Annotated in this window: 53 protein-coding genes and 1 pseudogene; 37 read left to right on the top strand and 17 right to left on the bottom strand. The window is 42.4% G+C overall.

The window, feature by feature from the left end:
- The first annotated feature begins 109 nt into the window (after positions 1-109).
- The 3 genes from L4D12_RS17315 to L4D12_RS17305 are packed head-to-tail and all read left to right on the top strand — an operon-like array spanning position 110 to position 6,739.
- Positions 110-3,313: an ATP-binding protein gene (locus L4D12_RS17315; RefSeq protein WP_428449084.1), complete on the top strand. Its 3,204-nt coding sequence runs from the start codon at positions 110-112 to the stop codon at positions 3,311-3,313.
- Positions 3,314-3,316: 3 nt separating this feature from the next.
- Positions 3,317-5,086 (top strand): EAL domain-containing protein, encoded by a 1,770-nt coding sequence (locus tag L4D12_RS17310; RefSeq protein ID WP_428449083.1) that lies wholly within the window; start codon positions 3,317-3,319, stop codon positions 5,084-5,086.
- A gap of 3 nt (positions 5,087-5,089) precedes the next feature.
- A complete protein-coding gene (locus tag L4D12_RS17305; protein ID WP_428449082.1) occupies positions 5,090-6,739 on the top strand; it encodes a response regulator in 1,650 nt (549 codons plus the stop codon).
- A 71-nt stretch (positions 6,740-6,810) separates the two neighbouring features.
- Here L4D12_RS17305 and cspE (L4D12_RS17300) read toward each other — a convergent pair whose 3' ends face one another.
- Together cspE (L4D12_RS17300) and cspE (L4D12_RS17295) are read right to left on the bottom strand one after the other, a co-directional pair.
- The gene (cspE, locus tag L4D12_RS17300) at positions 6,811-7,020 is read right to left on the bottom strand and encodes a transcription antiterminator/RNA stability regulator CspE (RefSeq protein ID WP_428449081.1); all 210 of its coding nucleotides are present in this window, start codon (positions 7,018-7,020) and stop codon (positions 6,811-6,813) included.
- A 411-nt stretch (positions 7,021-7,431) separates the two neighbouring features.
- A complete protein-coding gene (cspE, locus tag L4D12_RS17295) occupies positions 7,432-7,641 on the bottom strand; it encodes a transcription antiterminator/RNA stability regulator CspE (RefSeq protein ID WP_428449080.1) in 210 nt (69 codons plus the stop codon).
- A 586-nt stretch (positions 7,642-8,227) separates the two neighbouring features.
- Here cspE (L4D12_RS17295) and L4D12_RS17290 point away from each other — a divergent pair.
- Positions 8,228-8,536 carry a DUF496 family protein gene (locus tag L4D12_RS17290; RefSeq protein ID WP_428449079.1) on the top strand — a complete coding sequence of 103 codons (309 nt, stop codon included), beginning with the start codon at positions 8,228-8,230 and terminating at the stop codon, positions 8,534-8,536.
- Positions 8,537-8,696: 160 nt separating this feature from the next.
- Positions 8,697-10,052 carry a MipA/OmpV family protein gene (locus L4D12_RS17285; RefSeq protein WP_428449078.1) on the top strand — a complete coding sequence of 452 codons (1,356 nt, stop codon included), beginning with the start codon at positions 8,697-8,699 and terminating at the stop codon, positions 10,050-10,052.
- Between the two features lie 104 nt (positions 10,053-10,156).
- Here the strand turns inward: L4D12_RS17285 and L4D12_RS17280 are convergent, their stop codons facing one another.
- The 5 genes from L4D12_RS17280 to L4D12_RS17260 form a co-directional block, all read right to left on the bottom strand.
- Complete coding sequence (locus L4D12_RS17280; RefSeq protein ID WP_428449077.1) at positions 10,157-10,744, bottom strand: FMN-dependent NADH-azoreductase; 588 nt, start codon at positions 10,742-10,744, stop codon at positions 10,157-10,159.
- Between the two features lie 480 nt (positions 10,745-11,224).
- A complete protein-coding gene (gene rsmF, locus L4D12_RS17275; protein WP_428449076.1) occupies positions 11,225-12,655 on the bottom strand; it encodes a 16S rRNA (cytosine(1407)-C(5))-methyltransferase RsmF in 1,431 nt (476 codons plus the stop codon).
- A gap of 157 nt (positions 12,656-12,812) precedes the next feature.
- On the bottom strand, positions 12,813-15,440 hold the full coding sequence (locus L4D12_RS17270; protein WP_428449075.1) for an MlaD family protein: 2,628 nt from the start codon (positions 15,438-15,440) through the stop codon (positions 12,813-12,815).
- Positions 15,388-16,617 carry a PqiA/YebS family transporter subunit gene (locus tag L4D12_RS17265; RefSeq protein WP_428449074.1) on the bottom strand — a complete coding sequence of 410 codons (1,230 nt, stop codon included), beginning with the start codon at positions 16,615-16,617 and terminating at the stop codon, positions 15,388-15,390. Before L4D12_RS17265 ends, L4D12_RS17270 begins: the two co-directional genes overlap by 53 nt.
- 139 nt (positions 16,618-16,756) lie before the next feature.
- Positions 16,757-18,589 carry an ABC transporter ATP-binding protein gene (locus L4D12_RS17260; RefSeq protein WP_428449073.1) on the bottom strand — a complete coding sequence of 611 codons (1,833 nt, stop codon included), beginning with the start codon at positions 18,587-18,589 and terminating at the stop codon, positions 16,757-16,759.
- A gap of 84 nt (positions 18,590-18,673) precedes the next feature.
- On the opposite strand from L4D12_RS17260, the gene L4D12_RS17255 reads away from it, so the two are divergent.
- From L4D12_RS17255 to L4D12_RS17240, 4 genes are all read left to right on the top strand, one after another.
- Positions 18,674-19,132, top strand: coding sequence for a GAF domain-containing protein (locus tag L4D12_RS17255; RefSeq protein WP_428449072.1), 459 nt, complete (start codon positions 18,674-18,676; stop codon positions 19,130-19,132).
- Positions 19,133-19,240: 108 nt separating this feature from the next.
- Positions 19,241-19,885, top strand: coding sequence for an RNA chaperone ProQ (gene proQ / locus L4D12_RS17250; RefSeq protein WP_428449071.1), 645 nt, complete (start codon positions 19,241-19,243; stop codon positions 19,883-19,885).
- A 17-nt stretch (positions 19,886-19,902) separates the two neighbouring features.
- Positions 19,903-21,903: a carboxy terminal-processing peptidase gene (gene prc / locus L4D12_RS17245; protein WP_428449070.1), complete on the top strand. Its 2,001-nt coding sequence runs from the start codon at positions 19,903-19,905 to the stop codon at positions 21,901-21,903.
- Between the two features lie 250 nt (positions 21,904-22,153).
- A complete protein-coding gene (locus L4D12_RS17240) occupies positions 22,154-22,816 on the top strand; it encodes a lipocalin family protein (RefSeq protein WP_428449069.1) in 663 nt (220 codons plus the stop codon).
- Between the two features lie 129 nt (positions 22,817-22,945).
- On the opposite strand, the gene pncB is transcribed toward L4D12_RS17240, so the two are convergent.
- Positions 22,946-24,145 (bottom strand): nicotinate phosphoribosyltransferase, encoded by a 1,200-nt coding sequence (gene pncB, locus L4D12_RS17235; protein WP_428449068.1) that lies wholly within the window; start codon positions 24,143-24,145, stop codon positions 22,946-22,948.
- Positions 24,146-24,603: 458 nt separating this feature from the next.
- Between pncB and pepN the strand changes: the two genes are divergently transcribed.
- The 10 genes from pepN to rmf all read left to right on the top strand — a co-directional run bounded on the left by pepN (position 24,604) and on the right by rmf (position 42,472).
- Entirely contained in the window at positions 24,604-27,228 is a 2,625-nt protein-coding gene (gene pepN / locus L4D12_RS17230) for an aminopeptidase N (protein ID WP_428449067.1), read from the top strand.
- Positions 27,229-27,302: 74 nt separating this feature from the next.
- A complete protein-coding gene (locus tag L4D12_RS17225) occupies positions 27,303-27,524 on the top strand; it encodes a DUF2835 domain-containing protein (protein WP_428449066.1) in 222 nt (73 codons plus the stop codon).
- Between the two features lie 232 nt (positions 27,525-27,756).
- Positions 27,757-32,583, top strand: a complete 4,827-nt coding sequence (locus L4D12_RS17220) for an NAD-glutamate dehydrogenase (protein WP_428449065.1) — start codon at positions 27,757-27,759, stop codon at positions 32,581-32,583.
- Between the two features lie 264 nt (positions 32,584-32,847).
- A complete protein-coding gene (pyrD, locus tag L4D12_RS17215; RefSeq protein WP_428449064.1) occupies positions 32,848-33,858 on the top strand; it encodes a quinone-dependent dihydroorotate dehydrogenase in 1,011 nt (336 codons plus the stop codon).
- A gap of 305 nt (positions 33,859-34,163) precedes the next feature.
- The gene (locus tag L4D12_RS17210) at positions 34,164-34,709 is read left to right on the top strand and encodes a cell division protein ZapC (RefSeq protein WP_428449063.1); all 546 of its coding nucleotides are present in this window, start codon (positions 34,164-34,166) and stop codon (positions 34,707-34,709) included.
- Positions 34,710-35,659: 950 nt separating this feature from the next.
- Positions 35,660-37,795, top strand: coding sequence for a bifunctional 23S rRNA (guanine(2069)-N(7))-methyltransferase RlmK/23S rRNA (guanine(2445)-N(2))-methyltransferase RlmL (rlmKL, locus tag L4D12_RS17205; protein ID WP_428449062.1), 2,136 nt, complete (start codon positions 35,660-35,662; stop codon positions 37,793-37,795).
- 3 nt (positions 37,796-37,798) lie between these two features.
- Positions 37,799-38,107, top strand: a complete 309-nt coding sequence (locus tag L4D12_RS17200; protein WP_428449061.1) for a glutaredoxin family protein — start codon at positions 37,799-37,801, stop codon at positions 38,105-38,107.
- The gene (locus L4D12_RS17195) at positions 38,094-40,022 is read left to right on the top strand and encodes an ABC transporter ATP-binding protein (protein ID WP_428449060.1); all 1,929 of its coding nucleotides are present in this window, start codon (positions 38,094-38,096) and stop codon (positions 40,020-40,022) included. Before L4D12_RS17200 ends, L4D12_RS17195 begins: the two co-directional genes overlap by 14 nt.
- Positions 40,022-42,118, top strand: a complete 2,097-nt coding sequence (locus tag L4D12_RS17190) for a DUF3466 family protein (protein WP_428449059.1) — start codon at positions 40,022-40,024, stop codon at positions 42,116-42,118. The genes L4D12_RS17195 and L4D12_RS17190 overlap by 1 nt, the downstream gene beginning before the upstream one ends.
- 180 nt (positions 42,119-42,298) lie before the next feature.
- Positions 42,299-42,472, top strand: a complete 174-nt coding sequence (gene rmf, locus L4D12_RS17185) for a ribosome modulation factor (RefSeq protein WP_428449058.1) — start codon at positions 42,299-42,301, stop codon at positions 42,470-42,472.
- Positions 42,473-42,651: 179 nt separating this feature from the next.
- Here rmf and fabA read toward each other — a convergent pair whose 3' ends face one another.
- Positions 42,652-43,167, bottom strand: coding sequence for a bifunctional 3-hydroxydecanoyl-ACP dehydratase/trans-2-decenoyl-ACP isomerase (gene fabA, locus L4D12_RS17180; protein WP_428449057.1), 516 nt, complete (start codon positions 43,165-43,167; stop codon positions 42,652-42,654).
- A 68-nt stretch (positions 43,168-43,235) separates the two neighbouring features.
- Entirely contained in the window at positions 43,236-44,918 is a 1,683-nt protein-coding gene (locus L4D12_RS17175) for an AAA family ATPase (RefSeq protein WP_428449056.1), read from the bottom strand.
- A 220-nt stretch (positions 44,919-45,138) separates the two neighbouring features.
- Between L4D12_RS17175 and matP the strand changes: the two genes are divergently transcribed.
- From matP to L4D12_RS17160, 3 genes are all read left to right on the top strand, one after another.
- The gene (matP, locus tag L4D12_RS17170; protein WP_428449055.1) at positions 45,139-45,591 is read left to right on the top strand and encodes a macrodomain Ter protein MatP; all 453 of its coding nucleotides are present in this window, start codon (positions 45,139-45,141) and stop codon (positions 45,589-45,591) included.
- A gap of 97 nt (positions 45,592-45,688) precedes the next feature.
- Positions 45,689-45,994: a DUF3634 family protein gene (locus L4D12_RS17165; protein WP_428449054.1), complete on the top strand. Its 306-nt coding sequence runs from the start codon at positions 45,689-45,691 to the stop codon at positions 45,992-45,994.
- A 119-nt stretch (positions 45,995-46,113) separates the two neighbouring features.
- Positions 46,114-46,512 carry a PPC domain-containing DNA-binding protein gene (locus tag L4D12_RS17160; RefSeq protein ID WP_428449100.1) on the top strand — a complete coding sequence of 133 codons (399 nt, stop codon included), beginning with the start codon at positions 46,114-46,116 and terminating at the stop codon, positions 46,510-46,512.
- 40 nt (positions 46,513-46,552) lie between these two features.
- Here the strand turns inward: L4D12_RS17160 and L4D12_RS17155 are convergent, their stop codons facing one another.
- Both L4D12_RS17155 and L4D12_RS17150 read right to left on the bottom strand, forming a co-directional pair.
- The gene (locus L4D12_RS17155) at positions 46,553-46,783 is read right to left on the bottom strand and encodes a hypothetical protein (RefSeq protein WP_428449053.1); all 231 of its coding nucleotides are present in this window, start codon (positions 46,781-46,783) and stop codon (positions 46,553-46,555) included.
- 178 nt (positions 46,784-46,961) lie between these two features.
- Positions 46,962-47,354, bottom strand: a complete 393-nt coding sequence (locus L4D12_RS17150) for a response regulator (protein WP_428449052.1) — start codon at positions 47,352-47,354, stop codon at positions 46,962-46,964.
- Between the two features lie 382 nt (positions 47,355-47,736).
- Here L4D12_RS17150 and L4D12_RS17145 point away from each other — a divergent pair, with 382 nt between their 5' ends.
- Positions 47,737-48,087 (top strand): DMT family protein, encoded by a 351-nt coding sequence (locus tag L4D12_RS17145; protein ID WP_428449051.1) that lies wholly within the window; start codon positions 47,737-47,739, stop codon positions 48,085-48,087.
- A gap of 117 nt (positions 48,088-48,204) precedes the next feature.
- Here the strand turns inward: L4D12_RS17145 and L4D12_RS17140 are convergent, their stop codons facing one another.
- The 3 genes from L4D12_RS17140 to L4D12_RS17130 all read right to left on the bottom strand — a co-directional run bounded on the left by L4D12_RS17140 (position 48,205) and on the right by L4D12_RS17130 (position 50,749).
- Positions 48,205-48,789, bottom strand: coding sequence for a YbhB/YbcL family Raf kinase inhibitor-like protein (locus L4D12_RS17140; RefSeq protein WP_428449050.1), 585 nt, complete (start codon positions 48,787-48,789; stop codon positions 48,205-48,207).
- A 112-nt stretch (positions 48,790-48,901) separates the two neighbouring features.
- Complete coding sequence (locus L4D12_RS17135; protein ID WP_428449049.1) at positions 48,902-49,972, bottom strand: RelA/SpoT domain-containing protein; 1,071 nt, start codon at positions 49,970-49,972, stop codon at positions 48,902-48,904.
- 270 nt (positions 49,973-50,242) lie between these two features.
- A complete protein-coding gene (locus tag L4D12_RS17130; RefSeq protein WP_428449048.1) occupies positions 50,243-50,749 on the bottom strand; it encodes a hypothetical protein in 507 nt (168 codons plus the stop codon).
- A 553-nt stretch (positions 50,750-51,302) separates the two neighbouring features.
- Between L4D12_RS17130 and L4D12_RS17125 the strand changes: the two genes are divergently transcribed.
- The 5 genes from L4D12_RS17125 to L4D12_RS17105 all read left to right on the top strand — a co-directional run bounded on the left by L4D12_RS17125 (position 51,303) and on the right by L4D12_RS17105 (position 54,627).
- A complete protein-coding gene (locus L4D12_RS17125) occupies positions 51,303-51,626 on the top strand; it encodes a hypothetical protein (protein WP_428449047.1) in 324 nt (107 codons plus the stop codon).
- Between the two features lie 312 nt (positions 51,627-51,938).
- Positions 51,939-52,340, top strand: a complete 402-nt coding sequence (locus tag L4D12_RS17120; RefSeq protein WP_428449046.1) for a DUF6232 family protein — start codon at positions 51,939-51,941, stop codon at positions 52,338-52,340.
- Positions 52,341-52,396: 56 nt separating this feature from the next.
- Complete coding sequence (locus tag L4D12_RS17115; protein WP_428449045.1) at positions 52,397-52,867, top strand: ASCH domain-containing protein; 471 nt, start codon at positions 52,397-52,399, stop codon at positions 52,865-52,867.
- Positions 52,868-53,811: 944 nt separating this feature from the next.
- Positions 53,812-54,003, top strand: coding sequence for a hypothetical protein (locus tag L4D12_RS17110; protein WP_428449044.1), 192 nt, complete (start codon positions 53,812-53,814; stop codon positions 54,001-54,003).
- 393 nt (positions 54,004-54,396) lie between these two features.
- A complete protein-coding gene (locus tag L4D12_RS17105) occupies positions 54,397-54,627 on the top strand; it encodes a hypothetical protein (protein ID WP_428449043.1) in 231 nt (76 codons plus the stop codon).
- Positions 54,628-54,936: 309 nt separating this feature from the next.
- On the opposite strand, the gene L4D12_RS17100 is transcribed toward L4D12_RS17105, so the two are convergent.
- Both L4D12_RS17100 and L4D12_RS17095 read right to left on the bottom strand, forming a co-directional pair.
- Complete coding sequence (locus L4D12_RS17100) at positions 54,937-55,134, bottom strand: hypothetical protein (RefSeq protein WP_428449042.1); 198 nt, start codon at positions 55,132-55,134, stop codon at positions 54,937-54,939.
- Positions 55,135-55,281: 147 nt separating this feature from the next.
- The gene (locus tag L4D12_RS17095) at positions 55,282-55,545 is read right to left on the bottom strand and encodes a helix-turn-helix domain-containing protein (RefSeq protein ID WP_428449099.1); all 264 of its coding nucleotides are present in this window, start codon (positions 55,543-55,545) and stop codon (positions 55,282-55,284) included.
- Positions 55,546-55,690: 145 nt separating this feature from the next.
- Between L4D12_RS17095 and L4D12_RS17090 the strand changes: the two genes are divergently transcribed.
- The 9 genes and pseudogenes from L4D12_RS17090 to L4D12_RS17050 form a co-directional block, all read left to right on the top strand.
- Positions 55,691-55,930, top strand: coding sequence for a hypothetical protein (locus L4D12_RS17090; RefSeq protein WP_428446275.1), 240 nt, complete (start codon positions 55,691-55,693; stop codon positions 55,928-55,930).
- A 113-nt stretch (positions 55,931-56,043) separates the two neighbouring features.
- Complete coding sequence (locus L4D12_RS17085) at positions 56,044-56,205, top strand: hypothetical protein (RefSeq protein WP_428449041.1); 162 nt, start codon at positions 56,044-56,046, stop codon at positions 56,203-56,205.
- Complete coding sequence (locus tag L4D12_RS17080) at positions 56,202-56,432, top strand: DUF3850 domain-containing protein (protein ID WP_428449040.1); 231 nt, start codon at positions 56,202-56,204, stop codon at positions 56,430-56,432. Before L4D12_RS17085 ends, L4D12_RS17080 begins: the two co-directional genes overlap by 4 nt.
- Entirely contained in the window at positions 56,429-56,632 is a 204-nt protein-coding gene (locus L4D12_RS17075; RefSeq protein WP_428449039.1) for a hypothetical protein, read from the top strand. The genes L4D12_RS17080 and L4D12_RS17075 overlap by 4 nt, the downstream gene beginning before the upstream one ends.
- A complete protein-coding gene (locus L4D12_RS17070; protein ID WP_428449038.1) occupies positions 56,629-56,823 on the top strand; it encodes a hypothetical protein in 195 nt (64 codons plus the stop codon). Before L4D12_RS17075 ends, L4D12_RS17070 begins: the two co-directional genes overlap by 4 nt.
- Positions 56,820-57,107: a hypothetical protein gene (locus L4D12_RS17065; RefSeq protein WP_428449037.1), complete on the top strand. Its 288-nt coding sequence runs from the start codon at positions 56,820-56,822 to the stop codon at positions 57,105-57,107. The genes L4D12_RS17070 and L4D12_RS17065 overlap by 4 nt, the downstream gene beginning before the upstream one ends.
- A complete protein-coding gene (locus tag L4D12_RS17060; protein WP_428446281.1) occupies positions 57,104-57,262 on the top strand; it encodes a hypothetical protein in 159 nt (52 codons plus the stop codon). The genes L4D12_RS17065 and L4D12_RS17060 overlap by 4 nt, the downstream gene beginning before the upstream one ends.
- A complete protein-coding gene (locus L4D12_RS17055; protein ID WP_428449036.1) occupies positions 57,262-57,495 on the top strand; it encodes a hypothetical protein in 234 nt (77 codons plus the stop codon). Before L4D12_RS17060 ends, L4D12_RS17055 begins: the two co-directional genes overlap by 1 nt.
- Positions 57,476-57,671, top strand: a pseudogene (locus L4D12_RS17050) (rolling circle replication-associated protein); the annotation flags it as partial. The gene L4D12_RS17055 and the pseudogene L4D12_RS17050, both read left to right, overlap by 20 nt.

Genomic DNA, 57,671 nt, shown 5'->3' with positions numbered 1-57,671 from the left:
AAATATAAGTATTTTATTTGATATTTGGCTGTTTATGCGTTCTTGGAATTATGTCCAATTAGTTATACACTAATCGATAATTTTTGCGAGCGATATCACGGAAGTTTGTGTGCTGAAACGAATTCTTAGTTTAGTCTTTAGTGTCATGGTTTATCCCGCGTTATCTGCTGATTATTTGACAGATGATGAGCGCTTGTATCTTAAAAAAAATCCAATGTTAACGGTGGGTGCGTTAAAGGAAGCATGGTTACCATATTGGGGAGGAGAAGGGGCACCCTATTCAGGGATCAGCCATGACTACGCATTAGGGTTAAGTCGTGAACTTGGTACAGAGTTAAAGTATAAGTTTTATTCAACGCTTAATGAGCTTCACGGAGGTGTGCGTAAAGGTGATGTTGACGCGATCATTGGGCTTGGTGAGTCTACCGAACGTAAGCAGAGCTTTTTACTTACGGATACCATTTATGAAAGTAAGCGCGTTATTTGGCTAAGTGATAAATCATTAGCAGATAAACCTCATGATAATTTACGCTGGGTCTGTGTAAAGGGTTCATCCTATTGTGATCTGGTTGAAAATAAAGGCTATAAGTCGTTATCTATTGTGAACACGCCTGAGGCTGCACAGGAAATGGTAATGCAAGGATTAGCCGATGCGACAGTACTTAATTACACTACATTGCTAATGTCTTTAGGAAAAGAACATTTATTTAATGGAAAAATAGTGTTTGATAAAAGTATCGAGAATCAAGACTATCGTATTTTAATGCCTAAAAATAAAGTTGTTTTATGGGATATATTTAACAAGGTGATTGCTGCTGAAAAAATAGGTCTAACGGAACACCCAATAAACTCACACAATGTGTATTCATTAGTTGAAGCGGCAAATTATAATTTTCCAACAAGAGATAAAGAACAAAATCTTGTTCGCTATACCATAGAGGATGATTTATTTCCTTTATCTTATTACGATATGGTAGATGGCGAATTGAAAGGCTTTGTTCATGATTTGATGGAAATGATAGACTCAAGAACAGTCCTTGATATTAAGTATGTTCCTACAAATGGACGGGATCCACGGCAAATGCTTAAAGATGGTGCTGTTGATATTTTGCCGTTTCAGAATGTGTTAGATGTGGATGAGCGTGATTTCTTGATTACTGATAAATATTCAGAAATAGAATTCATGCATTTGAAAACAAAAAAAGAAATGAATAAACGGCAGCTTGGCATTCTCGATCGCATGGGTAATTTATATCGTTTTATTCAGCTTGGTGTGACTTTCGACTCCGTTAAGATATATAGTCATTTCGATGATTTGCTCGCAGATCTGGAGGCGGGAAAGATATCAGAGATGGTCATTAATAAAGATCTGATTGATCAGACGTTATTTATTCATTTTACAGATAATTATGAAGTTATCAAGCCTAATACTTCTGCAATACTTAAACTTGATATTGGCATGAGAGTGCTGAGTGAAAATATTATTCTTCACGATTTAATTAATAAAGTGTTAGATACCATTGGGTCTCATGAAATTGATCGACTTAAGTCTATGCACAACCGGATTACAGTCAATTACGGCATTGATAAAAGTGAGGTGCTTTCAATCAGTATTGTTGTGTTGATTGGATTTTCTCTCATATTACTGCCACTGATTATTTCTTACCGAAAAGTGAAAAAGGCCCAGCAAGAAGCCTTAAGTGCAATGGCATTAAGAAATCATTTTCTGGCCGTCGTGAGTCATGAATTACGCAATCCATTGGCTGCGATGTTGGGACTGATGGAGATTTTATCTAAGAAAATAACAAATGAAGACAGTCAGTTATTACTAAAAAGTGCAATAAACTCAGCAGATAGCCTTAAGCACCATGTGAATAATATTCTCGATTTTTCAAAAATTGAGGCGGAGCAGCTACACCTTGATGTACGTCGGTATAGCTTGATTGACGAACTCTCTCCATTACTGCGTAACTTTGAGGCAAACGCAACCTTAAAGGGACTTGACTTTGTTCTTGATTGGGAACCAACCCCCATTGTTTATGCACATATTGATGCAATGAGATTGAATCAAATCGTGACAAACTTATTGTCAAATGCCGTGAAGTTTACCGATAAAGGTAAAGTATCGGTAAATGTGTTTGTTACTGAGAATCAATTGCTGATTGAAGTCATGGATACAGGCTGCGGTATGACTCCAGAGCAGAAGGAAAGTATCTATTCGCCATTTATACAAGCGGATGCCAGCATAGCAAGACGGTATGGGGGGACAGGGCTAGGCATGTCGATAGTCCAGAGCTTGATCCATTTGATGGGTGGTGAAATTTATGTCGACAGTGAATTGAATAAAGGAACATGTGTGACGGTTTCTTTGCCTGTCAAAGGTGAAGCCTTGGTGTTGGAACCAGGAAAAAATTTTTTGTATAGCAATGATGAGCGCGCAGAATCGTGGTTAAGCTGCTGGGGGATAATGTGTGGAACTCAGTCACAGGGTGAACAATGTATTCGGTATGATGAGCAAACCATCAACTTTTATCCTGATCTCTTGTTTGGAAAATGGCAGATGCTTGATGAGGCTGCCGAAGATACAGAGCACAAGAGTCGCCATCGGCGCTTAGTTGGGCATGTGCTGGTGGCTGATGACGATCCCATTAACCGTTTGCTGATTAAACGGCAATTAAGTGAAATAGGTGTGACATCAACGTTAGTGGCTGATGGTCAGGAAGCATTGAAAGAGCTTGAACGTGATGGTGATAAATATGCCTTACTGATCACCGATTGCCATATGCCTAATATGGATGGGTATGCGTTAACAGGCCAGTTAAAACGTCATTTTTGGCAAAATAAGCCAGTGATTGGTTGTACAGCAGAAGATTCTCGCATAGCCTTTTCTAAAGCTGAAATGGCAGGTATGGATACGATTATTTTTAAACCATACAACTTAGATATGCTGTATCAGGTACTCAGTCAGTATTTAGTTAATCATTGCGAGTTCTCTCCTCTGTTGAATTCGTCAACCTGGCTTGAGCAGTACATGTCGGATGAAAAAGAAGAGGTTGCCACGGTGGTAGCATCTGCACTGGCGTCTGATATTAACTGTTTGATAAGTATGCCCTCAGACCATAAGTCTATAGCTCATCGCGTAAAAGGGTCTGCAGGTGTTTTGGGTTTGACGCATCTTATTTCATTAGCGGTCGCATTAGAGAAAGCAGATAGTGATGCAGATGTTGCTAAGCATAAGCAACAATTGATCAACGAGATGAATATAGTGGTTGCTCAAGCTAACAGCTGGCTGCAATTAAATAGTTTGGACTAATTAATGAAAATTCTACTGATTGAAGATGACTCTATTCAGATGGTCAGTCTTAAAATCAAGATCAAACGCTTAGGTTTTGAGGATATTCTTGTTGCCAGTAACGGTATTGAGGCGTTAGAGCTTATCAAGAAAAACAATGTTGATTTGGTTTTTTGTGATCTTCAGCTTCCTCAAATGGACGGAGTGAGCTTTCTTGCTCAGGTGGCTGAATATAACTGTGATTTAAGTATCGTTATTCTGAGTGGTGCGGATGAGGCGGTATTGACGTTGATCTATAACATGTGCAGCCTTGCTAATTTTAGATTTGTTGATGTGATCAAAAAGCCTTATCAGCAGGAAGACCTTGAGCAGGTATTCGAAAAGCTGACGTTAGCCACTGAACCCAAAGAGAGTCAGCTAGATACGCTTGAATTAACCGTGGATGAATTGAAAGCAGGCTTTGAATACGGCCTATTTACCAATCACTATCAGCCACAATTCCATTTTGAATCGGGAGAAATGGTAGGGGTTGAGGCATTGGTTCGTTTTGAGCATCCACTATACGGTATTATCGGGCCGCTTCATTTTTTAGATACTATTGAGTATTTAGGGATGAGCAAGCAACTTTTTGATACTGTACTTGAAAATGCCATTTCAGCTATATCTAAGTTGCAGATTGAGTTGCAGCTTTCGGTTAATATATCGAAAAGTAATCTTGAATTTGCTATCTGTGATACTGTGATCGAGGTATGTGAAAAGTATCAATTTCCTATCCACAAGTTGACATTAGAATTGACAGAACATGATGTCTATAATGGCACTATCCATTCATTGGCTAATCTCGCGCGGTTAAGGATGCATGGTGTTGGCTTATCGATTGATGATTTTGGGACAGGTTACTCATCATTGGCTCAATTGGTTCAGCTACCTTATACCGAATTAAAGATTGATAAGTCGTTTATTCATGATCTAGCTACGAACTATCGACATCAACAGGTAACTAAATCAAGCTTAATATTGGCACATTCATTAGGTCTTAATTGTGTGGTCGAAGGGGTAGAAGATAAGGCAACCTGGGAGTACATTCGTCACCTTGGTGGCGATATTTGTCAGGGGTACTTTACCGGTAAACCAATGACAGCAGAGGCATTGTCTGAACAATATTACCAAAATTGTCATTCTAAAATTAAAGATAGCCACTTATTTCATGGCCTACATTGTTTAATTCTGGATAATGAAACCTTAAGTAGTAAGGCACTAAAAAAGCAGCTACTTAAAAACTATAATGTATTTAGTGTGAAGTCTAAGAAAATCACTGGATTGAGTGTAGATGTGATTAACGATTATCAGATAAATACAATAATCATTAATCAGGATTTCCTTACACAGGGAACCATTGATTTATGTTTAAAAGCTATTGAGCTGGGTTTCTGTGGCAAGTTTATATTTCTGTCTGAGTTCATAACGCGATGCCCAGATATAGTCGTTAGTCAGTTAACAAACTATAAGTGGGTTGTCAAAACAAAAACGCTGCACGATACCGTCAATAAAGTAGTGAATGCCGCTATTGAAAATGAAAATAAATATGAGATCGATAGTAAAGTGCAAGAATGCCTATCTGAGAGAGAATTATTTGTTGCAGGCTGCCTAATTAAAGGCCTGTCGAATAAACAGATTGCAAATGAACTTGATATCAGTCAGAAAACAGTGAGTACTTATAAAACACGTGTTTTAAAAAAATGTGGCGTGAAATCGATTATAGAGCTGCTTCAATTTAACAGAGTAGATTCATAGAAAATGAACAAAAATAACTTGATGGAACTTAAGGTCCTGATTGCTGATGATGCCCCAATCATCTTGTCTAGCCTTCGAGGTATGCTGATTAAGTTAGGCTTTTTGGATCACAATATCTTTCATACAAAAAGTGCTAGAGCCTGCTTGTTTATGGCCTCTCGTGAGAAGTTTGATGTGATCATTTGTGACTATAATTTCGGAAAAGGTCTTAACGGAAAGCAAGTTTTTGAAGAATTTAAGCACTATAATTTGTTGAAAGATGATGCAGTCTTTATTGTGATCACGGCAGAAAGTTCATCATTGATCGTCCGCTCTATTCTAGAACTAATGCCGGATGAATACATATTAAAGCCAATAAATATTATCCAGTTGCAGCAGAGGCTTGCACTCTCTCTTCATCGAAAGAAGGTTCTGCTCTCACTGTATGTTGCCGAAAAGTCACAAGAGTATAAACAGGGCGTTGTGGCGTGTGATGAGCTAGCCCCTTTTTTCCCTGAATACTATCTCACCATTCAGAAGTTCAAAGGCACTTTTTTAAGACGTTTAAAGCTATATAATGAAGCTAAGGACGTGTATGAGAAAACACTTGAAACGAAGTCAGTTGATTGGGCCAAAATTGGTTTAGCAAACGTATTTATGCATACTGGCAATAAGGTCGAGGCGTTCAATGTCCTTAATGAGTTACTAGCAAAATCACCTAATAACATCAATGCGAGGGTAGAGGCTGCAAACCTGAGTATAATGAATAAGGATATACCGCAAGCCATTATACATTTAAAAGCGGCGAATAAGCTGGTACCAGAGCATTCTGAACGTGAGCTCGTGATTTCAAACCTCTGCGTTTCAGTTGGGGACTATACCTGTGCGCTAGAGCGATATCGGGTATACATGGAGATCAATAAAGAAACTTACCGAAATAATATCTTTTCTCGGTTTAACCTGACCCGCTTGCTGCTCTATACTGCACGGAATAAGGATGGGATAGAAAGAGAACGATTGCTTCATGAAGCACGGTTCATGATCAAAGATTGTTTTGCAGAAGATCAAAAAGAGAAATTTAAGCCTCAGATTGAACTCTTGGTTGCTCATCTTTCAATGGAAGATAAGAAGTTTGTGGAAGCGATCGAAATTCTCAACGCATTGTACAAAACAAAGCCGTTTGTGCATTTTTATGACCGTTTTCATTTTTGTTGGCTACTGAATGTTATGTCTTATGATGCTGAATTCTCAAAGAGCATTCGCTGGTGTAATGAGTCCCTGGTTGCGAATGAAGCAGAGATTATTATGTCGAGTAAGATAGAGATGGCGAAAGCGCTGAATAATACGAATATTGAGAAGCAGAAATGGCTGGAAAATATGTATCGCTCTATTCATCGACAGAAAGATAACATCCAAGCAATGCTTAACATTTATATCGTTATTATTCGGCGCTGTCCGACATTGCGGGCTGTGGCTTTAAAAATAGTGATGATTCTGTCTCGGAGTCTTCCTAATGGCATGCCTTTAGATCACACGCGGCAATTGTTAGATCATTGCGATAAGATGATCAGGCAGTTGATGACAGATAAAGAGCAGGATGACATTAATTATGAGCGGATTTATGAGCGAGCCGTTCACATGGTCGATACTGATTTGCAATTAATGAAGAGTTAAGTTGTAGAGCAAATAAAAAAAGAGCACCTTTCGGTGCTCTTTCTAAAATCTGTACGTAAGGCGTTTAAAAATTAAACACGCTCAACGTTAGCAGCTTGAGGACCTTTCTGACCTTGTTCGATGTCGAAAGATACTTTTTGGCCTTCAGCTAGAGATTTGAAGCCGTCACCAGCGATAGCACGGAAGTGAACGAATACGTCAGCGCCGCCGTTGTCTTGAGTGATGAAGCCGAAGCCTTTCTCGTCGTTGAACCACTTAACGATACCAGTTGCTTTAGACATGAGATGTCTCCTGAATAAAAAAATATAAATCACGCATTATCGCGTACTTAAGCCAACATAATGTATTACTTATGGACAAAAGGACTTTGAGATCTTCAGGACAGTCGCTGGGTGAAGCGGTGGAACGAAGTTTTCTATTTCAATTTGTGGCATAAATAGGTCTGCATTACAGGCCGAGCAACATTAGGCCACATGAATGGGTGGGAGGCAAGTAAATAGTGTTGCATTTAGTTGTTTAGCCGCTGAATTGTGACAGAGATAACAAGGAGAAGAGGTTATTAGTGTGAAAATACAACTTCTTACGCTGAGTGATTTGTCAATAACGATTGGTTGAGTATGGTGTGATATCGCATCAAAAAGTAAAAAAGGGCCTCAAAAAGCCCTTTTACTTGGAATCTAAAACGGAAGGAATTAGATTTTTTCTACATTCGCCGCTTGAAGGCCTTTTGGACCTTGCTCTGTTTCATAGCTGACTTTTTGACCTTCACCGAGTGTTTTGAAGCCATCGCCAGTAATTGCGCGGAAATGAACGAAAACGTCAGCACCGCCGTTGTCTTGAGTAATAAAGCCGAAACCTTTTTCTTCATTGAACCACTTAACGGTACCTGTTGCTTTAGACATGTTGTCTCCTGAATAACTTACATCTGTACATATGCCAATACTATTTAACTGCATGATGGTAACGATTGAATCCCTTTGCTCCAGTGTAACTTGTTAAAAGTATTGCTAGATGAAGCGATTCTGCATGAAACAATTCTTACGTATTGTTGCTTTTGCATGTTGCCCTTGCATGTTGTTGCGTACTGCCAAACATTATTGCTCTATTCAAGAGTAGGCACCCTGATACCAATTGCAAATACATTTATGATAAAAATGTGGAGTTATTCACATGAATAAGGAGAATTGATTCATTATGAAGGAAATGAGTGATGTCTAAACCTCAAATATTGTTGCAATAATTATTGCAATTTCAGTGAGTTGTGATCTCTATGCTGCCGATGTCAGTGACAGGAGTGCTGCTATGGTGGCAGACGTTATACTCATAAGCATTATTTTTTTTCAATAATCGTTTTTGGGGTAAATTCTGCAATATATCAAAGTAATGAGCGATCTTATTTGATTGGTTGAAATGTGACTTGAGTAGCAACAATAGTTTCTGTTATAACGGGGGGAAGTTAGGTTTTGTAGATTCATAAAAGGACAAATAATGAACACTATCCTAGAGCTAGTTCGTCAAACTCGCCGTAAGAACAAGCTTAAGCGTGAGATCCTGGATAACGATCGTAAAATCCGTGATAACCGTAAGCGTGTAGAATTGTTGGAAAACCTACTTGATTACATCAAGGCAGACATGAGTCACGATCAGATCGTAGAAATCGTTGAAAACATGAAAGGCGATTACGAAGACCGTGTTGATGATCATATCATTATCAGTGCAGAGCTTTCTAAAGAGCGTCGTGAAGTAAGCAAGAACGTAAAAGATCTGAAGAAAGCGGAAATCGCTTCTCACCACTAATACGCTATTTGTTGAATTTAAAAGCCCGATTTTTATCGGGCTTTTTTTTGCCTGTTATTTACTATGATTGATATCAGTCAATGGCTTTTGCCAGAAACTGAAGCGTTACAGAATGCAGATGAACAGATATCAGTATTTGGGCATTAAAAAGGGGGATTGATTGCTTAAACGACTTAGCTGGATAGTATGCTTTGTTCCCATGTCGGCATGGGCTGTAGAACCAGAAAGCGAGCAAGAGAGTAAACCTGCAGGCTCTATCTCTGTGTATGATTTACGAAAGCTACGAGATGGTGAAGAACAATGGGGCATTGCGGCTGTTATTCGTCAAGCATCAATCCCTTACGCAACGGAAAATGTGGTGGAAGATAGTTCGGTAACCACTTTTGTTCCTATGATGTTTTACCAAGGAAATCGTCTGTTTCTGAATGGGACGGAAGGTGGCTTGAATCTTTATCGGCGGGATAAATGGGAAGTGAATGCGTTACTGCGAATGCACTTTATCGATATTCCATCATCATTTCAAAATCAGATTGGGGGCGATACGGCGGACTATGGTCTGCAGTATAAATATCGGTGGGATCAAGACTATTACTCTGACATTGAACTCCTGTTTGATGTTGATGGACGAGCCAGTTCACAGATCTCTCTGGCGGGAGAGTTTCATTATGATAGTTGGCGATTGCGTCCCGAGTTGTCACTGATCTGGAAGAGCCGTGAATACAATAGTTATTATTATGGCCTGACGGTTGAATCGATAGATGCAGGGGTTGATGCAAAACTGGGTGTCGGAGCCAGTTATCATGTTGCATCAAACCTTTATCTGCTTGGTGGGGCATATGCCCGTCGGTTTGATGCTAATGTTCGCGATTCGGCTATTGTCAGTGATGGCTGGCAGGGTGAAGCTTATCTTGGCTTTGGCTTTTTTAATGATGCCAGTCAACCTAAAAAACAGAGCATCAGTAATCAACCGTATTTACGAATTGCTCATGGTTGGGCAACACCATCAAATATTGGTGAAATATTTAGTGGTAACACGTTGAAAGATGAATTTAATAACCAACTGACATCACTCTTCTACGGGCACCCGTTAACGGATGAATTATTTGGTCTACCGCTGGATATTTATTTAACCCCAGGCTTTGTCTGGCATTGGCATTCTGACGTCCAGAGTAGTTCACAAGAGTACGTCATGGCTATCAAGGCCTACTATACATTCAACTGGCCAGTAGCGTGGCGCTTCGGTATGGCTGAAGGGTTGTCTTATATCAATCGTATTTCGTATATTGAACAATCGGAAATGGATCGTAAAGGTTACGAGCCGAGTAAGCTACTCAACTATTTGGGTTTTTCGTTCGATGTGAATCTGGGGGATATCTTTAACCAGCACTCAATGGATGGGGTGTGGCTAGGTTATAGCCTGCATCACCGATCAGCGATTTTTGAAAGCGCTTCACAGTTTGGCCGGATAAAAGGTGGCAGTAACTACAACACTGTGTATGTTCAGTTTGATTTTTAACCTCAAATCAAAATGAAAAAAAACTATCGATGAGTGCAAATAGCAACGCATCGATAGGGTATGATAAAAACGCGTGGAAGTTTCAGCTGACTTAAACGGGCGTTTTAAACGGTAAGTTGAGTTAGCTCGGCCTTAGCGTTAGCGAGTGCGGTTTGGGCATATTCTTCACCCATGTTAAGTGCTTCGCTATAAATAACGTCTACATCTGTCATGCCGATAAAGCCAAGAATAGTCTTCAGATAAGGCACCATAGTGTCTGTGGCTGCATCTTTATGGATACCCCCACGAGTAGTCACGATAATGACCTTTTTACCCGTTAGCATGCCAACAGGGCCGTTTTCGGTATAACTAAATGTCACGCCAGCACGAGCAATGAGATCGAACCAGTTTTTTAGCTGAGTTGGAATCGTGAAGTTATACATTGGTGCACCGATAATAATCGTGTCACTGATGTTGATCTCTTCAATGAGCTGGTTTGACAAGGCCAGCGCTGCGTCTTGTTTGGGGTTCAGTTGATCGCCACCACGTAACCCTCCTGCTATTTCGCCATCAAGGACTGGAAGTGGGTGAGCCGCGAGATCACGCTCAATAATAGCACTGCCTTCAAGAGAATCGACCAAGTGGTCAATAAGGCCATTGGATTGTGAATAGTCACCAAGAATGCTTGATTTTAAAACAAGTACGTTAGCCATAAGTTGTTCCTTTTTCATGTAATGCTGTAGGGTTTGATTGAAACTATACGGTGATCAGAAATCGTAAGATAGCGGAATTTTTCGTGCTTATTGTTCGAAAAATTCGAACATCTGTAAGTTTCTGTAAATATTATTTTTTATGTTTTAATTACACTGGTTTTTTTGGATATTGCAGGATATTGAATGTAAATGAACAATATTATTAAACATCTTAGGCGGGGAGAGTGGATTGTGGGAATTTTAGGCAAAAAATAGCCCGAAACGACTCCTGTTTCGGGCTTAGGGGAATGGCTCGTGAGAGCCTTGCGCTAACTGGTTAGTAAATGGAGATCAATTACACTATCAATGGTAGTTCAACCGATACGATTTGCCAGTTTTGACGCGAAGAATGTTATTCAACTCTGGTACTTAACAAAATAATCATGTCACTTAGATAATTCTGTGGAAATTAATTATCGTTGCCTGTACCACTGTTAGGTTTTAGATGTCGAACAGGTTGGTATCGCGAACCAGCTCACGCGGTAAACCATTTTTAATCCGGTTACCTACCCATTTCCCGATACCGATTGGGTAATCACGGTAGGTTACAATGACTTCCCCTTGGCCTGATAGGTTTTCAGGACGAATGTCTCGCCCCATAAACCATTCTTTAGCGTGTTCTGAGCTTAACGCGACCGCTGTGGATTCATTGCCTGTTGCGAGCGTCATGATAGCTTCATGTTGCCAACGGTAGCCTTTTTTATGTTGTTCGGCCAGCTTAATGCCGATCCGCTGGAAACGAATCTCTTTGAGCAGGTTGCGTAATTGTGAAGGGAAGAGCCACACTTCTTTATCACGTAGCCAAATATCACTGCTAGCCGGAATGCTTAGATTCAGATTTGCTGCAAATTGTGCGGTGATCGCTTCGCGGTCTTTATCACTAGCTAGGGTAAATGGGAATTTCCCCATCCGTTTTTTGACCTCGGGGGATTCTACAGATGCCAATTTACGAATACGGGCAACAAAGAAGCCTTCACTATCATAAATTTGTGGGTAGACGTGCAAGAAGCCTTCTTCCGTTAAGGCCTTGTCGGCACCATCAAATAAATCTGCAAGAGATTTAAATTCAACGGCTTCGCCGAAGGTCTCTTTAAGGTGTTGGCAAACCTTCTGGTTTTCACTGAGGTTCAAGGTACAAGTTGAGTACACCATAATGCCACCAGGTTTTAATGCCTGAAAACCACTGATAATCAGATCACGTTGTACGGCTGCAATCTCTTCAACTGAGACCAGACTCCAGTTTGCCATGGCATCATCATCTTTACGGATCGCACCTTCACCTGAACACGGTGCGTCAAGTAGAATCGAGTCAAAAGATTCGGGTGCCCACCCACCAAACACACACCCATCAAAATGGGTGAGGGCGGCGTTATATACACCGCAGCGTTGTAAGTTAGCGTGCAATACTTTAATGCGGCTGGCAGCGAGTTCGTTGGCAACAAGTGCACCACGGTTTTCCATCGCACTGGCAATTTGCGTGGTTTTAGAACCTGGCGCAGAGGCCATATCAAGTACACAGTCTAATGCATCATTGTCTTTGAGTAGAGCGGTAACAGGCATCATTGAGCTGGCTTCTTGGATATAGAATAGCCCCGCCATATGCTCTGCGGTGTTGCCTAATGACACACTATCTTCATCTTCACGCTCAATCCAAAAGCCAGTATCGCACCAAGGTACTGGCGTCAGTGTCCAGTCTTTATCTGCCACGCGAGCAAGGAAATCTGTCACGCTGATTTTTAGCGTATTGACACGGATACTACGACGCAGTGGCGTTTTACAGATAGCAATAAACTCGTCCATGCTAAGGTGCTCAGGCATGATCTGACGGATCTGTTCAATGAAAGCGTCTGGAATATGAATATTAGGATGCAAGGGTATGTCTCAATTATCTAGCGTGGGACGGGAGTCTATCATTTGTCAGGGTAATTTGTCAGCGGTGGGATAATAAAGAAGGAGCGCAATGCGCCCCTTTCTATGGTTAAACCTAAAACCTAAGATCCATATTAAAATCGAAGGTTAAGTTATCCCCTTAATGTTGGGGAATCGCCGTCCGCCATGCTTTCCATTCAGGCTGACTGGTTTGATGTAGCAGGTAATGGGCATCCGTTTTAGCCTTGGCAGCTAACGGTTGAGTTTCAGGTGTCGCAAAGGCAATGCCACCACGAAGCAGGCTATCAACCGTACCACTTTGCACCGAGGCCCCTGTGAGCCCAAGTGTGACATCAATACCTGATTCGTTCCAAAATACAGTATCAGTCCGCACTAGGTGGCTATACTCACTTTCAACTTGGGCTTTAATAATAACGCGATCAGCTAGCTCTCCCAGATTGACACTGACTACCTGACCCACTTGAATATCCCGGTATAATAATGGGGTACCGGCGGAGATAGAGTCACGGTTTTCACTTTCTAATATGATGGTTAACCCTGCGTTGACTAATTCTGCACTGCCAAGATCAAAGGTTTGCTGATAATTGCCATCACCAGGCGTAACGGCAATATAGCTGCTTAGTAAGGAGTCAAGGTTTTTGGCCCCCATCAGGCTGATCTTTGGCGTTACCACCCAGAAATAGCTGCCTTTTTTAGCGAGCAGTGCAGCATACTTAGGGAAAAGACGAGCGCTAATGACGACGCTTTCACTGTTAAAGTCAGGCGTAATATCAATAATTTTACCGACATTCACTCCGTGATAACGAATGTCACTGTTTACCGTGATTGACTTCGCTTCTTTGGCATTCAGTGAAACCAGTAAACCAAAGTCTTTGGCTTCTTTGAAGCTCGGGTACAGTTTGTATCGATTGCCAGATCGGCTCGTTACGCCTTTCATGTTGTCAAATGCAATGCCGCCTTTGATTAACGTCGTTAACGGATCCGCTTTTACTTTCACGCCAGTTAATCCCGCTTCGACTTCGATCCCTGACCGGTTCCAGAATACCGTGTCAGGCGTGATCAGATGACGGTATTGGTTATCGATTTTAAGCGAAACAGTGACACCGTCACGTGATAATGCATAGTCTCTAATTTCGCCGACAGGGATATTACGGTAAAGCACTGGGCTGCCTGCTGTGATAGGGGGTAACTCATTGGCAAAAAGTGACACAGTGGTGTAACCGTGTGTTTTTTCAGCTGCAAGATTTGCCTGTTGCAGGCTCTTATACAGTGGATACCGGGTTAGTATTTTGCTTTTACCACTGCTGGAAAAACTGATGCTCTGGCTGATGAGCTGATCGGCTGGTGGAACGGACACATCAAGTCCTTTGGTACTGAGGTTTGCCTGAATGCCGCCTGCAATATAAAAACGGCTGCCAGAGCGCACCAGTTTGGTATATTCAGGGCGTACGATAACATCGAAACGTACATTATTGCCATCAAGCTTAACCGATTTTACTCGGCCAACATTAATGCCTAAGTGCTTGAGCTTTGTACCGCGTTTTATGCCATAGCTTTCATCTGCATAGAGTGAAAATGTAGCGACGCCTGGTTGTTGTTCTTGTAGCTCGTCTTGGCTGATTGCTTTGAATTGGCGGGTCGCTTCACCGTGTCCAGGGATCAGCGTCAAAAAGTTTCCACGGATTAGGTTACCGATATTTTTGACGCCATTGAGTGACAGTTCAGCCTCTTCTAATATCAATCGCGATCCCGTTGTAAGCAGATCACTCATGCTTGGCTCAATGGCCGCATGCGCGATGATTTTCTGTCGTGTTTTATCAAAACGAAGATCAGAAATCTGCCCAATCTGCAGTCCACGATAAACAATGGGGGCGCCACTGGCACTGATGTTATTGCCTTCAGGGAGATCAATTGTAATGGCAATGCCTCGTCCTGCTGTATTGAGGTCAGGATACAGGCGGTATAAATGACTTGGCTCGATGGCTTGTCCATTATCCGGTGAATCAAAGGCAATCGCACCACTGATCATCGCGGATAAACTTTCAAATTGGACGTCAACACCGTTAAAGCCGATGTTGGCACTCATGCCGCTAACGTTCCAGAAGCGGCTTTTATTTGTGACAAGGTCACCATATTGCGGTTTGATCAGCACATCAATGACCACCTGTTTTTTATCGTTGCTCAGGGTGTAATTGAATACTTCGCCAACTGGGATCTTTTTATACAGTACTTGTGAGCCAATATTGATTGAACCGAGATTTGGTGCGCGAAGTTGAATTTTCAATCCGGCACCGATAGGGGTATCTGCGGGTTGTGAATCGAGCGCAGTAAAGGTATTGGTGAATTTTCCTCTTCCGGGTTGTAAGGCAATATAGTTACCGGAAACGAGGGCATCAAGGCCGGAAATACCCGTGATTGACGCTTTTGGCTTAACCAGCCAGAAACGGGTACCTTGCTTGAGCGTTTTTACCGCTTCGGGATAAATGTCAGCTTCCACATAGATACTTTGCAGATCGGGGGATAGGTTGACATCACGCACAATACCCACTTCAAGGCCTTGATAGCGGATTGTGGTACGTCCTGCCACTAAGCCAGCAGCATCATTGAAGTGAATTTTGATCCGTTCCCCCGCTTCATTGACGGCTTTGTAGACAAGCCATCCTGCCAGTAATAATGCAAGTACAGGCAAGATCCACAGTGGTGAAATCCCGCGATCACGCTTTATGTTCACTGGTTCGGGTTGTTGGTTGTTGAGTCCGTTGTTCATAGTTGTCCCATATCAGACGAGAATCTAAGCTTTCGGCGGCAAGCATTGTTAATACCACTACCACGCCAAAGGCAATGGCACCGGGGCCGGGAGTAAAGTCAAGCAGCTGATCACGGTCGATCAGTGCTACCATGAGGGATATCACAAATAAATCCATCATTGACCATTTACCGATCCATTGGATGAAGCGGTATAGCTTCATTCGCTGGAGATGGTTGACACTGCGTTTGAACTGAATAGTGAGTAGAATAAGCGCAAGACCAAGAATTTTAGCGACAGGTACGACGATACTAGCGACGAAGATCAGGATGGCAATGCCTGTCATGTTCGTTTTAACCAGTAGCGCCACACCAGAGAAAATTGTGTCTTCAGCCCGTTTCCCGTTATTAAGAAATATCGAAATAGGGTAAAGGTTTGCCGGAAAGATAAAGACAGTTGCAGCAATAAGGTAGGCCCATGTTTTTTGGATAGAGTGGGGCAGCCTTTTGTGCAGCTCACAACCGCAGCGAACACAGTGGTCATTGTTACCTTGTGTCATATGGCAACTGTGGCAATGCAGTACGAGTTCGTCGCATTTGTGTTCAGTTTCTGGCTGCCACGCTTCCCAGTAACGACTAATGCTGATTCTAGATAGCAAGAGGACCATTAAAATGTGCAAGATGATCAGGCAGTACAGTCCCGGGCCAACGAAGATATCCGCATAATCTTGAACTTTGAAACAAGAAATCCCTAAACTGACAAGAAACACATCGAACATCGCCCAGTTTTTGAGGTGCTCAATGATCCACATTGAGTATTTGAACAGATTAAAACGGCGGAGTTTCAGTCCTGCTTGTGCCGTAAGCACAGAACCACAGACCAATAATGGTGCAATGGAACTGCAAAAGAGGATCAGTAATGCGACTGCGGGAAAGCTTGGGGCTAATGTTAATGTGCCAGACGTTAACGTGGCAGGGATCATTACACCAAATAGTCTAATCGTGATCAGAGGAAATAGATGTACAGGAACGATCAGGATGACACAGGCAAGCGCTATTGCGAACTCTGCACTAAAGCTAGACGCCCCCCCGCGATATAATCGCGAGTTACAGCGTGGGCAATACGCACTTTGCCCTTTTTCGGCGACCTGAAGTAATAAAGGTAGATCGCATTCAGGGCATAGTCTCGCTGTGGTCATTAAGGTGTAATCCTTTATCAAACAATTTATTGTTACTTTACGGGTTCAGCGACATATTTTATTGGTTAAATTGTTATAAATATTAATGCTGATAGTGGCGATAAATTGCGCTAAGTAATTCTAAATGAACGCCATATTATTATTTTAGCCCCGCTCTGGCTACTGATACTTGAGCATTATGATCAGTATTCATCGGCTCAGCAGACTGAATCGCACCATAAAGTGTTTGATAAAGGCCGGCGATATTGACCAGCTCATGGTGTGTGCCACTCTGGCTAACCTGACCATCCTCGAGTACGTAGATAATATCTGCTTGTTTCACTGCTGATAACCGGTGAGCCACAATTAATGTTGTCCGATGCGCTAAAAATTGGTTCAGTGCAATATGTAGTGCGGCTTCCGTGGCCGTATCTAATGCAGATGTAGCTTCATCTAAAATGACAAATTCAGGGTTAGACAGGACCATACGAGCAATTGCGAGTCGTTGTCGCTGCCCCCCAGATAGTTTGATCCCCTGACGTCCGATTTCAGTATCTAACCCTTCCGTTAGACGTTGCGTCACATCTGTCATTTGAGCGATTTCAAGGGCATGCCAGAGCTGCTCATCGGTATAATCAGCGCCTAATGTCAAATTATGCCGTAGCGTATCATTAAACAGAACCGGATGTTGTAGTACGACCGCCATTTTGTCACGCAGTGCCTCATAGCTGACTTCTTCAATAGGGTAGCCATTCACCAGAATGTCGCCGGAATCCTTTTGGTAAATGCCCAGTAAAAGTTGGATAAGCGTTGATTTTCCACCGCCTGAAGCCCCCACTAATGCGACACGTTTTCCTGCTGGGATGGCCAGATTTAAACCCCGGAGGACATCTTTATCTTCATCATAAGCGAACCGAATGTTATGCAGGTTGATATCAATGGAATGATGATGGGCAAAGGGGTCGACTATCTGTTCCGGGCGAACTTCTTCTTCAATGATAAGCAGGCCATTTAGTCGTTGCATGGCTGCAGATGCACTATACCAGGCGAATTGGATGCCTAATAGCTCCTGAACGGGTCCAAGCATGAACCACAAGTAACCAAATACCGCAAACATCTGGCCAATGGAAAGATCAGTGAATAAGACCATGATCATAGCCATTGCACGGAATAGCTCAAAACCAACGAGGAAAAGAAGGAACGATATGCGTCCGGCAGCTTCAGATTGCCACGTATATTTAGCCGCATCATGGCGAATGTCATCAGCGTTTGACTTGAGTTGGGTCAGAAATTCGCGTTCGCGATTTGCAGCGCGAAGTTGGTATATACCATCAAGCGTCTCCACCAAACGTTGCTGGAATCGTTCGAATGCCAGATTCTCTTTTTTCTTTAGTGATTTAACACGGTTTCCCATTAGTTTGGAGGCATAAACAACCAGCGGGTTCACCAATAGAATAAATAGCCCGAGTTGCCAGTTGAGCCATAGCAATATGATGGCAGTGCCAATAACAGTAAGCAGGCCAATTAAAAATCGGCTTAGAGTATCTCCTACAAATTTATCGATGGTTTCGACATCCGTCACAAGGTGAGAGGTAATACCACCACTGCCACGTTCTTCATATTGCCGCATGCTGATGCGACCTAATTTATCAATCAGGTGTTGGCGGATATGGAATGTGATGTCTTTAGCGACAAGGGTAAATTGGCGACTTTGCAGAATATTTAGCGCTTGGCTACTAATGCGCATTATCACTACAAAAAAGAGGACTAAAAGAATATAAGCCGTGGGTTGTTGCCAGGATGTTGGTAAAAAATGATTGAGAAATGCAATACCACCAGCAGGTTTATCCAATAAAATCTCATCAACCATCAAGGGCATGAGTAGCGGAATAGGAACACTGATCAACGTCGCAATCAGCGCGATGATATTGGCTGTAACGAGACGAGGGCGATGATGTTTTGCTTGCTTTATAAGCCAATACCAGTTAATCATTCTGTCGTGATTGCCTCTTAAAATGATAATGATTCCCATTATGAGGAGCGATTGACACGTTAGCGGCTATATAAGGAGTCAGCCATGGAAAATAGCTCAGTAAGCTACAATACACTCATCAAGCAAGCGATTGCGCTGATCGATGGAGAAACAGATCTCATCGCTAATATGTCTAATATTAGTGCGTTACTGGCAATGGAGTTAGAAGATATTAATTGGGTTGGTTTTTATCTGCTTAAAGGCGATCAGTTAGTGCTTGGTCCTTTCCAAGGGAAGCCCGCTTGTGTGCGTATTCCCGTCGGAAAGGGGGTCTGTGGTACTGCGATTGCCACTAATACGGTACAACGAGTAGCCGATGTTCATCAGTTTGATGGGCATATCGCATGTGATGCAGTTAGCAACTCAGAGATTGTTATTCCAATTTCTATTAAGGGTGAACGCTATGGTGTACTGGACATTGATAGCCCAATTCTGTCAAGATTTAACCAATCCGATGAGGATGGCTTAGTATCTTTAGTTGATGAACTACAAAAAAGGCTCTAATTGTATGCTTTCGGTGGTTTTTCAGCGTTAGGTAACTATAATAGCGGAACAAATTATTTTTGATTAAAGTACTAACGGCGAGGTAGCTCGCTTTTGTCAGGAAAGTTCATGGAAAACTCTGAAAAGCTAACGAACAGTAAAGAAGTGATTGCCTATATTGCTGAGCGTTTCCCTAAATGTTTCACAGTTGAAGGTGAAGCGAAGCCACTTAAAATTGGTATCTTCCAAGATTTGGCTGAACGCTTAAGCGAAGACGATAAAGTAAGTAAGACTCAGTTGCGTACAGCGTTGCGTCAATACACTTCTTCCTGGCGTTATCTTCACGGTGTGAAAGCCGGTGCAAACCGTGTTGACCTTGATGGCAACGACTGTGGTGTGTTAGAACAAGAACACGTAGATCACGCTAAACAAGCACTTGAAGAAAGCAAGGCTAAAGTTCGTGTTCGTCGTAAAGAACAAGCAGAAGCGAAAGCCGTTGCTGGCAAAGACGGTGAAGCAAAAGCGAAAAAAAATCGCACAAATACCGCTAAACCTAAGAACACTAAGCCAAAAACGACTAAGCTGAATAAAAAGCCTGCAGAAACGACCCGTGCACTAACAGCTGATGAAGTTATTGTTGGTAAAAACGTTAGTGTGAACATGGGCAACGGAAACATGCCGGCGACTATCGTTGAAATTAATAAGGACGATGTGCGAGTTCGCTTATCTAATGGTTTGACCATGGTAGTGAAAGCGGAGCACCTGCGTTCGTAAAGGAGAATGTTCGACGCATGAACTGTCGATTCCGTTTCTCACTGATAGCTGCTGGCATGATGCTAGCAGCTTCAGCGCAAGCCCTAGAGGCTAAATATTCATCAAGTGATCTTCCGCAGTTAATGCCGGAGAAGCAACATGCGACTGCGAGTAAGCGAGTGGCGTCACGTTTTACTCGTTCACATTACAAGCAGTTTTTACTTGATGATGCTTTTTCAGCCAGTGTTTTCGATCGTTATATTGAAATGCTGGACTTCAATAAAAGCTTCCTTACTTCATCCGACATTAAGCAGTTTGAAAAATGGGAAAACCAGCTCGATGATCAGCTCAAACGGGGTGATACATCGGCAGCGTTTGATATTTTTAATACCTCGCTTCAGCGTCGTTATGACCGCTATCAATATGCCCTAAGCCAGCTTGATAAAGAAATTACCTTTGACTCGAATGAGAATATGGTACTGGATCGCTCAAAGCTAGACTGGGCTAAAGATCGTAATGAACTTAATGAAATTTGGCGACAACGTGTTAAATACGATGCGCTTAATCTCAAATTAGCGGGCAAAAATTGGGATGAAATTAAGGAGACGTTGGGTAAGCGTTATAACAACGCTCTCAAACGTCTGACCCAAACGCACAGTGAAGATGTATTTCAGATTTATATGAATGCCTTCGCGCGTGAGGTCGACCCTCATACTAGCTATTTGTCACCACGTAACGCTGAACAGTTCCAGTCTGAAATGAATCTTTCATTAGAGGGCATAGGTGCGGTTTTACAAGTTGTTGATGACTATACAGTTATTCGTTCTCTTGTTGCTGGTGGTCCGGCATCATCGTCGAAAAAGCTGGCCGCAGGAGACCGCATTATTGGTGTGGCTCAAGATGGCAAAGAGATCGTCGATATTATTGGCTGGCGTCTTGATGATGTTGTTCAGCTAATCAAAGGCCCAAAAGGTAGCAAGGTTAAACTTGAGATCTTACCGGAAGGCAGCAACGCTAAAAGTTACGATGTCACTATTGTGCGCGACAAAATTCGTCTTGAAGATCGAGCAGTGAAGTCGGAAGTAAAGACATCACAAGGCAAGAAGATCGGGATCATTGAAATTCCAAGTTTCTATGTTGGTTTATCGGAAGATACCAAAAAGGAATTGGCTAAATTGAATGACCAACAAGTCGATGGCGTGGTGATTGACCTAAGGAATAATGGCGGTGGTGCGCTCACTGAAGCAACAGCACTAACCGGACTATTTATTAACAGCGGTCCGGTTGTGCAGGTGCGTGATAGTTATGGCAGAGTTAAAGTAAATGGCGATTCTGATGATCGGGTTTATTTTGACGGGCCATTGACGGTACTCGTTAATCGCTATAGTGCATCAGCCTCTGAGATTTTTGCCGCTGCGATGCAAGATTATGGTCGTGCCGTGATCTTGGGTGAACAATCATTTGGTAAGGGTACAGTGCAGCAGCACCGTTCACTGAACCATATTTATGATTTGTTCGATAAACCTTTAGGCCATGTGCAGTATACCATCCAGAAATTCTATCGAATTAATGGTGGAAGTACTCAGAACCTTGGTGTGGTTCCCGATCTTTTATTCCCTACCGCGGTAGAACCATCGGAAACCGGTGAAAGTGTTGAAGATAATGCATTACCGTGGGATAGCATAAAAGCGGCGGAATATAAGAAGTTGTATAACTTCTCGACGGTTCTGCCTATGCTGAAAAGTAAGCATGAGTCTCGCATCAAGAGTGATATGGAATTTGGCTTTATCCAAAGTGATATCACTAAGTACAAAGTAGAAAAAGACATCAATACTATTTCTCTGAGTGAGAAACAGCGTATTGCTGAGCAGGATAAAGACGATGCCGATCGTTTAGCGCGTCTCAACCAGCGCCAAAAAACATTAGGTAAGAAACCTTTTGCTACGCTTGATGATGTACCAAAAGATTATGAATCTCCTGATGCATACTTGGATGAAGCAGTAGCTATTACGGTCAATCTGGCAAATGTGCAAAGTTAATGTAATTTGACAGTCTTAAATATCAAAACGGTACCTTCGGGTACCGTTTTTTCGTTTTAAGCGTATATATAGGCTGGGGGATTGTTGTGATAATTTTGAATTCAGCGGCTTGCCTCTATTTCAATATATTCAGTCTCACTTATGAGACGATAAATGAATTACTGTGATACTCATCTAATTTCTCATCAATATTCTAAAATCAAAGCTAGGGTTAAAGGTAGGTAATCAATTCTATCGTAAGGGGAATGCTATGCAGAAATCACTAATGGTAACCATCTTACTTTGCTTTTTGTCTTTTAGTTCTACCTTACGAGCCAATGATCTCACCGAATTTGACTACCCATTGTTACTTGGTGACTGGTATTGGTTCAGTAATACAGATGAAGGTGTACAGAGTGAAGGGGCGAGTTACCGAGCAATGAACATCAAGTTTAAATCTAATTACCGATTTATGATCCGCTTACTCCAAATTGATGGTAGCGTCGAAGAGTGGGATGGGATCTATGACATTGATGAAACAACAGTGACCTTTCTCTCTCATGGCCAACCTGAGCAGTATCATAGTTACATGTTGAGTTATAACCAATTTTTACTTGATGGCGCAAAATTCACTAAACTTGCACCCGAAAATTTACCAGGGAAATGGCGTTCATCGCAGATCTCCGGACAAGATGTAGGGGACTCTGTTTCTGAATTAGCGATCTCACTGCGTCCTGATTTTTTATTCTCTGCAGAAGTATCAGGAAAAAATGGTAAGAAAATTGAGCATCGAGGAATTTATTTCATTGAGGATGATCGTATTGTGTTGATTTATGAAGATGGTCAGCATGATAGCCAGTTTATATTGGGAAGTAATACATTAACCTTATCGAATAAGCAGTTTGGTATGGAAGCCGTAATGCAAAGAGAGTAGTCGCGGTGACCGATTAGCTCTGTGGAATGTTTATGAAAAACAGTCTTTGTAAAGACAGATCTGGATGAAAAAATGAAAAAGTAAAGCGAGAGCCACTAGCTCTCGTTTTACTTATTTCGAAAGGATCGATTAATTCACAATCTTAAATGCGTGGCGCAATTGAGAAAGATATTCTGGATCCCGACAAATACTTTTTCCGGGTTCATCAGATATTTTAGCGACGGGACGTCCTTCACATTCCGTGAGCTTTAGCACAACATTCAGGGTCTTCACATCAGGAAGATCACAGGTTAACTGGGTACCGATGCCAAAACTGGTATTGATACGATGTGCAAAATGTTTGTATATACCCAGTGCTTTATCCAAAGTGAGGCTATCAGAGAAAACCAGATACTTGGTTTTTGGATCGATGCCTAACGACTCATAATGCGCAATGGCTTTTTCGCCCCAAGCAATCGGATCCCCACTATCGTGACGTAGACCAATGAAACGTTTAGAGAGACGGAGATCAAAATCACGTAGAAATGCATCCATATTGATGCAATCGGTCAAAGCGATACCCAGGGAATCCGGATATTCCTGAAGCCAGCGATTTAATGCCAACTGTTGGGAATCCGCCAATTCACCAGCAAGTTGCTGATGTGCCTGGAACCACTCATGTGCTTGCGTACCCACCGGAGTGAGGTTGCGAGTGCGGGCAAGGTGGTAGTTAGACGTTCCTTTAAACTCAGGAACATTGGCCTGAAGGTAATCTACTACTTGGTGATGAACATCCTTAGAAAAACGACGACGAGTACCAAAGTCGACAAGAGCAAAAGCATCTAAGTCAACCCCGTCAGTTTTCGCCTGTTGGTAGAACTGGTTGAGTTTCTGTTTGAGCTGGTTAATCGCATCTTCAACAGAAGCTTGAGGGTAGCAATGCTGGCAGCGAATCTCACAAATAATGGCCAGTAGTGGTACTTCCCAAAGGATAACGTCCAACCACTTACCGGTGATTTTAATTGCAAGCTGATCGCCAGAGATATCTATTTCAACCTGTTCGCTTTTTAGCTGAAAATCGCGTAAATACTCAAGAAAATCCTCTTTGAAGAAACTAAGCGTTGAAAGGTAGCTTAATTCTTCGTCAGTAAACGACAGGCCAGCAAGACGATTGATATGGTCTTGAATTTCATGGCTATAAGGACGGAGGTCTTCTTGGCTCCGGCAATGAAATTCCGCAACCGCCTCAGTACTTGGGTATTGATGAAAAATGGCTTGCTGCATATGTAGCTTATATGCATCAGTGTCAAGCAGGGAATCGATGATCCCAATGTGTCCAGAATGATTCATAGCTAATTTGGTTGTCTTATGCAATCCGTGGATTTTACCTCATTTTGAGCCTGCGTTGTCTCAAAATGTTTCAGATAGTTGAATTTTTTAGGCCGTGTACCTTACGCTGAAAAGCGTTGAACAACAAGCTTATGGAGCAACTATCGTGATTTTTGGTGCGTTTGTGTAATCATGATGTAAATTAGTTGGCTCTACTGTTTAATCATTATTAAATGATTATTATTACCAGTTAAACCAAGTATAGTAAAGAAGCTGTGCTGTCATTTTAATTTAGAGTAACAGAGTAATTCGAAGGATTTAGGCGGAGATTGACCGAATACTCACCAGTTAGAAGTGCAACTGATATGCATATTATCAAATTTGGGGGGATACCCTTGTCTGTCTTTCATAAAGGCAGTTTAATGGGATTAACTCTTGTCATACCTCTTGGCATTCAGCAACAAAGATAAGGAATGAACATGACCGAACAATCAACGACGACTCAGCCAACGGCAAAGTACCGTGCTGACTACCAGTCACCAGATTTTACCATAACCGATATTTCTCTGACCTTTGACTTGCATGACACGGCAACCAAGGTTGTAGCCGTGAGTACCGTCAAGCGTTTGTCTGACGACGCATCATCGTTGGTGCTAGACGGTGATGATCTGAAACTGGTACGCATTGAAATCAACGGCGAGTCGTGGAAAGAGTATGAAGAAGGCGAAGGGTCGCTGATAATCAATAATCTGCCCACTGAGTTTGAGCTGCTTATTGAGACTGATATTAACCCAGAAGCTAACACGTTACTTGAAGGTTTGTATAAGTCAGGCGGTGCATTCTGTACCCAATGTGAAGCAGAGGGTTTCCGTCGGATCACCTATTATCAGGATCGTCCAGATGTTTTGGCTCGCTTCACCACGAAAGTCATTGCGGATAAATCGCAATATCCTTACTTGATGAGTAACGGCAATCGTATTAATAGTGGTGAGTTAGAGAATGGCCGTCATTGGGTTCAGTGGCAAGACCCATTCCCGAAACCAAGTTATTTATTTGCCTTGGTCGCCGGTGATTTCGATGTGTTGCGCGATACTTATACCACCATGCGCGGGCGTGATGTTGCGCTGGAAATTTTTGTTGATAAAGGCAACCTAGACCGTGCTGAATATGCGATGACCTCACTGATCAATTCCATGAAATGGGATGAGGAGCGCTTTGGTCTTGAGTACGATCTTGATATTTATATGATCGTAGCGGTCGATTTTTTCAATATGGGGGCAATGGAAAATAAAGGTTTAAATGTCTTTAACTCCAAGTTTGTTCTTGCTAATCCAAAGACGGCGACCGATACCGATTATCAAGGTATTGAAGCGGTTATTGGCCATGAATATTTCCACAACTGGACAGGTAACCGAGTAACGTGCCGTGACTGGTTCCAGCTGAGCCTGAAAGAAGGGTTGACTGTATTTCGTGATCAAGAGTTTTCATCAGATCTTGGTTCTCGTCCGGTGAATCGTATCAATAACGTACGTATTATGCGTGGCCCGCAGTTTTCTGAAGATCGAGGCCCGATGTCTCATCCAATTCGCCCTGAAAAAGTGATAGAGATGAACAACTTCTATACCTTGACTGTCTATGAGAAGGGCAGTGAAGTGATTCGTATGATGCATACCTTACTGGGAGAGCGAAACTTCCAAGCGGGAATGAAACTTTACTTTGAGCGTCATGATGGTACCGCAGCGACATGTGATGATTTTGTCGCAGCAATGGAAGATGCATCTGGCGTTGATTTGGGGTTATTCCGTCGTTGGTATAGCCAGTCAGGGACGCCAGTTGTACAAGTAGCGTCTGAATATCTGGCAGAACAAAAGCGTTACCGCGTCACTGTGAAGCAGCATACGCCTGCTACACCTGGCCAAGAAGACAAACTGCCACTGCATATTCCATTCGACATTGAACTGTATAACAAGCAGGGTGATGTTTTACCGTTACAGTGTGACGGTAAACCCGTTCATCATGTTTTGAATATTACTGACGCAGAGCAAGTGTTTGAGTTTGAAAATATTGATGAGCAGCCAGTCATGTCAATGCTGCGTGAATTCTCGGCTCCCGTGATTCTGGAATACGATTATTCAGATGCTGATCTGACATTCTTGATGGTTCATGCACGCAATGAGTTTGCGCGATGGGATGCAGGACAAATTCTTCTGGCGAAATACATTAAACAAAATGTGGTATGTATTCAGCAGGGTGCAGCATTTTCATTACCGTCTGAAGTCATTGACGCATTCCGCGGTGTACTGCTCGATGAAATGCTGGATCCGGCCTTCATTGCTGAGATGCTGACATTGCCGAATGAAAATGAAATAGCAGGTTGGTACAAAACGGTTGATGTTGATTCCATTCACCATGTTGTGAGTGAACTTGAAAAAGTATTTGCCACCGAGATGGAAGATGAGTTTAGCGCTATCTACCATTCATTGACGCAAGTTGCGTACAGTGTGGAACATACTGCGATGGCTAAGCGTGCACTTCGCAACACATGTCTGGCTTATCTTGCTCATACCCGTCAGGGTAACGAGCTAGTAGGTAAGCAATACGGCGAGTCAGATAATATGACTGACACTATGGCTGCCATGGCTGTGGCCAATGATGCTGAACTGGCATGTCGAGCAGAGCAGATGCGTGATTTCAGTGAGAAGTGGACGCATGATGGATTGGTTATGGACAAGTGGTTTATTTTACAGGGGAAAAATCCAGCAGATAATGCTCTGGAAAATGTCCGAGAGACCATGAAGCATGCCGCATTCGATCTGAAAAACCCTAATCGTACCCGGAGCTTGGTTGCCAGTTTCTGTGCCAATAACCCTGTTCGTTTTCATGCGATTGATGGGTCGGGTTATCAGTTCTTGACTGAAATCCTGACGGTATTGAATACCAGTAACCCACAAGTTGCTTCACGCTTAATTGAACCGTTCCTGAAATACCGTCAATACGATGAGCACCGTCAAGGTTTGATGCGTGCACAATTGGAGTCGTTGTCTCAGTTGGATAATTTAGCGAAAGATCTGTTTGAAAAAGTACAGAAAGCCCTTGAGCTCTAAAGCGTTGTGATTAAATCTGTAGGGGTGGGTGAGAGGCTGCCCCTATTGATTTTATAGTGGAATTAAGCCGTTAGATGAAATCATATACATTTTCAATTTATATTAGCTATCAACATTTTCTGAATCATTATTCTGGTGCCGCAAGTACCGTACTTGTTGAAACGGATAGCGGCCTTAAGCTGCAGTTTCCGGCAACACGACTTCGTCCTTTTCTCTCCCAAATGGGAATTAAAGGACGGTTTCGGGTGCTTGTTAGCCAGGAAAATCGATTTCATGCGATAGAAAGAGTTAGTTGAGGTAATCAATGACAGTGCTCCATTATTGGGTGTTCTATCAGTTAAATTATTACTGCAGTCACAGAACCGATTTTTCCTGTTAAATTACAGTGTTAAAGTAACCATTTCGCAACAAAACCACCTACAATAGCAGACATGGTCTAATGGCCTAGCCATGTGAATTAACTGTTCATATGAGAGTTTTATAAAAAATCTATACTTGATTGATTATATATAACGACGGAGCACTGCTATGACCTCATCTGATCCTATCGTGCCAGTATTACTAGAAAAAGTGTATGACTTGATCTTGAATAAGATTGAGCGATCTCAGCAGTCTTTAGTCGAAGTGTTTGCGCAACGGTTATTAGGGCAACTGGCCGAGGATGACCTGCTACATCGTAATGAATCCGATCTTTATGGTGCTGTGCTGAGTTTGTGGCATCACCTTATGCAGAATCAACCGGAGCAAATATCAGTACGTGTCTATAACCCGACGCTCAGTCGCTATGGTTGGCAGTCAACGCATACCGTTGTTGAAATTGTTACCCCTGATCGGCCTTTTTTAGTTGATTCGGTACGCATGACATTGACTCGCTTGGGGATCACTAGTCACTTGATGCTTAACGGCCCTTATTTCTTCAAACGTAATAAAGAAGGGAGCATTACTGAGGCATGTGGAAAAGAGGGCGATTTGCAGACCTTATTTCATATTGAGGTTGACCGATTAAATGATAAGCAAGAGCTGACTACATTAAAAAAAGAACTTGAACGAGTGCTTGAAGATATTGATTTAGTGGTAAATGATTGGCTACCCATGCAGGAAAAACTGAAAGGAATTGTCGAACAACTTAAAGAGACTGTCTTACCCGTTAATAATGAGAAGCGTGAAGAAGCGGTTGCATTCCTAGATTGGCTGACTCACCATAATTTTACGTTTATGGGTTATCACCGGTTTGATCTGGTCGCGATAGAGGGGGATTATGAGCTCCGCCCTTGTACTGAATCTGGGCTTGGTATTTTTAGTAAGCCTAATATTGTCAAAACGCTTCGCCTGTCACAACTGCCTGAATCTGCTCGATTTGAAGCCCGTAAGCCGGAATTACTGATTTTAACCAAGAGTAACGGGAAGTCGAAGATCCATCGCCCAGCCTATACCGACTATATTGGCATAAAGTGTTTTGATAAAGCGGGTAATGTTATCGGGGAACATCGTTTTACGGGTCTTTATGCCTCGACGGCTTATCACCAGTCAACCATGAACATCCCATTACTCAGTAATAAGGTGACTCGGATTTTGGCACAGAGTGGTTATCCGGTGGGATCTCATTCCTGGAAAGCTCTGAATAATCTACTCGAAACCTATCCACGCGATGAATTGATCCAAGCGAGTGAGAAAGAAATGCTGGGGGTGGGGTGTGGTGTTGTCAGGATGCAAGATCGGGATTTGCTGCGATTGTTTGTACGTCGTGATCCCTTTGGACGTTTTTTTTCTTGCATGGTGTATGTAACCAAAGAAAGGTACAACACTGAGCTTCGACGCAAGAGCCAAATTGTGCTTCAAGAATATTTTGGCTCTGAACAAGAAGTGGAATTTACAACATTCTTCTCGGAGAGCTCACTGGCAAGAACGCATTACATTGTACGAGTGATAAATAATAACTTCGATGTTGATGTAAAAGCCGTAGAGCATAATTTAGTTGAGGCGGCATCGTCGTGGGAAGATCGTTTAAGCGGATCATTAATCGCTAACTTCGGTGAAAGCCAAGGCACACTGCGAGCAAAAAATTATGCCAGCGCTTTTCCGCGATCATATAAAGAACAGATGTTGCCGGGATCGGCAGTTGCAGATATAGAGCAATTAGAAAGTCTGAGTGAAGGTAATAAGCTAGGTATGCTGTTTTACCGGCCGCAAGAAGAGTCGAATGATTCACGGTTTGTAAAACTGAAGCTATTTCACCGTGATGAACCCATCCATTTGTCTGATGTCATGCCAATGTTGGAAAATCTCGGCTTGCGGGTGATTGGTGAATCACCTTATGAAGTGATCACCGCAAGTGGTACCGTTTATTGGATCCTTGACTTTGCCATGCTGCATAATGCCTGTACAGGGATCGATCTCAGTGAAGCGAGAGATCGTTTTCAAGAAGCTTTTTCTGCTATTTGGCATGGTGAGCTTGAGAGTGACGGATTTAACCGTTTGGTCTTATGCGCGGGTCTAACGGGTCGAGAAATTACGATATTACGTAGTTATGCCCGTTATATGCGGCAAGTTGGCTTCCCGTTCAGCCAGCACTACATTGAAGAAACCTTATCAAGTCACAGTAAGTTAGCGTGTGATCTAGTGACATTATTCCGTTTACGTTTTGATCCAGTAAACACATTTAACGAAAAAGAAGAGCAAGCGTTTATCGCGAAGCTAAATGAAAAATTGGATCATGTTGAAAGCTTAGATGATGATAGGATCATTCGTCGGTATATGGATATGATCCTTGCCACTCAACGTACTAATTACTATCAAGTTGAAAATGGGCTACCTAAGCCTTGGTTATCGCTGAAGTTACGTCCTTCCGACATCCCTGATATACCAGCCCCTGTCCCTTTTTTTGAGATATTTGTTTATGCTCCAGATATCGAGGGGGTGCATCTGCGTGGAGGTAAAGTGGCGCGAGGCGGTCTTCGTTGGTCAGATCGACAAGAAGATTTCCGTACCGAGATCCTTGGTCTGGTAAAAGCACAGCAGGTGAAGAACACCGTGATAGTGCCAGTGGGAGCAAAGGGCGGGTTTGTTTGTCGACGCCAGCCACAGTTATCAACGCGTGAGGCAATTCTGGCAGAAGGACAGCGCTGTTATAAGCGGTTTATTCGTGCTTTGTTGGATGTGACAGACAATGTTATGGATGGCGAACTGGTTCCTCCCGCCAATGTGGTACGTCATGATGAAAATGACCCCTATTTGGTGGTTGCCGCAGATAAAGGAACGGCGACATTTTCGGATTTAGCCAATTCAGTCTCAGAAGATTATCAATTCTGGCTCGGAGATGCGTTTGCATCTGGAGGATCAAATGGTTACGACCATAAGCAAATGGGGATTACTGCAAAAGGTGGCTGGGAGTCAGTCAAAAGGCATTTTCGCGAGCTGGGAATAAACTGTCAGAAAACCGATTTTACCTGTGCAGGTATTGGTGATATGGCGGGTGATGTCTTTGGGAATGGTATGTTGTTGTCTAAGCATATCCGGCTGGTGGCTGCCTTTAATCATCTGCATATTTTCTTGGATCCCGATCCGGATTCAGCACGCAGTTGGCAAGAGCGAGATCGCCTGTTCAAGCTGCCACGATCTAGCTGGGAAGATTATGATCCTTCATTGATCTCAGAGGGTGGCGGGGTATTCTCACGTCGTAGTAAGTCGATCAAATTAACGCCTCAGATCCAGAAGCTGCTGGGTACCCGAAAACAAAGCTTGCCGCCGAATGACATTATTCGATTAATTTTGCAGATGGAGGTCGATCTGCTGTGGAATGGGGGTATTGGTACATATGTGAAATCGCAGACAGAGACGCATACTGACGTGGGTGATCGTGCTAATGATGCCTTACGTGTTAATGGTTGTGAACTGCATGCAAAGGTTGTCGGAGAAGGTGGTAATTTAGGCTTAACCCAGTTAGGTCGCGTAGAATTTGCCAAGAAAGGCGGCTTGGTTAATACCGACTATATCGATAATGTTGGTGGTGTCGATTGCTCAGATAATGAAGTGAATATAAAGATTTTGCTTAATAGCTTAGTCACGAACGGCGATCTTACTTACAAACAGCGTAATGAACTATTAGATCGCATGGAGGAGGAAGTTGGTGAGATTGTACTTGATGATGCGTACTGTCAGAGCGAGTCGATATCTGTCACTCAACAGCAGCAAGTACAACTGCTGAAAGAGCAAATTCGCTTTATTCACCATTTAGAAAAAGAAGGTAAGCTGGATCGTGGTTTGGAGTACCTGCCTGATGACGATACGTTAGCCGAGCGAGAAAAGTCAGGTCAGGGATTAACTCGCCCAGAGCTTGCTGTATTGGTAGCATACGGAAAGATGGTATTAAAAGAAGAACTGGTGACCGAGGAGATTGCCAATGATCCTTATCATGCCCGTTTGTTGTCAGCGTATTTCCCTCAAGAATTACAAGAGCATTACCGGAGCCATATGGATCAGCATCCACTGCGTAAAGAGCTGATCGCAACGTCATTGGCTAATCAGATGTCGAATGAAATGGGCTGCAATTTTGTCACTCGTCTTCAAGAAGAAACAGGATCCTCAGTGGCTGAGATTTCATCGGCCTATGCGGTAGCGAGAGAAGTTTTTTGTTTTGAATGGATTTTCGATCAAGTGAGGGCGCTCGATAATGTGATCGTAACAGAAGTGCAATATGAGCTTCTTTATCGTTGCCGTCGCATGCTTCGTCGTGCAACACGCTGGATTCTGCGAAATAGAGATCGGAAGCTGGGTATTGAGCAGATGATCACTTTCTATCAGCCAATAGTACAGAGATTAAGAACGAACCTTCCCCGTTACCTTGTAACAGAAGAGGTACAAGAGCATGAGGAGCAGGCTGCTGTCATGGTCAAACAGGGGGTGCCTGAAGAGTTAGCCTATAATATTGCGTGTTTAAGCAGTTTATATTCGGCGATGGATATTGCTCAAATAGCAAAAGAGTTGGATAAAGATATCGACTTTATTGCTCAGGTATATTTTGTGATCGGGGCTGATCTGTCATTACACTGGTTCTTAAAACAAGTACATAATCAGCCTGTTGAAAACCATTGGCAGGCATTAGCACGGGCATCTTTTCGAGAAGATCTCGATTGGCAGCAACGTCAGTTAACGTTGGCGGTGATCACCAGTGGTCCTGAAGGTGTAGCTGCTGAACAGCTTATTGAAAATTGGATGGAAGAGCATCAAAGTGCAATCCATCGCTGGAACACGGTACTGGCTGAATTCAAAGTGGGTACAACTCATGAGTTTGCCAAGTTTTCGGTAGCATTGCGAGAATTGGTGTTACTTAACTTAAACTGCCGTCCTGCTAAATAAACTCGTCAGAGATATCTAAAAAAGTAAGCGAATTAGCTATAGGCCGCTGAGTTTACGCTTGGTGGCTTTTTTGAGACTTTTCACTATCGAGTTAATCGTTTGCGTTTCCCATGACAAATTACATGTATGGTTATGTTGCATAAGGTCGTAGTTTGCCACTTATTAGCCATTTTGATGAATAAACGTAAAAATACTATTTGTATTGATCAAAGAAAGTGTGAATAATACCCACCCGTTTATACGGGGCTTTTTTTAGGAGGTACAATGATTTACCGCCTCGCTCGATCCGCTATTTTCCAGCTTGATGCAGAAAAAGCGCATGATCTAGCTATTCAGAACTTTTCTCGCTTTACTGGTACTCCTCTTGATCTTTTTTATCGTCAACATGTCGCTGATCGTCCTGTTGAAGTGATGGGTCTCACCTTCAAAAATCCTGTTGGATTGGCTGCTGGCCTTGATAAAAACGGCGAATGTATAGAAGCATTCGGCGCAATGGGTTTTGGCTTTGTGGAAGTAGGAACAGTTACGCCTCGTCCGCAATCTGGTAACGATAAACCACGCCTTTTCCGCGTTATTCCTGCTGAAGGTATTATCAATCGTTTTGGGTTTAATAACCTAGGCGTTGATAATTTGGTGGAGAACGTTAAGAAAGCGAAATATGACGGAATTATCGGTATTAATATCGGTAAAAATAAAGACACACCGATAGAAAAGGGTGCTGAAGACTATTTGATCTGCATGGAGAAGGTCTATCAGCATGCTGGTTATATTGCTGTCAATATTTCATCGCCTAACACACCTGGACTTCGAACTTTACAGTACGGTGAAATGCTTGATGATCTGTTAGCACAATTGAAAGTGAAGCAGAAAGAGTTAGCAGAGAAACACGGGAAATATATCCCGCTCGCACTGAAGATCGCACCAGATCTGGAAGATCATGAAATTAAGCAAATCGCAGAATCATTGATCAAGAACGAGATCGATGGCGTGATCGCAACCAATACGACATTAGATCGAGCATTGGTTAAGAATATGCCTCATTGTGATGAAGCGGGTGGTCTCAGTGGCCGTCCATTACAGAATCGCAGTACTGAAGTCATCCGTTTACTTGCAGCAGAGCTAAATGGCGCACTACCGATAATTGGAGTGGGTGGTATCGATTCAGCGATTTCTGCACGTGAGAAGATGATGGCTGGTGCCAGTTTGGTACAGGTTTATTCGGGCTTCATTTACCATGGGCCTAAACTAGTTAAAGATATTGTTGATAATCTTTAAAGTTACAATGTCATGTTAACCGATGTTACATGATGCACCATTACTGATAGAGTTGTAGTGGTATCAGTGATAGTAACCATTGAAAATCAAAGTACTTATTGGATTGATCCGGTAGGTACTTTTTTTTATTTAAGGTGTATGACAAAAGCGATTTTTCTCAAAAGTTGTCAAATTTACAGTACTTGTCATCAAGATCATGCCATTTATTTCCTCTTTTTATTTACAGAGTACAAAGTAAAATTCTTCTAAAGTTTTGTTTCACGCATTGGATAAGTAGAAAACAAACGGAATTTTGGAGCGTTAACATGTTGAAACCTAATAATTCATGGGAGTGGTATTACGACCAACAAAATGATGCTCTGATGCTTGATTTGGGCGATGAGATGGTTTTCCGTGTGGCGATTCCAACCAAGCACCTTGTTCCTTGTGCTTTTACTAAAACTGATTTTACCGTTGACGATGCGACGGTGTATCAAACTTATCTTGAGAGCCTTTCTGGGCTTGCTCTCTCTGCGCCGCGTAAAGCAGAGCTTGCCTTAAATGCTGTGACGGCCAGTCGATTCCATAAACCCATGATGCCAAAAAGCTGGTTTTTTTTAGAGAAAAGGGCAGGCTGTAATCCGGAAAGTGGCGATATTGTGACGTTGCAGACGGAATTAGGCCAGGCCAATTATCTTATTATTGAAAACAGCGGCTGTGCCAGCCTGTGTATGATGGCTGATGTTGAACCATTAGCTCTGACCTCAACCAAAGACATGCAGTTCTGTGACATCATCAAGGTGATGAACGATCGCATGGAAGTGTTTGAGCAGCCTCAGGAGATGACAATCAGTTTTGCTCTTGTTGGTTAGGCACTCGCACCCTAGCCATCTCGCATCCTCTTCATTTTGTGCCCCTCATTGTATTCCCTCAAGCACCGTTCAATATTAGGTATAGCGGTAGAGGATCGCGCTCGTGGTACTCTCTTTTCCGCTAAATTGATATTGAAGTGGATGAGCTGAATATGCTCTGAATCCGGTATCTTAAACTAAATTCAGTGATGACAATTAGTACCGAGATGGTGTTTATGACACATCTTAAGCTAAGTGTCATGTTATGGATACGCTCATCATCAGCCCCAAATACCTATCTTATTCATTGCATAGATATACGAAAGTCTAATTTATTTTATCGTATTTTAATCAGCTCTAAGGCTACAGGCTTATTTCGTGATTAAAAAGTGATCTACGCCAGTGATCTAACTCTAAAATTCTTATCAATATTGTCTATTTTCCTTTCCTCTTTTGCCGCTTTATTCTCGCATAAAAACCGATTTCTAGCCTGTAACATGGCAATAAGTACTCTAATATTTCCTCAATTTCCATATTTGTGTAATTTAATTTCATGGTGATAACAAATGGAACGCTTAACGATGGTCACTATTTCCTATTGGGAAACTTAAGGGGCTAGTATATGCAGGTTGTACGCTAGGATTGGTGGGTACTTGCCAATACGCTCAGTCAATGGTCATGTTTTCTGAGCAAATCATTGTTGATTCTGTTTTTAACGTGTTGATAATTAATGATTAATTAAATTGTTTCTATTGGGAAACGATGATTTTTCACTATTTTTATCGGCTTGATATATGATTTTTATCGGTTTAGACGGAGGGGAATAAAAGACTGTCCACAGTCGTAAACAGTGCCCATATTGTGCTGTTGCTGTTTTTTTAGCTAAATGACGGCTTAACTTCTTTTTAGCGCAAGGTATTTACGGTGTTTTCAGTTATAATTCACCGCAACATAAGTGCGAAAAGAACTCCATGAATCAATATTTAGCTATCACTTCACGAGGCCTTGAAAACCTCCTTGCAGAAGAATTAGAGCAATTGGGTGCCCAGAGCATTCAGGTTGTACATGCTGGCGTCCGTTTTAAAGCGGAACAGGCCACCGCATATCGTTGCTGTCTTTGGACTCGTATCTCGTCACGTATCATTCAAGTATTGAGTGAATTTACTGTTCGTGATGATATGGATTTGTACCTAGGTGCCGCCGCCATCAACTGGACCAATTATTTTGGCAGTGATACGCGCATCATCGTTGATTTCAATGGTACAAACCGTGAGATCCGCAATAGCCAATACGGTGCGATGAAAGTAAAAGATGCCATTGTCGATCGCTTCACTAAAGCTGATCTTCGTCGTCCAAACATTGACCGTGAACGCCCTGAACTTCGCATTCATATGCGTCTGTCTGGCGAAAAAGGTATTCTTGGTTTGGATATGGCGGGCAGTGGTTTGCACCAGCGCGGTTATCGTAGTGAAGCGGGTAAGGCACCGCTACGCGAAACACATGCCGCTGCATTGGTGATGAAATCCGGTTGGACACCAGAGAAACCATTATTAGACCCAATGTGTGGTTCGGGTACCTTAGTGATTGAAGCGGCAATGATGGCTGCTCAGATCGCTCCTGGCCTAAAGCGTAAACGTTGGGGTTTTGAGTCAATCAAAGATTTCGATAAAGAAGGCTGGCTTGAAATACACGCAGAAGCAACAGTAAAAGCGCGTCGTGGTGTAGCAAACGTGACAACCAAATTCTTTGGTCGCGAGATGGATCGTCGTGTTTTGACTATCGCTCGTGATAATGCGGGTCGAGCAGGTGTTAAGAGCCTGATTGATTTTGAATATGGTGATGCGACACAGCTAACATGCCCTGAGGGATTCACTAACGGTATTATCCTGTGTAACCCTCCATATGGTGAGCGTCTAGGTACAACGCCAGAGCTTATCTCGCTATACACTGAATTCGGTAATCGATTGAAGTTGGCATTTGCTGGCTCTACTGCCGCGATTTACTCATCATCCAATGAGTTACTGAGCTGTCTTCGCATGCGTGCTGACAAGCAGTTCAAGCTAAGTAACGGTGCGCTTGATTGTGTGCTGAAAACTTACTTAATTACTGCGGGTGCGGTGAAGCATACCGAAGGTGAGCAAGAAGGTACGCTCGAAGAGACACAAGTCGCGCCTGATTTTGCCAACCGTTTGAAAAAGAACATTGCGAAGCTCAGTAAGTGGGCAAAGAAAGAGGGTATAAATTGCTACCGTCTGTATGATGCTGATTTGCCTAACTATAATGCGGCCATCGATAAGTACAATGACTTTTTGATTATCCAAGAGTACGCAGCGCCGAAGACGGTTCCGGAAGAGATTGCTCGTCGTCGTATTATGGATATCTTGCGCGCTACTATTCAGGTGACAGGTGTTGATAACAACAAAGTTATCCTGAAGGTGCGTGAGCGTCAGAAAGGTAAGAGTCAATATCAGAAGCTTTCTAGTGCCGAGCGCCATCTGATTGTGAATGAGTACGGCGTTGACTTGAAAGTTAACCTGTATGATTACCTCGATACAGGCCTGTTCTTGGATCACCGCATCACTCGCCGTAAATTAGGCTTGATGGCGGAAGGCAAGGATTTCCTAAACCTGTTTGCTTATACGGGTTCTGCGACCTGTCACGCTGCTTGTGGTGGTGCAAAATCAACCACGACGGTTGATATGTCGAATACTTACCTGCGCTGGGCTCAGGAAAACATGGAGCTCAATAACCATGTGGGTCCTCAGCACCAGTTTGTTCAAGCTGATTGCTTGCAGTGGCTGCAAGAAGTGGATGATACGTTTGATCTGATCTTTATCGATCCGCCAACGTTCTCTAACTCTAAACGTATGAACCAAAGTTTCGACGTACAGCGTGATCACATCATGTTGTTAGAGAACCTAAAGCGTATGCTGCGTCCTAATGGCCAGATTGTCTTCTCGAATAATAAGCGTCACTTCAAAATGGACTTCGCGAAGCTGGAAGAGTTGGGTTTACATGCGAAGAACATTTCAGACAAAACCTTGCCAATGGACTTTGCGCGTAATAAGCAGATCCATAACTGCTGGATCATTACCCACAAGGAATAATAGGTGCTAATCACGCTTTATAGCACAGAGGGATGTCACCTATGCGAGCAGGCTTACAGCCTGCTCGTTCAAGCCGGCGTAAAAGAGCACGTTCAGGTAATAGACATTTCCTTTGATGACGTGCTCTTTTCTCGTTACGGCGTCACAATTCCGGTTGTTGCCACACAACCTGTAATATTAACGACTTCAGAAATGCGCTCTGTGAGTTCAGATGCGGGTTTTGATAAGTCTACACACTCAATTTCAGAACTTGGTTGGCCGTTTGATCGTGTCGACCTTGCAGCATGGTTAAAAAAGAATGGCTTTAATTAATATTAGTAACGCGCAACTTGCGTATGGTGATCACGCTTTGCTTGATAAAGCAGAGTTCGTTCTTCAGCCCAATGAACGTGTTTGTTTAGTGGGCCGTAATGGTGCGGGTAAATCCACGTTCATGAAAGTGGTTACTGGTGATGTACTGCTTGATGACGGTAGCATTCAGCGTCAGACAGAACTGAAAATCTCTCGTTTGGAACAAGATCCACCGCGTAACGCTGAAGGCAATGTGTTTGATTATGTTGCTGAAGGGTTAGCTGAAGTCGGCCAGGTGCTGAAAGAGTATCATCACTTATTGGATTTGATTACGGTTGATCCAAGTGAATCAAATCTAAATAAATTAATGAAAGCGCAAGAAAAAATTGACCATGCCAATGCGTGGCAGTTTGATAATCAAATCACCACGGTGCTAGAAAGCTTGAACCTTGCTCCGCAGACATTGCTTAGCGACTTATCTGGTGGCTGGCAACGTAAAGCCGCACTGGCTCGAGCATTGGTCTGTAATCCTGATATTTTGCTGCTCGATGAGCCCACCAACCACCTAGACGTTGCAACGATCGAATGGCTGGAAGGTTTTCTGAAGAGTTTCCGTGGTTCAATTATCTTTATCTCTCACGACCGTGCCTTCATTCGTTCGATGGCGACACGTATTCTGGATTTAGATCGCGGTAAACTGGTTTCTTTCCCGGGTGACTACGAACTATATCTCGAAACCAAAGAAGAGATGCTGCGTGTAGAAGCAGAACAAAATGCTGAATTTGACAAGAAGCTTGCGCAAGAAGAAGCGTGGATCCGTCAAGGCGTTAAGGCTCGTCGTACCCGTAATGAAGGGCGAGTGCGGGCGCTAAAAGCGTTACGTGCTGAGCGTAGTGAGCGCCGTGAAGTGATGGGTAAAGCCGATATGAAGCTTCATGACGGTAGCCGCTCTGGTAAGATTGTTTTTGAAGCGGAGAACATCTCATACAGCTATGGTGATGCACAGATCATCAAAGATTTCAGCTTTACGGTGATGCGTGGCGATCGTATCGCACTTATCGGGCCGAATGGTTGTGGTAAGAGTACCTTACTAAAAGTGATGCTAGAACAATTGACTCCAACATCGGGTAAGTTCCACTGTGGTACTAAGATTGATGCCGCATATTTTGACCAGTACCGTGAAATTTTAGACCCAGAAAAAACCGTCATTGATAACCTCGCTGATGGTAAGCAAGAAGTCACCATTAATGGTGTGACACGTCATGCATTGGGTTATTTACAAGACTTCTTATTCCACCCACGTCGTGCACGTACACCTGTCAAAGCGCTTTCTGGTGGTGAGAAGAACCGACTGTTATTGGCTAAGCTGTTCCTAAAACCAAATAATTTATTAATTCTTGATGAACCAACCAACGATCTTGATATCGAAACATTGGAACTTTTAGAAGAAATACTTGCCAATTATCAGGGCACATTGCTTTTGGTCAGTCACGATCGTCAGTTTGTTGATAATACTGTGATGACAAGCTGGATTTTTGAAGGTAATGGGGTTATCGAAGAATACGTAGGCGGTTATCATGATGCTCAAGAGCAACGAGCTAACTCTCTAACAAATATTGCGAAAAAGCAGGCTGTTGAATTTGAGCAGGCCAAGAAAAAGCAAGAAAATAATAAGTCGCGAGAGACGACCCGTTCTACGCCTAAAAAGAAGCTTTCTTATTCGCTTCAAAGAGAGCTAGATGGTCTACCGCTTAAAATTGAAGAACTGGAAAACGAAATTGCTCAATTGCAGGAGCAAATTAATGATCCTGCCTTTTTCCAAGACGTGAAAAATGACACGGACGTGACACTTAGCCGTTTGGCTGAAGTAGAAGCCGAGTTTGAATTGGCATTTGAGCGTTGGGAAGAGCTTGAGGCAATGCAAAAGGAATCTTAATGCAACATAAGACATTAAAGTTATCAACGCTGGCGATGCTTATCGCCAGCGCAACGGGTGCCAATGCGGCGGTTTATAAAGTTGTAGAAGTTACGGGTGACACCTCTGTAGCCAGCCAGAACTATTATGATTTAAACGCTTCTGATACGGTTGAGTTCTATGGACAGGGTATTTCGGCATCATCTGGTGCAGATAACTGTTTTGATGGCGCTTGCAGTGCGGATAATTATACCGTTTTTGGTGAGAGTCGTTTGGGCTCTGATGGCATTCCTTATCGCGATGTAGTGCCATATATCAGCGATAACCGTCAAGAAATCAATGATGAAGATCGCTTGTTTTTCTACTGCGAGCGTAATATAGGTCCGAATACCTGTGATAACTGGGCTCGAACCCAGTATTACGGTAAAGGCTATAACTCGCATGATATTATTGACCGAACCGGTTTTGGTGGCTTAGTTCGAGAGCAAGAGGCGTGGACAAAGAATTATTACGCCAATGCTACGGCGATGCTCGGTACGGGGAGTTTTTCTCCTGTCGAAACCTTTGCCAGCAAAGCAACGGGCTATGATGCTGCGATTGTTCCGATGCTTGGTTCAATTGTAGATAATGATGGTGTGCATTCATCAACCAATACAGTGATCAACAGCGTAGGCAGTAATTTTGCTCTGGGTATTGCGAGCGGAGCCTATTTTGAAAAAGATGGCCGTTTTGCGCGTCAGTTTAACAAACGCGGTTTCGTTAACTACGGTGATCCTGTAACGCCAAGCCAGACAGTTCGACTTGACCCATTTCAGGCGGATCCATTAGTTAAAAATGCCGGTCAGTCACTAGCGTTTGATGCTGTTGAGTATCCTGCGGGTTCATTACTTGTTGTTGGCAGTGCCTCTTTTGGCCTGAGTAACATGAATGATGACAATAAAGTGCCGGATAATAACGCGACCAATGATCCGACATTTAATGATAGTGAATTTAATAACTGTGCAAAATTGGGTGGAGATTTAGATAAGTTTTATGCTACCAAAGAGTGCCAGTTAACTGTATTTGCTAACGATGCAGTATTCTGGTCGGTGGACGGTACAACGGGCGATGTCACGTCGAAGCTATTGTCAGATCGTGTGGCCAGTAATGGCGCATATGCGACGCTTGATCCTGATGATGATGGCGATCGTAGTTATCAAGCCGGTGCTCGTGCGGTGTCGCTGGTGGGTGATGCTGATAGCAAAAAACCAGTTGTCGTGGGTTTTACTACCGACTCTGTGTATAAAACCTCGATCGACAAAAACAACGAAGATTATTATGCGATTCGTGCCGCCGTGTGGGAGTTAAAGCCTAATACGACGGATGTTGCTGAGAAAGCGTGGAAACGCACCATTATTCCTGGCATGCCAATGCGTGACAGTGATAACGAGCAGATTCTGCATTACAGCATGGCAACGGATATCAACAATAACGATATCGTGATCGGTGTAGCGAAAAACAGTAAGTCGACCGATCGTTCGTATGCAGAGCGTATGTTTGTGTACAACAACAAAACCAAACCTACCTCTCCGACGTTTTTAGATAGTAGCGTATCGCCTATCTTCTTCACCGGTGCCAATGGTTATGCGGCGGCGATTAACAACCATGACCAAATCGTGGGTAAGGTTGATGCTGAAACGGTTAATCAGGTTGATGGCCGTTTCCGTCGCCAGCGTGCATTTACCTATGCAATGGGGGATCTACCTGGTTCTGCAGCATTGAAGAAAGGGGATGTTTACTTACTCGATGATTTGACCAATGGTGGTGCCGACTCTGCAACGGCAAACCAGTATCGTATTTTTGAAGCGACAGGCATTAATGACGCAGGTGTTATTTCAGCCACGGCGTTCAAATGTGAAGGTGGCTACGATAATCTAACCAATGAATCGCTCTGTAAAGATGGAGAGGCCAATTCAGAACGTACAGTTGCTGTTAAGTTGATCCCAATTGCTGCTAGCGAGAATCCGACAGTTGAAGTGCGTCCTGCAGCTGAAACCGTTATTAAACGCAATGGTGCCTCATTGGGTATGTTAAGTTTAGTGGTATTGGGCTGGTTGGGTTTCCGTCGCAGGAAGTAAAATTTCTGCAAAATGTGTTCGTTATTTAATCAGGCTCACAAATTGTGAGCCTGATTTGTTTCTGGGGTTGATCAAAATGCCTGTTTGACCAATTCTTAATAGTGGAGTCACAAAAACTCCATCATTATGCAATCGTAATGAATGAAACATGAATAACTGAATAAGGATGAGGATCGTACTATGAAGAGACAAAAGCGGGATCGTTTGGAACGCGCACAATCTCAAGGCTATAAAGCTGGTATCAATGGTCGTTCCAGTGAAGAATGTCCACATCAATCAACGGACGCCCGTACTAATTGGCTAGGCGGATGGCGAGAAGCAAGAGAAGACCTCAATTCTGGCCTGTTCAAATAAACCACATTCCCTTCATATCACCCTTATTGAGCCCCTATTAGGAACAGGGGCTCTTTCTCTTAATGTTGGCACCTATTGATGGCTTTGATGCGTTACGTTGTCGCGTATTAGATTAAGACAGATAACAAAAAGGCCGCCTAGGGCGACCTTTATTTGTAGCGCTTGAGATGAGCAGGGGATTAGAATGCTGATGTATCTTTGAAAAGACCGACTTTTAGATCTTTAGCCACATAGATTTCTTTACCGTCAACAAGGACACGGCCGTCAGCAACGCCCATGATAAGTTTACGGTTAATCACTCGCTTAAGCTGAATGTCATACGTTACTTTTTTTGCATCCGGTAGGATTTGGCCAGTAAATTTAACTTCACCTACACCCAGAGCACGGCCTTTACCTTCACCGCCAGCCCAGCCGAGGAAGAATCCCACTAGCTGCCACATTGCATCAAGGCCAAGGCAACCCGGCATGACAGGGTCACCTTTAAAGTGACAGTCAAAGAACCAAAGGTCTGGGTTAATATCCAGTTCAGCATGGATGAAGCCTTTACCGTGCTCACCACCTTCATCAGTGATAGTAACGATACGATCAATCATCAACATGTTGTCAGATGGTAAGGAAGGAAAAGCAGGACCGTAAAGTTCGCCTTTACCACATGCAACGAGTTCGTCATAACTAAAAGATTGCTGGCGTTTCATCAGACTGTAAAGCTCCTTGAAAATTATGGTAGCAATTTAGCTTACACCTGTACGCCAAACAACTCGGATCAGTGCTGGACAAACCAGTTGCGTATACGCATTAACCAATTGCTTTCGTGATCGTGTAAGCCAAGATGGAAAGCATCTATGCGCAGTGCAATACGCGCCAGTAATGTCTCATCATCATCTTCGTCTTCACTACGGAAAACCTTACCGGTTAGTAGCGGTAGGGCTTCGTCGACACTTTCTACTGTCCATAGGTGGAATTGACCGGCTTTAATGGCCTCAAGCACTTCATCGTTTAGGCAAAGGTTGGTCATGTTTGTTTTCGGCAAGATAACACCCTGACTGCCGGTTAGTCCACGGTAAGCACAAACCTTGTAGAAGCCTTCGATCTTTTCGTTAATCCCGCCCACGGCCTGTACTCGGCCAAATTGATCAACTGCACCCGTAATGGCTATTTGCTGATTAATAGGTTGGATAGCCAATGCTGAAACCAGTGAGCATAATTCGGCCAGCGAGGCACTGTCGCCATCCACTTCGGAATAAGATTGTTCGAATACGATAGAAGCGGCAAACGGAAGGGCTTGATCTAAATCTAACGCTGCACTCAGGAAGGCCTGCATGATCATCATGCCCTTAGCATGGATATTGCCACCTAGCTCCGCCTTGCGCTCTACATCGGCAATATCACCATCACCAAAGTGGACAACGCACGAGATACGAGCAGGTTCACCATAGGCACGAGGGTGCCCAGGCACTTCAACCACGGTTAGCCCGTTGACCTGACCCACTTGCTCGCCTTGACAATCAATCAATACCTGACCGTGATGGATGTCTTCAATGGCACGCTCTGGCAGGTACGACTCACGGTACTCTCGGGCAGCAATTGAATCTTGAATATGCTTCGCCGTAATGATGTTACCCTGTGACTCCAGTGCAGCTTCACAGAGTAAGCTCTGGTGCCAGATGGGGCAAAGAGGTATACGGGTTTGGTCTTCAGCATGTCGAGCGCCTGTTTTGAGCACCATGATTAGTGCTTCGGCGTCGGCAAGCTCAGGTAAAGCAGCGGTATGGATAATCGACTTAAGATAAGCGAGATAGAGCGGCAGGTTGTCTTGGTTGATCAGTAGATCTTGTTCAAACTCACTATACATGGTGAAGCCGGAAGCGATATCAGGCTCAGCATTGTCTAGCTCACCCATTAAGTAGCGATCGCCGATCAGTACTAGTTTGATGTTGAGTTTCTCAGCTGGTGGCAGAGGGTACAGTGTTTTATTTGATGCGGCCTGCCATTCCAGCGAGCCGTTCATCAACACGCTTTTAAGGCGAGGCCAAAGACTTGGGTTTGCTAAGATAGAGCCAACAGAAAGAACCAGATACCCATTGTTAGCCTGATGCACTAAACCATGCTTAATCTGCTGTTTATGAATGTTATTTTCTTCGATAGGTGGGTATACCGCCCCAAACAGGCTTTGTTCGGTGACATTCTCCCCAACAATGATTGGCGACGCTTCATTATTGTACTGAGCAATTAGCTCAATCACATAATCGCGATACACTTTGTTATCCGGCGCGATAATACGTAATACGCGAGGCTGAAGTTCGACAGCAGTAAACCGACGTACAGCGTCCGTTAGGCGATCTTGTAATGTTCCGGTTACTGCTGGGGAGAGATCGTCATACTGATCCAATATGGTTTGGTATTCAGTGTAGTCTGGAGTCATTGTACGCCAGGTTTCTTCATGCATGGGCTTGTGCTTTTTATGTCGTTAGTGTGAAAAAGACAGCAGTATAAAGGAATCAATAGCTTCATAATAGCTAGACGGTGATGTTATTTACTTCATTTGCAGTTGCAGTGAGATCAACTTAAAAACAATTGCTTAAATTTAAAAAGAGAATTGAGCTTTACCTGTCCTACAGTTACACTGTCACCCATGAGTATGGGCATATCGAGAATCTCTAAAGACTATGAAATATCAGCAGCTTGAAAATCTGGAAGCCGGTTGGAAATGGCATTATTTGGTGAAAAAATGGAAAGAAAGTGAGTCTGTTACTCACTACATTGACACCAGTGAAGCGACGGCTGCTGTAGAAGAGCTTCTTGCCATCGAACATGAACCAACGAAAGTGCTTAAATGGATAGATAAGCATATGTCGCCAGAGCTTGATAACAAGCTTAAGCAAGCCATCAGGGCGAAGCGAAAACGCCATTTTAACGCGGAACAGGTTCATACGCGAAAGAAATCGATCGATTTAGATTATCGGGTATGGGAAAAACTGGCTGAAAAATCGAAAGATCTTGATTGTACTTTATCTGACACGATTGAATACTTGCTAAGTGAATCGAATAAGACCGAACAAGCTAGTAAGAGAGTGCTTGATATTAAGAATGACTTGCATGAGTTGCTAGATTTAGAATAGCTGCTCTACCTATCGATCTCTGTGTTGTCAGCGAGAAATAGGTTACTGGTTTACTATCACTGATTCACTAAAAATTAGGTTACAAAGGGAGTACGGTATGGAGTATGTTATTGTCCTGGCGATTGTCGTGTTTATTCTTGTTTTCAAAGACAGGCCTATTATCGTGCTCACCTTTGAAGACGGTAAGCTGACAAAGCAGAAGGGAGATATTCCAAACGGTTTTCTCATTGGCTGTAAAGACATCGCGCATAAACAACCTTTTTCAGGTCAGGTCAAAGTGTATAAGAATCGCTTTGTGACCAAGCTGACATTTTCTAAGACGGTGCCGAGTAAGGTGAAACAACGTATTAATAATGTTTACCCGCATACCGGTGGTTCGAAAAAGCGTGGTAAACGTGCTTAGTCGATTATGATAGCATTACAGCTAAGGCTTCTTCGGAAGCCTTTTTGTTTTTACGTCAATTATAATGTACCCAAGCTGCGAGTCTGTGGCTTAATTTGACATCTTAAGAGGTATCAATGCTGATGATCCCCCATGCTTTTCGCTTGACTGAAGGTGATGATTTAAAACACGCTATTCTGGCGTATGTTCAAACAAATGGTATTGAAGCGGGCTCTTTATTGAGTGGAGTAGGCTGTTTGTCTTGTGCCAAGATCCGTTTGGCTAATGAAACACAAGAGTTGGTATTAGATGGACCACTTGAAATACTGACCCTTATGGGAACATTAACACCGGATCACATTCATCTGCATATTGCCGTTGCAGATAAAACTGGTGCAGTATATGGCGGGCACCTTGTTGATGGCTGTATCGTCTCTTTCACGGCAGAAATATGTTTAGCCGCTTATCAGAATATGGCATTTCATCGCCATTTTGACCCTAATACGGGCTTTACAGAGCTGGTGGTTACCCCCAAATAGTGTGTTTCAAGGGTAACTGACGAAAATGGCTGAGAGCGTGTTAATGCTTAGTCTTAGGTGAAGGGGACGCCACGGCATGTATTAACGCTTGTTGGCTACTTAGATAAAGCTGCACTTTATGTTGTAGCTCTGCCAGCGCCAGTTCAGCAGCTAGCCGACGCTGTTTCTCTTCTTCAAGTTGCTTACCAAGATCAACGGCAAGGTAACCGCCTTTAATGAGCGCCTTGGTTGTTACATTACTTTCGGTTAAGACTTTAAGATCTTCGATCATGTAGTAATGCTTATCGATGTCTCGTATTGTAATGGCCATAAACTAATGAAAAATAATAAAAAGAAAGCATTATGGCTATAATGTTCAACTTGTCAATAAATTAGATTGCATCTTGTCGGGCTGGTATTTTGGCTGTTATGCCTTTTTGCAATCATTATGGTTCTCGTTGGTTGATACCTTAAGGGATTACATTGGCGTCAATAGAGACATTATTTGCTTTCATTAAGGCGTTGATTACTTTCGATAGTGAAAGGGGTTTTACAATATAACCATTCGGATTATAAGAGATAACACGTTTGACTGTAGCGATCTCACTATCACCAGTCACGACAACGACGGATAAGTCAGGATGTTGTTTCTGTATGAAATCGAGGATCTCCATGCCATCTAACGGGCTTTCTAGATTGAGATCAAGAAAGACACAATCAATTTTTTTTCTGAGTAACAGGGCATACGCTTGCTTGACCCCTGGGGCATAATAAAGCTTATTAATATTTGTGCTCTTGCGTAATAATTGTGCGAGTATATTCGCCATCATTTTATTATCTTCAATGATGAGAAATCGATTCATACTATTCCTATTGATAACGGTTTGGCACATCCATGCCGAGGCAATCATTCGTTATTGTTATATCATAGAGTAAAAAAAAATCAGGCGTAATCAAAAAGTTGTAATTATGTGATCAAACATAAAGAGAGTCATGCGGATAAAATAACGGTGGATACTTTGCTTATTCTAGTGCACTATAACTTATGGTTTAGGTAAGTTATATTTTACTCAATACGACATAATTTTCTGGCTATACAACACAAAAACAATGTCATTTATATTGCTTGAAAAAGATAAACCAGCGATACTCGCGCAAATTTTTCCTAGCCCACCGTTAATTAGTACCTAAATAATGAAAAGGGAACTGAATAGGGCTAATAAAACGTCTTATACAGAGGGCACAATGAACCCCATCATTATCAGCATTTCGCTGTTGGTTTGCAGTAATATCTTCATGACTTTTGCTTGGTATGCACACTTAAAGGAGCTAAACAATAAGCCATGGATTATTGCTGCGCTCATCAGCTGGGGGATTGCATTATTCGAGTACTTACTACAAGTTCCCGCAAATAGGATAGGTTACACCTCTCTGAATGTAGGGCAGTTGAAAATTATGCAAGAAGTGATCACCTTAATGGTTTTTGTACCATTCTCGGTGTTTTATTTGCGCGAGCCACTTAAACTTGATTATCTGTGGGCGGGAATATGCTTGGTCGGAGCGGTGTATTTCGCCTTTCGCAGCAAATTTGCTTAAAAGCGACAGTGTCACTTATGCCGTAACACGCTTTCATCGGTTACCGATGCCGGAGATTGGCTTAATATTGTCGTTAAATACACGTGATTAAGCCAATCAATAGTGACGGGGTCACATTTATCTTAGTGACGTTGGGGCAATCAGTTTCCCTTCAGCAATAACATGCTGGTGGATCAAATAGCCGCCGTGAGCGGGAAGTGCATTTTCAGGTAAATCTAATTTTTCGACATCCAATGCATAAACCGTGATTGTATAATTATGTGGCTTTGCTCCAGCTGGTGGACACGCACCACCAAATCCTTTAAATCCAAAATCATTAATAACCTGAACTGCACCTGCGGGTAAGAATTCATTATTCACATTACCGGCATGTGCTTCGAGAGTTTTGACTTTGGCTGGAATATTTATCACCATCCAGTGCCACCAACCACTTCCTGTCGGAGCATCAGGATCATACATGGTCACCGCGAAACTTTTCGCCCCATCAGGTACGTTTGACCAAGTTAACTCTGGGGAAATATTTTTACCGGTACAGCCCCAGTTATTGAAAACCTGATCTTTCGTTAATGACTCACCATTTGTGACTGAAGGGCTGGTCAACGTCATCGTTTTTTTTGAATCTGCGGCAATCGCATCATAGGCTCCATAAGTCGATATGCCTGTTAATAAAACCGCCATTGAAATTGCTTTAACCATTCCCATCTTAAATTCCTCGTCATTATGTATAGGACATGACTAAGCGTAGGCTGACTGTTTTGCATCCGCAATATAATCACTATATGCCACATGAGCACTAAACAATAAAGAAAGCTGGTTATTTTGTATTTGGCTTATGGATTGATTTGCTCGTTTTAATGATTGACACGCTTGACTGATTATTTAATGCAATATCTTTGTCATGAACTAAATCAGCATTTTGTTTTAATGATCCATCAGGTAAGATAGCATTGCTTCTCGCTGTATAATGTTTTGATGATGTTCGGCTATGAAGTGATTTCTGTTTTAGCTTACTAATTTCATGCTTAAGGGAAGTAATTGTGGATGACGTATCTTTATCTTTCTCATGAGACTGTTCTAATTCGACTAATAGCTCATCAATACGGCTCATGTATTTTTCATTTTCAGCGCTAATTTGTGCGAGCTCTTCATCGTAACTATCTAGTTTTGCAACTAAGTTTTTAACAAACGAGCCCATTTCATCAGCACTTCCAGCTAGGCGATTGAAAACACTAAGAAAGTATGACACTAGTTCATTGTCGGAAAAGTTAGGGTATTTTACTTTATGGTCTATTTCACTCCATCCTTCTTCAAAGATGGTTCTCACTTGCACTTCAACATGTATCGTTCTGCTGGCCGGTTTCGTGTTTAAAACATAATGAATGGAACGGTAGCCATAATGATGATTTTTAATTTCATAGTCATCAATTAAATCACGGTATATATCTGTATCATCGCCACTTCGTGTGTACACAATGGTTGGTTTTTGAGTCGGCCAATTTGAACGGAGAAATTTATCGATAGGCAAGAAGTCATCTTTGAATAGATGAATAGCACGAACCCCAATTAAATCCGTTACTATATCATCATAATTATCAATTGAGATATTACTGTATTTATCGCTAAAAAATGAGGATTCAGGATCTGTTTTGCGGATCAACTTTTCCATTAAATGTTGATAATTTTTAACGCGCCACCTAACTGAATGTACATTCTCACAACGTTGGATAGGTTTCACAAAAAATTCCGCGGTTTCAGACAGTTCCAATATTCTTTGCTTATGGTGCTGGCCAATCGCGATTAACTCATCCCAGCTAAGGTGAGATCGCTCTAATGCCTGGATGTCTATGTTATTTGAAGCTAGAAAGACTTCTTTAGTTAACGTCATAATGATCCTTTATTGGGCAAACCAACAATGGTTGAACCCAAGCTACCTATCACATCAAAGAACGTCATCGTTATTCTGAAATAAGTGTAACGTAAATTGTGTTCATTCTGGTCGGTAATGCAAGAGAGGTGATTGAATTCTAGATTAAACAGATTAGATCTTAGCAGTGACGATCATTTTGTTATATGAGTATTACGTCTTGATTTGTAAGGGAGGCGAGGGACGGTCACTTGGGATAAGTGACCGTGATAACAGTTTTATGGCTGGTGTTTATCGAGGAACAGGGTATAGCGTCTCATAGCGAATTGCGATACAACTCCCAGTAAGATCTTCTAGTACCGCTTTGGTTGAACCACTTTCATATACGGCTTTACCCGCTAACTCACCGATATATTTGTAATCCTTGTATGTGGTCTCACGAACAGCATTACAGGATTTATTAGGGAAAGTGATCATCTGCATTAGCGTACCGTCACACTTCCCATTAATACCAGGCGTGACTGATAGAGTGGCATAACCCCAAGTGCCATCATTATACTTCTTGATATTCAGTGAAGAGAACAGTCGGTCTGACGCTTGATCTTTTGCTGATGATGACCAAGCACCATTGGCACCTGCATTTTCATTAAGAAACTTATCCATGGTCTGAATCTCTTGGATACACTGGTTCACACCCCATTCCTTAGCCTGATTGGTAATCACACCTGAAAACTCACCTTCCGCTTGGACTTGACCACAGGCCAATAAGAAAGTTGTTCCAATCAAGATTTTTTTCATTTGTTGCTCCATCCATTTTCGATAACACTTAGCGGATAGGTATATTATCAGTGTGAAATGCATGAAGTATTGATTTTACACATACAACCAGCATTGCCGTCTGCATATCTGGGCATGAGAGGTTTATATGTCTGGTTTCTGCAGTTTTTTTATGGGTAAGATTAATGGTAGTTAAGGTGGATATGCTTGATAATCGCCATATGGGAACCCAGTAAGCTGAAAATCTAACTCAGAAAGGAGTTAACTCATCATGCTTGTATGATATTTAAGCGCAACAGTCAATATAGAATGGCATCCTTATGTAAGGTGCCAATGAAAGCATCAAATAACAACCGGATTGATTTATAATTGCACATACAATACAAATTGGTGACGTGGTAACGTTTAATTAAAATCATATATTCATGAATAACCCACCTCACACTGAAGACAAATAAATACATAATGTGCTGCCTAGCATAATTTAAGAACATAAATTCAAGTAATTCTTAAGTATTGAAGTAAATGACTGTAATCTATCCATAATTTAGTCTCCAACTCATTAGTAAGAGTTATGGTATTCAGTGATTTTAATCGGCTAGCGCTTTCACATCTCAACCGTTTGCTCATGTATTTCGCCAGCAGCACAATTCTGTTTTTACTTAGCCTAAGAATCCGTGATTGGGCTGGAAGCTTCATCGGTTGGCAAAGTACTTTTATGACAGAACTATTTTATATTCCCGTCGTGGTATTCGGCTTTTGTTCGCTATTTATGTTGGCATTGATTGCATCATGGTTTGCTTCATATCAAGAAGCCAAGTGTGAGGCTGAAAATTTTAATTTGGAAATGATTAAAAGAAGATGGAGTCGCGTCATCGGTCCCATTCGCTGGAAATAGTGGGAGCGGCCATTGAGTAAACGCGTGAGATGTTTCTTATCTCAATAGTGGCTGTACGAAACTAAGTGCCTTATGCATTGTAGAGTATAGGACGAACCCATTACCATAGTTGGCCAAGAATACTCTTTTCTGTAATCACCATCACTTTGCAACATCCATAGAAAATCTGGCTAGGTCTTAAGTTTATGATGCAAAAATGATTGTATGTACTCAAAAAATGTAGACTGCATCAACAAATGACGCGTAATTATATGCTCTTATTCTCATGTACTTGCATTGGCTGAAATATCAATAAAATGAATGGTGGGGAATATGTATCAAGAAAGCGACTTCAGAATTCAAGATAATGCGTTTAGCTATAAGAGAGATACTTATCCGTTATCGAAAATCAATGATGTGAGAGTTAAAGAGTTAAGTCTTCTTGATAATATTGGGCAGCTTGTATTTTGGCTCGTTGTCTTTACTGCCGGTCTTTGGTTCGGAATTGCAGCGGTTGATAGCGTCCCTCAATGGTTAGTCATTCTTGTCGCGAGTCTTACTCTTGTAGCAGTTATATTTGCATTGTTTCGGTGCTCTCGTTATGCACTTCAAGTAGAGTTTAAGCACATCGATGAGACAGGGTTGCAGTGGGTCAATGTAGCAAAATCTTACTCTAAAGCGGACAGCAAACTATTCAAAAAGCTAGTCATTGAGCTAAAGCAAAAAATCATCTAACATTTCTTATCGTTGTTATCATCAAACTCAATGAGTAAACGCAGTTAAGAGGTTTCATGGAAGAACAATCTCAAATATTTTTAGACAATTACCTCAACGCGTTAAGTGAGCATGAACGTGAAAAGTATCAATCATTCAGCTCTGACTATTTCTGTGCCGATGAATATAATGCCAATTTATGTGCTGAATTAATTCGCGTTGGCAAAAAGGCAGCAACGTGTAGCCAGATCATTTGGTATGAGTCAGGTAAAGAACCAATGCCAACGGTTGGGCATTTACAAGTCGTCGTTGATTGGGATGGAAAGCCAATTTGTATTATTGAAACTGATTCAGTTGAAACATGTAAATATAATGAAGTTACCGCTGAATTTGCTTATGCAGAAGGAGAAGGTGATCGTTCACTTAAATGGTGGCGCAAGACTCATTGGGATTTTTTCGCTACGGAATGTTATGAATTAGGTATTGAGCCAAACGAAAGCATGGTGCTTGTTTTAGAAAAATTCCATGTGGTTCATCATTCCACATGATAATAAGTTTTTGCTGTGAATATAAAGAATGAAGTTGTTTTTGAAAAGAGTAGTATTGCTGTGTATATGGATTCTATTAAGTTTTAATCTTGCGGCGAATGCAGGGAATACCACTATCTATGGTTCATTAATGCCTTTTGGACCATCATTTATAGCCGGTGAATACGTAAACTTTGGGTTTTGGTCGAATGATATTGAATCATATATGATGCTTTTTTGGTTTATTGGATTAATTACTTTTTTCTTAAATCGTAAATTATTAGTCTTATATTTTCTAACGTTGATTTTTACTCAAACAGTATTCATAAATATTGTTAATGATGAACTATTAACATTGACTGGTTATATGTTGCTTATTCCAATCGAGCTCTTCTATTTAATGATATCCTTTTTATTGCTGAAAAAGCATAAGGTTGAGAAATGGAATGGCTCAGATAAGTCTTAATGCTCGGTATTTGAGTTTTTATAAAGCTAACATCGTAGTGGCATGGTTAAATGTTAAGCAAATAGGGCGTGCTTCACACGAATAATTAAGTAAAACCTCAAAAAGTGACGATGTAACAAATTAAATTCACTTAATGATGAGGGTGCACGTTACATATTTATATAGACTGACAAACAACGCACTAGTGGAACACCGTGCGTATGCGGTTGGTATTATATTGAAAAATAAACTAACAAGTCGTTATTTTTTACTTCAAGTCAAATTTCCAAAAGCCCGCAAGGCTATAGCTTTAGCGGTTTTTTGTGTTTGTCTTAAAACCGAATCATTTGCTTTTCTGTTGGGGACTTTTACGTAAACCAACAGAGAGCAAACAACATGAGTGCAAAAACCAAAGGCCATGTGATCACAGGTGTGATTGCATTACTGGTTGCGGGTTCTGTAGTATGGGCATCAAACAACGTTGATGGCGTCGAAGACGTGATTGGTTAAGGAGTAGGACATGGCACTACTTCAAAGCAAATTCGCGCCATGCCCTAAAGAGCTTGCTTCCGACGATCGCTGCCGTCGCCATTGGTTTCTTCTATACGGTTCGCAAGGAAAAAGACTAGGGGATTTGGATGGGGGAAATCATTACGCTGTTTTCTACATCTCCGACTCTAATTATCTCTTACTTGCTATTTCGTTTGGTTAAAGCCCATGAGTCAACTTAAGAAAATGCTGGCTCAACATGAGAAGCAGCTCATAAAACTCGAATGGAAAATGAGTAGCGAAATGAGTGATAGTTGACTGGCTCGCATATTGACCAAAATGACTTGAACACCAACTCAATTTTATTGTGTCCTACTTGGATGAACTAAAAACACCAAGGACGAACATGAAACCATTTATTATTTTATCGCTGCTTACACTGAGTTTTAATTGTTTCAGTAATAACCCTGATGAGAATAATCAGGTGAGTGCATTTGACCAATTGAAAATAACGCCAGCAACGTTATATGACACAGGAAATTGATATCTCAAAAAGTTGCAGGTGAATGGATTAAAGGTAACGGTGCAAAATTTGAGGTTAAAAGGATGCGGGTTGTTGAGCGAAGCGATAGTTTGGGCGTATCAAGGGAAATCAAAATACGTCACAAGAGCAAATTGCTTAGCTCTTCAAGATGCCACATTAAGGCGATTCAATACTGAAAAAATGGCGAGAGATATTTGGCCAATGCTAAGCACTGATGAATATGAAGCCTTATCAAAGGAAATATTTATCATGACTGAATTGATTGATAAAGATAACTCAGAACTGTTCAGTATCTGTGAATGATAAAAGCCCGAAAACGCGGGCTTTTTTACGAATAAAGGTTAGGGAGCTTGTTTACGATTGGCCTATGAGGGCTTCGACCTTCGAACCAGTCATGATGAGAGCCGTCGATCTGGATCGGTTCACCCAAGCAATCATGCCGGTTGCGGGGTTGGTAGATCTTAGGTCTGTGTTTGGCATGAGGTATCCAGAGGCCGTCTGCGATCATCCATTGGCACAGTGTTTCCAATGAGATGTGAATGCCGTGAACTTCAGAGAGTTTTTCATGAGTGAGAGTTGGACCGAAGTCAGGATATTTTTCATTGAGCAACTTCAGGCTGCGGTATCGAATATCGGCACTGATTTTATTTGAAGATGGATTACCTCGAAGGCCAGCTGCGCTAAATTGACGAAACCGTGTGACCAGTCGTTGAACTTGGCGAACACTGATTGAAAGGATACGTGCAGCATCAGCGCATCGCGGATAGCGTTCAGGCGTAAAATGTCTTTGTTGTTCATGGTTACCAACATCTCATTGGCTCCAGAGCACAGTAAATACCAAGCTCTGAAGGTAGTTCAACATGACATTTCTAACTGGCTCAAACCTGACACTTCTAAATGGTTCTAACACCTTTGGTGCGCATTATGTATAGTATGGGTAAACTAAAAAAGCCCCAATCAGGCGGGGCTTCTGTCACTTAATGCACTGATAAATCTAGGGTTTTCGTATTTATCTTTCAATAAGCCGTAGACGACATTTTGATCATTAATTTCAAGTAAATCAGCCACTTGAAAGGCAGTGTCCCAATCTAGGTTATTCTTACCTTTCATCCAATTGCTTACACGTGCAGAACTAACCCCTAGCTTCTTCGCTAGTTGATAGTCAGAGGACAGATTAAACCTAGTCTTAACCTGAAGAAGTAAATCAATTGTGTAGCTCATCAATATGCCGCCAAATATGCATAGTTTGTTAAATCATAGGCGATCAAAATGATCATTCCTATACTAACCCTAGGGTTGCTAGTAATTTTTAAGTTGCTAATAATTACTCATACAAACACACACTTGCTTGTATGGGGATACAGACATGGAAACAGTCAAACAAAATGTAATCAGTCCAATACACAAACCTTGCCCAGATATGGCGGGCACGGCTAATTTTGATAAAGCACTTACTGAAAAATCACTCACCATCGTTCAATCACTCCGCAAACGCTTCGGCCTCAATACCGGATGCCGCACCCAAGGCGGTAAAGATTTCCGTTTCAGCCGACCTTTTCAGGTTCAAGCCCGCCGCGCCATGATGGCGAAAGGGGGTGTGCTGTGAATGTTCATAAAGAACTATATAAATTGTTCTATCAGGCTGAGCGCGCTAGTAGAGCAGACCTTTTAAAACGATATTATAAATGCCCCTTTAGTCTTTCGCAGGATGCAATACGAATGGCTTACATGTATTGCCTTGATGGCATTGATATTGTTTATTTGTTTAAAGCTCAAGCCGCTGCAACTAGTGTGATGGTCAATCGCCGTAAGCCAAATTTTCAGCAGTCACAGAAATTACAGGATGTCTTCAACCGCAGAGCGTTTGGGGGTGAGCTATGAACATCCATGACTTGAAAATCAAAACCGAATATCTAAAGGCCATTATTGATGGTGATAAGACCTTTGAAATTCGTAAGAATGACCGTGATTTCAAAGTGGGTGATCGTATCTGCCTAAGTGATGGTACCCAATACATCATCGTTCGAATTAAATACATTACTGATTTTGCACAACAAGACGGCTATATCGTTTTCTCCTTTGATTGGATAGGAGGAGGTGCACTATGAGAGCTCAAGCGAAAGTTATCAAAATTGGGCACCGATATTTTTGCCGTTTTGGTAAGTCAGGCCAAGTGCTTACTGCATGGTCATTGGCTGGAAGTCAGATATTTTGTGATTCTCGCGTTGCTGAATCAGTCATGGATGCATTGAAGGCCAAAGGTAAGAAACCTCAGTTACTCACCGTGATATTGGAGGTGCAATCATGAGCGCCTCCATTCAGTGGTACTCAAATTCCGGCGCAGTGGTAAACAAGCCTTTACCATTCACACCTCAAACTAACTTTTACCGTGCTGTTGCTCAGTGTGTTGATTTCGCAGGTAATGAGCCGACGCACGTACATTATCCAATCGCAATAATTCCGGTGGACTCAAACCGCCGTTTGGTGGTGATGTCATGACAACTAACCGAATCCCTAAGCAAGTCACCAAAGCCCCTTCGGGGGCGGCGGTTTCTTCCATGCCATTGCATGTTGCAGATGTACCACTTGAAACCGCTATGGTTGCTGATGTTTTTGCATTGCATGCTCTTGATGAGGCAAAGAAAAACATTCAGGTCGCACAGTATTACCGGGAAGAAGGTGAGAAGAATAGAGCCCGATTCTATTTGAATAAAGCCGCAGAGTTTCGAGCTGTATATCAAGCCTTTACGAAAGCAATTGATGTTATGGGGGGCCTGTCATGAATCATAACCTTTACCACCTCCTGAAAAGGGAAATCCGCGCCAGTATTGTACTTGCGCGTAACTACCGACTCAGCGGCGAGCGCCGTTTGGCGATTCAGTTTTTAAATGATGCGGCTTTATGTCGTCGTGAACTTATCGAATTAGAGGGATGTTAATGCTGATTACCACTTCACCTTGTGCCGCGTTTGGGAAAGTCATTTGGCCGGGGCAAATATTACAAGTATTTGTCGCTCCCTCAAAAGAGGCTATAGAAACAGCAGATGGTTTTGACTTGATAAGCCAAGAAGACGCGCACGATTTATTGAACAACCATGGCGCTCATTTGGTCATGATGCCGGATAGTTTTTGTTTTGTGAAAGGTGAAGCAGATGCCAATGCTCCCTCCTAACGATCTCCTGTTTGTTGCGGGCGCCGTTCAGCCCGCAAACATCACCAAAGACAATGAAGCCAGCTATCATGCTGGTTTTTTAGGATTCGATTTTTGTGGTGCGCGGCCAGAACCGTTCACACCGCAAAGACTTTGGGACTTAAATCGCGTTAACCGTGACAATGCTTATTATTTAT

The sequence above is a fragment of the Photobacterium nomapromontoriensis genome, from assembly GCF_050336815.1.
GTDB lineage: Bacteria > Pseudomonadota > Gammaproteobacteria > Enterobacterales > Vibrionaceae > Photobacterium > Photobacterium nomapromontoriensis.
This window is presented reverse-complemented; position numbering and strand designations above follow the sequence as displayed.

Coding starts and splice junctions, on each gene's coding strand:
- L4D12_RS17125 (WP_428449047.1), top strand. CDS start 51,303: ATGGTATTCAGTGATTTTAATCGGCTAGCGCTTTCACATCTCAACCGT.
- L4D12_RS17260 (WP_428449073.1), bottom strand. CDS start 18,589: ATGATTAACTGGTATTGGCTTATAAAGCAAGCAAAACATCATCGCCCT.
- L4D12_RS17095 (WP_428449099.1), bottom strand. CDS start 55,545: ATGAGCTACACAATTGATTTACTTCTTCAGGTTAAGACTAGGTTTAAT.
- L4D12_RS17055 (WP_428449036.1), top strand. CDS start 57,262: ATGCTGATTACCACTTCACCTTGTGCCGCGTTTGGGAAAGTCATTTGG.
- L4D12_RS17060 (WP_428446281.1), top strand. CDS start 57,104: ATGAATCATAACCTTTACCACCTCCTGAAAAGGGAAATCCGCGCCAGT.
- rlmKL (WP_428449062.1), top strand. CDS start 35,660: ATGAATCAATATTTAGCTATCACTTCACGAGGCCTTGAAAACCTCCTT.
- L4D12_RS17110 (WP_428449044.1), top strand. CDS start 53,812: ATGGCACTACTTCAAAGCAAATTCGCGCCATGCCCTAAAGAGCTTGCT.
- L4D12_RS17085 (WP_428449041.1), top strand. CDS start 56,044: ATGGCTTACATGTATTGCCTTGATGGCATTGATATTGTTTATTTGTTT.
- L4D12_RS17100 (WP_428449042.1), bottom strand. CDS start 55,134: ATGTTGGTAACCATGAACAACAAAGACATTTTACGCCTGAACGCTATC.
- prc (WP_428449070.1), top strand. CDS start 19,903: ATGAACTGTCGATTCCGTTTCTCACTGATAGCTGCTGGCATGATGCTA.
- L4D12_RS17210 (WP_428449063.1), top strand. CDS start 34,164: ATGTTGAAACCTAATAATTCATGGGAGTGGTATTACGACCAACAAAAT.
- L4D12_RS17090 (WP_428446275.1), top strand. CDS start 55,691: ATGGAAACAGTCAAACAAAATGTAATCAGTCCAATACACAAACCTTGC.
- cspE (WP_428449081.1), bottom strand. CDS start 7,020: ATGTCTAAAGCAACTGGTATCGTTAAGTGGTTCAACGACGAGAAAGGC.
- L4D12_RS17265 (WP_428449074.1), bottom strand. CDS start 16,617: ATGACCACAGCGAGACTATGCCCTGAATGCGATCTACCTTTATTACTT.
- L4D12_RS17165 (WP_428449054.1), top strand. CDS start 45,689: ATGGAGTATGTTATTGTCCTGGCGATTGTCGTGTTTATTCTTGTTTTC.
- proQ (WP_428449071.1), top strand. CDS start 19,241: ATGGAAAACTCTGAAAAGCTAACGAACAGTAAAGAAGTGATTGCCTAT.
- L4D12_RS17290 (WP_428449079.1), top strand. CDS start 8,228: ATGAACACTATCCTAGAGCTAGTTCGTCAAACTCGCCGTAAGAACAAG.
- L4D12_RS17175 (WP_428449056.1), bottom strand. CDS start 44,918: ATGCATGAAGAAACCTGGCGTACAATGACTCCAGACTACACTGAATAC.
- L4D12_RS17150 (WP_428449052.1), bottom strand. CDS start 47,354: ATGAATCGATTTCTCATCATTGAAGATAATAAAATGATGGCGAATATA.
- L4D12_RS17255 (WP_428449072.1), top strand. CDS start 18,674: ATGGAAAATAGCTCAGTAAGCTACAATACACTCATCAAGCAAGCGATT.
- L4D12_RS17130 (WP_428449048.1), bottom strand. CDS start 50,749: ATGAAAAAAATCTTGATTGGAACAACTTTCTTATTGGCCTGTGGTCAA.
- L4D12_RS17190 (WP_428449059.1), top strand. CDS start 40,022: ATGCAACATAAGACATTAAAGTTATCAACGCTGGCGATGCTTATCGCC.
- cspE (WP_428449080.1), bottom strand. CDS start 7,641: ATGTCTAAAGCAACAGGTACCGTTAAGTGGTTCAATGAAGAAAAAGGT.
- rmf (WP_428449058.1), top strand. CDS start 42,299: ATGAAGAGACAAAAGCGGGATCGTTTGGAACGCGCACAATCTCAAGGC.
- L4D12_RS17280 (WP_428449077.1), bottom strand. CDS start 10,744: ATGGCTAACGTACTTGTTTTAAAATCAAGCATTCTTGGTGACTATTCA.
- L4D12_RS17065 (WP_428449037.1), top strand. CDS start 56,820: ATGACAACTAACCGAATCCCTAAGCAAGTCACCAAAGCCCCTTCGGGG.
- L4D12_RS17070 (WP_428449038.1), top strand. CDS start 56,629: ATGAGCGCCTCCATTCAGTGGTACTCAAATTCCGGCGCAGTGGTAAAC.
- pncB (WP_428449068.1), bottom strand. CDS start 24,145: ATGAATCATTCTGGACACATTGGGATCATCGATTCCCTGCTTGACACT.
- L4D12_RS17135 (WP_428449049.1), bottom strand. CDS start 49,972: ATGACGTTAACTAAAGAAGTCTTTCTAGCTTCAAATAACATAGACATC.
- L4D12_RS17115 (WP_428449045.1), top strand. CDS start 52,397: ATGGAAGAACAATCTCAAATATTTTTAGACAATTACCTCAACGCGTTA.
- L4D12_RS17220 (WP_428449065.1), top strand. CDS start 27,757: ATGACCTCATCTGATCCTATCGTGCCAGTATTACTAGAAAAAGTGTAT.
- L4D12_RS17075 (WP_428449039.1), top strand. CDS start 56,429: ATGAGAGCTCAAGCGAAAGTTATCAAAATTGGGCACCGATATTTTTGC.
- L4D12_RS17225 (WP_428449066.1), top strand. CDS start 27,303: ATGAAATCATATACATTTTCAATTTATATTAGCTATCAACATTTTCTG.
- L4D12_RS17195 (WP_428449060.1), top strand. CDS start 38,094: ATGGCTTTAATTAATATTAGTAACGCGCAACTTGCGTATGGTGATCAC.
- L4D12_RS17270 (WP_428449075.1), bottom strand. CDS start 15,440: ATGAACAACGGACTCAACAACCAACAACCCGAACCAGTGAACATAAAG.
- pyrD (WP_428449064.1), top strand. CDS start 32,848: ATGATTTACCGCCTCGCTCGATCCGCTATTTTCCAGCTTGATGCAGAA.
- L4D12_RS17145 (WP_428449051.1), top strand. CDS start 47,737: ATGAACCCCATCATTATCAGCATTTCGCTGTTGGTTTGCAGTAATATC.
- L4D12_RS17240 (WP_428449069.1), top strand. CDS start 22,154: ATGCAGAAATCACTAATGGTAACCATCTTACTTTGCTTTTTGTCTTTT.
- L4D12_RS17120 (WP_428449046.1), top strand. CDS start 51,939: ATGTATCAAGAAAGCGACTTCAGAATTCAAGATAATGCGTTTAGCTAT.
- fabA (WP_428449057.1), bottom strand. CDS start 43,167: ATGAAACGCCAGCAATCTTTTAGTTATGACGAACTCGTTGCATGTGGT.
- matP (WP_428449055.1), top strand. CDS start 45,139: ATGAAATATCAGCAGCTTGAAAATCTGGAAGCCGGTTGGAAATGGCAT.
- L4D12_RS17305 (WP_428449082.1), top strand. CDS start 5,090: ATGAACAAAAATAACTTGATGGAACTTAAGGTCCTGATTGCTGATGAT.
- L4D12_RS17140 (WP_428449050.1), bottom strand. CDS start 48,789: ATGGGAATGGTTAAAGCAATTTCAATGGCGGTTTTATTAACAGGCATA.
- L4D12_RS17310 (WP_428449083.1), top strand. CDS start 3,317: ATGAAAATTCTACTGATTGAAGATGACTCTATTCAGATGGTCAGTCTT.
- L4D12_RS17155 (WP_428449053.1), bottom strand. CDS start 46,783: ATGATCGAAGATCTTAAAGTCTTAACCGAAAGTAATGTAACAACCAAG.
- pepN (WP_428449067.1), top strand. CDS start 24,604: ATGACCGAACAATCAACGACGACTCAGCCAACGGCAAAGTACCGTGCT.
- L4D12_RS17080 (WP_428449040.1), top strand. CDS start 56,202: ATGAACATCCATGACTTGAAAATCAAAACCGAATATCTAAAGGCCATT.